54 protein-coding genes and 1 tRNA gene (2 of these 55 cut by a window edge) are annotated in these 57,462 nt (G+C 72.6%); 45 read left to right on the plus strand and 10 right to left on the minus strand.

Annotated elements, in window-relative coordinates; genetic code table 11:
• Window positions 1–2,482: the 3' portion of a DNA polymerase III subunit alpha gene (gene dnaE / locus ABZK10_RS13305; protein ID WP_436408542.1), read on the plus strand. Its footprint begins 986 nt before the window's first position; only the last 2,482 of its 3,468 coding nucleotides appear in the window; its start codon lies off the left edge, out of view; its stop codon occupies window positions 2,480–2,482.
• Window positions 2,483–2,539: 57 nt separating this feature from the next.
• On the opposite strand, the gene ABZK10_RS13310 is transcribed toward dnaE, so the two are convergent.
• Window positions 2,540–3,034 (minus strand): flavin reductase family protein, encoded by a 495-nt coding sequence (locus ABZK10_RS13310; protein ID WP_353809780.1) that lies wholly within the window; start codon window positions 3,032–3,034, stop codon window positions 2,540–2,542.
• Between the two features lie 43 nt (window positions 3,035–3,077).
• On the opposite strand from ABZK10_RS13310, the gene hisD reads away from it, so the two are divergent.
• Genes hisD through ABZK10_RS13325 form a run of 3 tightly spaced genes read left to right on the plus strand, consistent with a single transcriptional unit; the run spans window position 3,078 to window position 5,944 of the window.
• A complete protein-coding gene (gene hisD / locus ABZK10_RS13315) occupies window positions 3,078–4,385 on the plus strand; it encodes a histidinol dehydrogenase (protein ID WP_353809781.1) in 1,308 nt (435 codons plus the stop codon).
• Window positions 4,386–4,406: 21 nt separating this feature from the next.
• A complete protein-coding gene (nrdR, locus tag ABZK10_RS13320; protein WP_353809782.1) occupies window positions 4,407–4,880 on the plus strand; it encodes a transcriptional regulator NrdR in 474 nt (157 codons plus the stop codon).
• A gap of 26 nt (window positions 4,881–4,906) precedes the next feature.
• Window positions 4,907–5,944, plus strand: coding sequence for a quinone-dependent dihydroorotate dehydrogenase (locus tag ABZK10_RS13325; protein WP_353809783.1), 1,038 nt, complete (start codon window positions 4,907–4,909; stop codon window positions 5,942–5,944).
• Between the two features lie 46 nt (window positions 5,945–5,990).
• Here ABZK10_RS13325 and ABZK10_RS13330 read toward each other — a convergent pair whose 3' ends face one another.
• Entirely contained in the window at window positions 5,991–7,037 is a 1,047-nt protein-coding gene (locus ABZK10_RS13330) for an App1 family protein phosphatidate phosphatase (protein WP_353809784.1), read from the minus strand.
• A 108-nt stretch (window positions 7,038–7,145) separates the two neighbouring features.
• Here ABZK10_RS13330 and ABZK10_RS13335 point away from each other — a divergent pair, with 108 nt between their 5' ends.
• From ABZK10_RS13335 to ABZK10_RS13355, 5 genes are all read left to right on the plus strand, one after another.
• On the plus strand, window positions 7,146–7,817 hold the full coding sequence (locus ABZK10_RS13335; RefSeq protein WP_353809785.1) for a TetR/AcrR family transcriptional regulator: 672 nt from the start codon (window positions 7,146–7,148) through the stop codon (window positions 7,815–7,817).
• A gap of 169 nt (window positions 7,818–7,986) precedes the next feature.
• Window positions 7,987–8,799: an ABC transporter ATP-binding protein gene (locus ABZK10_RS13340; RefSeq protein ID WP_353810546.1), complete on the plus strand. Its 813-nt coding sequence runs from the start codon at window positions 7,987–7,989 to the stop codon at window positions 8,797–8,799.
• Window positions 8,796–9,479, plus strand: coding sequence for an ABC transporter permease (locus ABZK10_RS13345; RefSeq protein ID WP_353809786.1), 684 nt, complete (start codon window positions 8,796–8,798; stop codon window positions 9,477–9,479). The genes ABZK10_RS13340 and ABZK10_RS13345 overlap by 4 nt, the downstream gene beginning before the upstream one ends.
• Complete coding sequence (locus ABZK10_RS13350) at window positions 9,476–10,216, plus strand: ABC transporter permease (RefSeq protein WP_353809788.1); 741 nt, start codon at window positions 9,476–9,478, stop codon at window positions 10,214–10,216. The genes ABZK10_RS13345 and ABZK10_RS13350 overlap by 4 nt, the downstream gene beginning before the upstream one ends.
• Window positions 10,216–11,136 (plus strand): ABC transporter substrate-binding protein, encoded by a 921-nt coding sequence (locus tag ABZK10_RS13355; RefSeq protein ID WP_353809789.1) that lies wholly within the window; start codon window positions 10,216–10,218, stop codon window positions 11,134–11,136. The genes ABZK10_RS13350 and ABZK10_RS13355 overlap by 1 nt, the downstream gene beginning before the upstream one ends.
• On the opposite strand, the gene ABZK10_RS13360 is transcribed toward ABZK10_RS13355, so the two are convergent.
• The 3 genes from ABZK10_RS13360 to ABZK10_RS13370 are packed head-to-tail and all read right to left on the minus strand — an operon-like array spanning window position 11,133 to window position 13,214.
• Window positions 11,133–11,873 (minus strand): DedA family protein, encoded by a 741-nt coding sequence (locus ABZK10_RS13360; protein ID WP_353809790.1) that lies wholly within the window; start codon window positions 11,871–11,873, stop codon window positions 11,133–11,135. The two genes, ABZK10_RS13355 and ABZK10_RS13360, sit on opposite strands and share 4 nt — an antisense overlap.
• 10 nt (window positions 11,874–11,883) lie before the next feature.
• The gene (locus tag ABZK10_RS13365; RefSeq protein WP_353809791.1) at window positions 11,884–12,822 is read right to left on the minus strand and encodes a M56 family metallopeptidase; all 939 of its coding nucleotides are present in this window, start codon (window positions 12,820–12,822) and stop codon (window positions 11,884–11,886) included.
• Between the two features lie 8 nt (window positions 12,823–12,830).
• Window positions 12,831–13,214, minus strand: a complete 384-nt coding sequence (locus ABZK10_RS13370) for a BlaI/MecI/CopY family transcriptional regulator (protein ID WP_353809792.1) — start codon at window positions 13,212–13,214, stop codon at window positions 12,831–12,833.
• 85 nt (window positions 13,215–13,299) lie between these two features.
• On the opposite strand from ABZK10_RS13370, the gene ABZK10_RS13375 reads away from it, so the two are divergent.
• The 9 genes from ABZK10_RS13375 (at window position 13,300) to holA (ending at window position 27,445) form a co-directional block, all read left to right on the plus strand.
• Window positions 13,300–14,712 (plus strand): cytochrome ubiquinol oxidase subunit I, encoded by a 1,413-nt coding sequence (locus ABZK10_RS13375; RefSeq protein ID WP_353809793.1) that lies wholly within the window; start codon window positions 13,300–13,302, stop codon window positions 14,710–14,712.
• A gap of 9 nt (window positions 14,713–14,721) precedes the next feature.
• Window positions 14,722–15,726, plus strand: coding sequence for a cytochrome d ubiquinol oxidase subunit II (gene cydB / locus ABZK10_RS13380; protein ID WP_353809794.1), 1,005 nt, complete (start codon window positions 14,722–14,724; stop codon window positions 15,724–15,726).
• Window positions 15,727–15,728: 2 nt separating this feature from the next.
• Entirely contained in the window at window positions 15,729–17,426 is a 1,698-nt protein-coding gene (gene cydD / locus ABZK10_RS13385; protein WP_353809795.1) for a thiol reductant ABC exporter subunit CydD, read from the plus strand.
• Complete coding sequence (gene cydC / locus ABZK10_RS13390) at window positions 17,416–19,119, plus strand: thiol reductant ABC exporter subunit CydC (protein WP_353809796.1); 1,704 nt, start codon at window positions 17,416–17,418, stop codon at window positions 19,117–19,119. Before cydD ends, cydC begins: the two co-directional genes overlap by 11 nt.
• A 45-nt stretch (window positions 19,120–19,164) precedes the next feature.
• A complete protein-coding gene (locus ABZK10_RS13395) occupies window positions 19,165–20,583 on the plus strand; it encodes an anthranilate synthase component I family protein (protein WP_353809797.1) in 1,419 nt (472 codons plus the stop codon).
• 71 nt (window positions 20,584–20,654) lie between these two features.
• Window positions 20,655–23,237, plus strand: coding sequence for a leucine--tRNA ligase (gene leuS, locus ABZK10_RS13400; RefSeq protein WP_353809798.1), 2,583 nt, complete (start codon window positions 20,655–20,657; stop codon window positions 23,235–23,237).
• A gap of 100 nt (window positions 23,238–23,337) precedes the next feature.
• Window positions 23,338–23,964 (plus strand): helix-hairpin-helix domain-containing protein, encoded by a 627-nt coding sequence (locus tag ABZK10_RS13405; RefSeq protein WP_353809799.1) that lies wholly within the window; start codon window positions 23,338–23,340, stop codon window positions 23,962–23,964.
• The gene (locus tag ABZK10_RS13410) at window positions 23,961–26,519 is read left to right on the plus strand and encodes a ComEC/Rec2 family competence protein (RefSeq protein WP_353809800.1); all 2,559 of its coding nucleotides are present in this window, start codon (window positions 23,961–23,963) and stop codon (window positions 26,517–26,519) included. Before ABZK10_RS13405 ends, ABZK10_RS13410 begins: the two co-directional genes overlap by 4 nt.
• Window positions 26,423–27,445 carry a DNA polymerase III subunit delta gene (gene holA / locus ABZK10_RS13415; protein WP_353809801.1) on the plus strand — a complete coding sequence of 341 codons (1,023 nt, stop codon included), beginning with the start codon at window positions 26,423–26,425 and terminating at the stop codon, window positions 27,443–27,445. The genes ABZK10_RS13410 and holA overlap by 97 nt, the downstream gene beginning before the upstream one ends.
• A gap of 112 nt (window positions 27,446–27,557) precedes the next feature.
• Here the strand turns inward: holA and rpsT are convergent, their stop codons facing one another.
• Window positions 27,558–27,818, minus strand: coding sequence for a 30S ribosomal protein S20 (gene rpsT, locus ABZK10_RS13420; RefSeq protein WP_353809802.1), 261 nt, complete (start codon window positions 27,816–27,818; stop codon window positions 27,558–27,560).
• A 182-nt stretch (window positions 27,819–28,000) separates the two neighbouring features.
• Between rpsT and lepA the strand changes: the two genes are divergently transcribed.
• From lepA to hemW, 3 genes are read left to right on the plus strand one after another with little or no spacing between them, the layout of a single operon-like run.
• Complete coding sequence (lepA, locus tag ABZK10_RS13425) at window positions 28,001–29,851, plus strand: translation elongation factor 4 (RefSeq protein ID WP_353809803.1); 1,851 nt, start codon at window positions 28,001–28,003, stop codon at window positions 29,849–29,851.
• A gap of 3 nt (window positions 29,852–29,854) precedes the next feature.
• Complete coding sequence (locus ABZK10_RS13430; protein ID WP_353809804.1) at window positions 29,855–30,502, plus strand: DUF1990 domain-containing protein; 648 nt, start codon at window positions 29,855–29,857, stop codon at window positions 30,500–30,502.
• A gap of 3 nt (window positions 30,503–30,505) precedes the next feature.
• Window positions 30,506–31,732, plus strand: a complete 1,227-nt coding sequence (hemW, locus tag ABZK10_RS13435) for a radical SAM family heme chaperone HemW (RefSeq protein ID WP_353809805.1) — start codon at window positions 30,506–30,508, stop codon at window positions 31,730–31,732.
• Window positions 31,733–31,741: 9 nt separating this feature from the next.
• On the opposite strand, the gene ABZK10_RS13440 is transcribed toward hemW, so the two are convergent.
• Complete coding sequence (locus ABZK10_RS13440) at window positions 31,742–32,125, minus strand: DUF4870 domain-containing protein (protein ID WP_353809806.1); 384 nt, start codon at window positions 32,123–32,125, stop codon at window positions 31,742–31,744.
• A 90-nt stretch (window positions 32,126–32,215) separates the two neighbouring features.
• Entirely contained in the window at window positions 32,216–32,629 is a 414-nt protein-coding gene (locus tag ABZK10_RS13445) for a DUF4870 domain-containing protein (protein ID WP_353809807.1), read from the minus strand.
• A 193-nt stretch (window positions 32,630–32,822) separates the two neighbouring features.
• Here ABZK10_RS13445 and hrcA point away from each other — a divergent pair, with 193 nt between their 5' ends.
• From hrcA to ABZK10_RS13510, 13 genes are all read left to right on the plus strand, one after another.
• Window positions 32,823–33,845 (plus strand): heat-inducible transcriptional repressor HrcA, encoded by a 1,023-nt coding sequence (gene hrcA, locus ABZK10_RS13450; protein WP_353809808.1) that lies wholly within the window; start codon window positions 32,823–32,825, stop codon window positions 33,843–33,845.
• 51 nt (window positions 33,846–33,896) lie between these two features.
• Window positions 33,897–35,000 (plus strand): molecular chaperone DnaJ, encoded by a 1,104-nt coding sequence (gene dnaJ / locus ABZK10_RS13455; protein ID WP_353809809.1) that lies wholly within the window; start codon window positions 33,897–33,899, stop codon window positions 34,998–35,000.
• A gap of 1 nt (window position 35,001) precedes the next feature.
• Window positions 35,002–35,736, plus strand: a complete 735-nt coding sequence (locus ABZK10_RS13460) for a 16S rRNA (uracil(1498)-N(3))-methyltransferase (protein ID WP_353809810.1) — start codon at window positions 35,002–35,004, stop codon at window positions 35,734–35,736.
• A gap of 24 nt (window positions 35,737–35,760) precedes the next feature.
• Complete coding sequence (locus tag ABZK10_RS13465) at window positions 35,761–36,117, plus strand: HIT domain-containing protein (protein WP_353809811.1); 357 nt, start codon at window positions 35,761–35,763, stop codon at window positions 36,115–36,117.
• A gap of 73 nt (window positions 36,118–36,190) precedes the next feature.
• Complete coding sequence (locus ABZK10_RS13470; protein ID WP_353810547.1) at window positions 36,191–37,216, plus strand: PhoH family protein; 1,026 nt, start codon at window positions 36,191–36,193, stop codon at window positions 37,214–37,216.
• The gene (ybeY, locus tag ABZK10_RS13475; protein ID WP_353809812.1) at window positions 37,213–37,674 is read left to right on the plus strand and encodes an rRNA maturation RNase YbeY; all 462 of its coding nucleotides are present in this window, start codon (window positions 37,213–37,215) and stop codon (window positions 37,672–37,674) included. The genes ABZK10_RS13470 and ybeY overlap by 4 nt, the downstream gene beginning before the upstream one ends.
• Window positions 37,675–37,676: 2 nt before the next feature.
• Window positions 37,677–38,993 carry a hemolysin family protein gene (locus ABZK10_RS13480; RefSeq protein ID WP_353809813.1) on the plus strand — a complete coding sequence of 439 codons (1,317 nt, stop codon included), beginning with the start codon at window positions 37,677–37,679 and terminating at the stop codon, window positions 38,991–38,993.
• Window positions 38,986–39,897 (plus strand): GTPase Era, encoded by a 912-nt coding sequence (gene era, locus ABZK10_RS13485; protein WP_353809814.1) that lies wholly within the window; start codon window positions 38,986–38,988, stop codon window positions 39,895–39,897. Before ABZK10_RS13480 ends, era begins: the two co-directional genes overlap by 8 nt.
• Before the next feature lie 194 nt (window positions 39,898–40,091).
• Window positions 40,092–41,867 carry a 2-isopropylmalate synthase gene (leuA, locus tag ABZK10_RS13490; protein WP_353809815.1) on the plus strand — a complete coding sequence of 592 codons (1,776 nt, stop codon included), beginning with the start codon at window positions 40,092–40,094 and terminating at the stop codon, window positions 41,865–41,867.
• A gap of 127 nt (window positions 41,868–41,994) precedes the next feature.
• Complete coding sequence (gene recO / locus ABZK10_RS13495) at window positions 41,995–42,732, plus strand: DNA repair protein RecO (protein ID WP_353809816.1); 738 nt, start codon at window positions 41,995–41,997, stop codon at window positions 42,730–42,732.
• The gene (locus ABZK10_RS13500) at window positions 42,729–43,535 is read left to right on the plus strand and encodes an isoprenyl transferase (protein ID WP_353809817.1); all 807 of its coding nucleotides are present in this window, start codon (window positions 42,729–42,731) and stop codon (window positions 43,533–43,535) included. The genes recO and ABZK10_RS13500 overlap by 4 nt, the downstream gene beginning before the upstream one ends.
• Window positions 43,536–43,605: 70 nt before the next feature.
• Window positions 43,606–44,268, plus strand: coding sequence for a DsbA family oxidoreductase (locus ABZK10_RS13505; RefSeq protein ID WP_353809818.1), 663 nt, complete (start codon window positions 43,606–43,608; stop codon window positions 44,266–44,268).
• On the plus strand, window positions 44,265–44,438 hold the full coding sequence (locus tag ABZK10_RS13510; RefSeq protein ID WP_353809819.1) for a hypothetical protein: 174 nt from the start codon (window positions 44,265–44,267) through the stop codon (window positions 44,436–44,438). Before ABZK10_RS13505 ends, ABZK10_RS13510 begins: the two co-directional genes overlap by 4 nt.
• Before the next feature lie 130 nt (window positions 44,439–44,568).
• On the opposite strand, the gene ABZK10_RS13515 is transcribed toward ABZK10_RS13510, so the two are convergent.
• Entirely contained in the window at window positions 44,569–45,054 is a 486-nt protein-coding gene (locus ABZK10_RS13515; protein WP_353809820.1) for an aminoacyl-tRNA deacylase, read from the minus strand.
• Between the two features lie 94 nt (window positions 45,055–45,148).
• Here ABZK10_RS13515 and dusB point away from each other — a divergent pair, with 94 nt between their 5' ends.
• From dusB to ABZK10_RS13560, 9 genes are all read left to right on the plus strand, one after another.
• Window positions 45,149–46,303 (plus strand): tRNA dihydrouridine synthase DusB, encoded by a 1,155-nt coding sequence (gene dusB, locus ABZK10_RS13520; protein WP_353809821.1) that lies wholly within the window; start codon window positions 45,149–45,151, stop codon window positions 46,301–46,303.
• Window positions 46,304–46,305: 2 nt separating this feature from the next.
• Window positions 46,306–47,562: a deoxyguanosinetriphosphate triphosphohydrolase gene (locus ABZK10_RS13525; RefSeq protein WP_353809822.1), complete on the plus strand. Its 1,257-nt coding sequence runs from the start codon at window positions 46,306–46,308 to the stop codon at window positions 47,560–47,562.
• 78 nt (window positions 47,563–47,640) lie between these two features.
• Window positions 47,641–49,521 carry a DNA primase gene (gene dnaG / locus ABZK10_RS13530; protein WP_353809823.1) on the plus strand — a complete coding sequence of 627 codons (1,881 nt, stop codon included), beginning with the start codon at window positions 47,641–47,643 and terminating at the stop codon, window positions 49,519–49,521.
• Between the two features lie 183 nt (window positions 49,522–49,704).
• Window positions 49,705–51,330: an ABC transporter substrate-binding protein gene (locus ABZK10_RS13535; protein ID WP_353809824.1), complete on the plus strand. Its 1,626-nt coding sequence runs from the start codon at window positions 49,705–49,707 to the stop codon at window positions 51,328–51,330.
• A gap of 67 nt (window positions 51,331–51,397) precedes the next feature.
• The gene (locus tag ABZK10_RS13540; protein WP_353809825.1) at window positions 51,398–52,249 is read left to right on the plus strand and encodes an ATP-binding cassette domain-containing protein; all 852 of its coding nucleotides are present in this window, start codon (window positions 51,398–51,400) and stop codon (window positions 52,247–52,249) included.
• Window positions 52,250–52,317: 68 nt separating this feature from the next.
• A tRNA-Asn gene (locus tag ABZK10_RS13545) sits at window positions 52,318–52,393 on the plus strand.
• A 110-nt stretch (window positions 52,394–52,503) separates the two neighbouring features.
• Window positions 52,504–54,315, plus strand: a complete 1,812-nt coding sequence (locus tag ABZK10_RS13550; RefSeq protein WP_353809826.1) for an SLC13 family permease — start codon at window positions 52,504–52,506, stop codon at window positions 54,313–54,315.
• Between the two features lie 82 nt (window positions 54,316–54,397).
• Entirely contained in the window at window positions 54,398–55,189 is a 792-nt protein-coding gene (locus ABZK10_RS13555; protein ID WP_353809827.1) for an AzlC family ABC transporter permease, read from the plus strand.
• On the plus strand, window positions 55,186–55,491 hold the full coding sequence (locus ABZK10_RS13560) for an AzlD domain-containing protein (protein ID WP_353809828.1): 306 nt from the start codon (window positions 55,186–55,188) through the stop codon (window positions 55,489–55,491). Before ABZK10_RS13555 ends, ABZK10_RS13560 begins: the two co-directional genes overlap by 4 nt.
• 5 nt (window positions 55,492–55,496) lie before the next feature.
• Here the strand turns inward: ABZK10_RS13560 and def are convergent, their stop codons facing one another.
• Window positions 55,497–56,063 (minus strand): peptide deformylase, encoded by a 567-nt coding sequence (def, locus tag ABZK10_RS13565; RefSeq protein WP_353809830.1) that lies wholly within the window; start codon window positions 56,061–56,063, stop codon window positions 55,497–55,499.
• A 41-nt stretch (window positions 56,064–56,104) separates the two neighbouring features.
• On the opposite strand from def, the gene ABZK10_RS13570 reads away from it, so the two are divergent.
• Together ABZK10_RS13570 and ABZK10_RS13575 are read left to right on the plus strand one after the other, a co-directional pair.
• Window positions 56,105–57,022: a DMT family transporter gene (locus ABZK10_RS13570; protein WP_353809831.1), complete on the plus strand. Its 918-nt coding sequence runs from the start codon at window positions 56,105–56,107 to the stop codon at window positions 57,020–57,022.
• Window positions 57,023–57,170: 148 nt separating this feature from the next.
• Window positions 57,171–57,462, plus strand: the 5' end (the start) of a protein-coding gene (locus ABZK10_RS13575; RefSeq protein ID WP_353809832.1) for a glycosyltransferase. The gene runs 962 nt beyond the window's last position; 292 of the gene's 1,254 nt are visible here — the first part of the coding sequence; its start codon is at window positions 57,171–57,173; its stop codon lies beyond the right edge, outside the window.

Raw genomic sequence — 57,462 nt, forward strand, 5'->3', positions numbered from 1 at the left:
GATGGGCTTCCCCGGCTACTTCCTCGTCGTCGCCGACTTCATCAACTGGTCCAAGCGCAACGGCATCCGCGTCGGCCCGGGCCGCGGCTCGGGCGCCGGCTCGATGGCCGCGTACGCGATGAGGATCACCGACCTCGACCCGCTCGAGCACGGCCTCATCTTCGAGCGGTTCCTGAACCCCGACCGCGTCTCGATGCCCGACTTCGACGTGGACTTCGACGAGCGTCGTCGCGGCGAGGTCATCAAGTACGTGACCGACAAGTACGGCGACGAGCGCGTCGCGCAGATCGTCACCTACGGCACGATCAAGGCCAAGCAGGCCCTGAAGGACTCGTCGCGCGTGCTCGGCTTCCCGTTCGGCATGGGGGAGAAGCTCACCAAGGCCATGCCGCCCGCCGTGATGGGCAAGGACATCCCGCTCTCGGGCATCTTCGACCGCGACCACCCGCGGTACAAGGAGGCCGGCGACATCCGGGCCCTGATCGAGACCGACCCGGAGGCGAAGACGGTCTTCGACACCGCGGTCGGCCTCGAGAACCTGAAGCGCCAGTGGGGCGTGCACGCCGCGGGCGTGATCATGTCGAGCGAGCCGCTGATCGACATCATCCCGATCATGAAGCGCGAGCAGGACGGCCAGATCGTCACGCAGTTCGACTACCCCGCGTGCGAGTCGCTCGGCCTGATCAAGATGGACTTCCTGGGGCTGCGCAACCTCACGATCATCGACGACGCGCTCGACAACATCGAGGCCAACCGCGGGTTCCGCCCGGTGCTGGAAGACCTGGCGCTCGACGACCGCGAGGCCTACGAGCTGCTGGGGCGCGGCGACACGCTCGGCGTGTTCCAGCTCGACGGCGGGCCCATGCGCTCGCTGCTGCGCCTCATGAAGCCCGACAACTTCGAGGACATCTCGGCGGTCATCGCCCTCTACCGCCCGGGCCCGATGGGCGCGAACTCGCACACGAACTACGCGCTGCGCAAGAACGGGCAGCAGGAGATCACGCCGATCCATCCGGAGCTCGCGGAGCCGCTGAAGGACATCCTCGACACCAGCTACGGCCTCATCATCTACCAGGAGCAGGTGATGGCGATCGCGCAGAAGGTCGCCGGCTTCAGCCTCGGCCAGGCCGACATCCTGCGCCGCGCGATGGGCAAGAAGAAGAAGTCGGAGCTCGACAAGCAGTACGCGGGCTTCCAGCAGGGCATGCACGACAACGGCTACTCGGATGCCGCGGTCAAGATGCTCTGGGACATCCTCCTGCCGTTCTCCGACTACGCCTTCAACAAGGCGCACTCCGCCGCCTATGGCGTGCTGAGCTACTGGACGGCGTACCTGAAGGCCCACTACCCGGCCGAGTACATGGCGGCCCTGCTGACGAGCGTCGGCGACGCGCGCGACAAGCTCGCGATGTACCTCAACGAGTGCCGTCGCATGGGCATCAAGGTGCTGCCGCCCGACGTCAACGAGTCGATCGGCTTCTTCGCGGCCGTCGGGGAGGACATCCGCTTCGGCCTCGGCGCGGTGCGCAACGTCGGCTTCAACGTCGTCGAGGCCATCCGCGCGTCCCGCGAGGAGCAGGGACGGTTCGAGTCGTTCCACGACTTCCTGAAGAAGGTGCCGATCCCCGTCGCGAACAAGCGCACGGTCGAGTCGCTCGCGAAGGCGGGCGCGTTCGACTCGCTCGGCCACACCCGCCGTGCCCTCGTCGAGGTGCACGAGCAGGCGGTGGAGTCGGCCGTCAAGGACAAGCGCGCCGAGGCGAACGGCGACGTCGGGTTCGACTTCGACAGCCTGTTCGAGGAGCACGAGCGGGCGCCGGTCGCGCAGGTGCCGGAGCGCCCCGAGTGGGCCAAGCGCGACAAGCTCGCGTTCGAGCGCGAGATGCTCGGCCTCTACGTCTCCGACCACCCGCTCGCGGGGCTCGAGGTGCCGCTCGCGAAGCACGCGTCGACGACCATCACCGACCTGGTGTCGTCGGATGCGACCCAGGACGGCGACACGGCGACGATCGCGGGCCTCGTCACGAGCGTGCAGCACCGCGTGGCGCGCTCCAGCGGCAACCAGTACGGCATGATCCAGGTCGAGGACTTCTCCGGCGAGATCACCGTGATGTTCATGGGCAAGGCGTACCAGGAGTACTCGCACGCGCTCCAGGCCGACACGATCGCGGTGGTCCGCGGCCGGGTGAGCCTGCGCGACGACGGCATGAACCTGCACGCGTACAGCCTCATGCAGCCCGAGCTCGGCCAGGGCGAGGAGACGGGGCCGGTGGTCATCTCCCTGCCCGACCAGCGCGCCACGACCGACACGGTCACGGCGCTCGGCGAGGTGCTCGGCCGGCACGCCGGCGGCACCGAGGTGCGGTTGAAGCTGACCAGGGGCGGCACCGCGCGGGTGTTCGAGCTGCCGTTCCCGGTGCGCGTGACGCCCGACCTGTACGGCGAGCTGAAGAGCCTGCTCGGGCCGAACTGCCTGGTCTGAGCGGCCGGTTCCGAGCGGCGTTGCCTGGTCCGAGCCGCCGGACCGCGCCGACCGGCGTCAGACGACGTCGCCGGGTGCCCGGTAGCTGCGCTCGTGGTACAGCAGGGGCACGTCGGGCTCGCCGATCGCCCCCTCGTCGACGCGCAGCACGACGACGGCGCTCTCGTGCACCTCGAACCGTTCGAGGATGCGCCCGCCCATCCACGCGGTGACCCCGTCGAGCACGGGGGCGCCGCCCGGGCCGGAACGCCACGCGACCGACGCGAAGCGCTGCTCGCGGGGCCCCGCCATGCGTTCGGCGAGACCGCGGTTGCGGGCGCCGAGCATGTGCACCACGAGGTGCGAGGCGGATGCCACGGCGGGCCAGGTCGACGCCGATCGCGCCATGTTGAACGTCGCCATCGGCGGCACCGCGGCGAGCGACGCGACGGAGGTCGCCGTGAACGCGGCGGGCGCGCCGTCGGGGTCGAGCACGGTCACGATCGCGACGCCTGCGGCGTGCCGCCGGAAGGCGTGGCGGAACGCGTCGAGGTCGACGGGGGAGGCGGTCACGGAGCATCCGTTCGATCGGGGCTGGCGGTAGGCTGGCCGGGCCATGATGCAGACGATCGACCTCCGCGGAACCCAGCCTACCGCCGCCGAACTGCTCGCCCTCGTTCCCCGTTCGGGCAGCGACGTGGCCGACGCCGAGCACGTGGCCGCCGAGCTCGTCGCCGACGTGCGCGCGCGGGGGGCAGCCGCGCTCCTCGACCAGTCGGAGCGGTTCGACGGCGTGCGTCCCGAGGCGCTGCGGGTGCCGCGCTCCCACCTCGACGAGGCCCTCGCGGCGCTCGATCCCGCCGTGGCCGACGCCGCCCGCGAGACGATCCGGCGCGTGCGCGCGGCGAGCGCGGCCCAGGTGCCGCCGCCCGGGCGCACCGAGCTGGGAGACGGCGCGGTCGTCGAGCAGCGGTGGCAGCCCGTGGGCCGCGTCGGGCTGTACGTGCCCGGCGGCAAGGCCGTCTACCCGTCGAGCGTGATCATGAACGTCGTCCCGGCGCAGGTCGCCGGGGTCGCCTCGATCGCGATCGCGTCGCCCGCGCAGACCGCGCACGACGGGCGCGTGCACCCGACGATCCTCGCGATCGCCGCGCTGCTCGGCGTCGACGAGGTGTACGCCATGGGCGGCGCCGGCGCCATCGGCGCGTTCGCGTACGGCGTGCCCGACGCCGGCCTCGAGCCGGTGCAGGTCGTCACCGGTCCCGGCAACCGGTTCGTCGCGGCCGGCAAGCGCGTCGTGCGCGGCGTGGTCGGCATCGACGCCGAGGCCGGGCCGACCGACATCCTGGTGATCGCCGACGCGAGCGCCGACGCCGACCTCGTCGCATCCGACCTCGTCAGCCAGGCCGAGCACGACGAGCTCGCCGCGGCGGTGCTCGTCACCGACGACGCCGCGTTCGCCGACGCCGTGGCCGAGCGCCTGGCCGCGCGCCAGGCGGCGACTCGGCACGCCGACCGCGTCCGTGCGTCGCTGACTGGCGAGCAGTCCGCGACCGTGCTCGTCGACGACCTCGCGCAGGCCGCGGCGTTCGCCAACGCCTTCGGCCCCGAGCACCTCGAGATCCAGGTCGCCGACCCCGATGCGGTGCTGGCGCTGATCGAGAACGCGGGTGCGATCTTCATCGGCCCGTACTCGCCGGTGAGCCTCGGCGACTACTCGGCCGGCTCCAACCACGTGCTGCCGACGGGTGGGCACGCACGGTTCGGCTCGGGGCTGTCCGCGGCGACGTTCCTGCGCCCGCAGCAGGTGGTGCGCTACGACGAGCGCGGCCTCGCCGCCGTCGCCGACGGCATCGACGCCCTGGCGCTGGCGGAGGAGCTCCCGGCGCACGCCGAGGCGGTCCGCGCCCGCTTCGCGCGCTGACGCGCTCGTAGACTGGCGATCATGTTCTGCCCGTTCTGCCGTCATCCCGACTCGCGCGTGATCGACTCCCGCACCACCGACGACGGGCTGTCGATCCGTCGCCGCCGCCAGTGCCCCAACTGCGGCCGCCGGTTCAGCACGACCGAGACCGCGAGCCTCGTCGTCATCAAGCGCTCCGGCGTCGTCGAGCCGTTCAGTCGCGACAAGGTCGTCACGGGCGTGAAGAAGGCCTGCCAGGGCCGCCCGGTCACGGAGTCCGACCTCGCCGTGCTCGCGCAGAAGGTCGAGGAGACGATCCGCTCGACGGGCGCGTCGCAGATCGAGGCGAACGACATCGGGCTCGCGATCCTCGCGCCGCTGCGCGACCTCGACGAGGTGGCGTACCTGCGCTTCGCGAGCGTGTACCAGGCGTTCGAGTCGCTCGACGACTTCGAGTCGGCGATCGCGCAGCTGCGCGCCGAGCACGGGCGCCTGCCCGCGCGCTCGGCGGAGTAGGCCCGCCCCGATATCCTGTCCGAGGCATGTATCGCATCCTCTTCTCCCTCGTCCTCAGCCGGCTCGACCCGGAGCGTGCGCATCACCTCGCCTTCGCGGTGATCCGGCGCCTGCCGTGGCTCGGCCTCGGCCGGCTCGTCGCGGCGTTCACCCGCCCCGCGCCGGAACTCGCCGTGCAGGCGCTCGGGCGCACCTTCCCGTCGCCGTTCGGCATCGCCGCGGGATTCGACAAGGACGGCCTCGGCATCGTCGGCCTCGGCCAGCTGGGGTTCGGGCACGTCGAGGTCGGCACCCTCACGGCGCTCGCGCAGCCGGGCAACCCGAAGCCGCGCCTGTTCCGCCTCGTGCCCGACCGCGCGGTAATCAACCGCATGGGGTTCAACAACGGGGGAGCGGATGCGGCGGCGCTGCGCATCGCGCAGCTGCGGCGCCGCCGGGCGCCGATGCCGGTGCTCGGCGTGAACATCGGCAAGAGCCGGGTGACCGCCGTGGAGGACGCGATCGGCGACTACCGGCGCAGCGCGCGCGTGCTCGCGCCGCTCGCCGACTACCTCGTGGTGAACGTCAGCTCGCCGAACACGCCGGGCCTGCGCGGGCTCCAGGAGCTCGAGTCCCTCGAGCCGCTGCTCGCCGCCGTGCGCGACGAGTGCGGGTCGACGCCGCTGCTGGTCAAGATCGCGCCCGACCTCACCGACGAGCAGGCCCGGCGCATCGCCCGCCTCGCCGTCGACATGGGCCTCGCCGGCATCATCGCGACGAACACGACGATCTCCCGGGAAGGACTGAGCTCACCGGCATCCGTCGTCGAGGCGGCCGGGGCCGGCGGGCTGTCCGGCGCGCCGCTCGCGGCCCGCTCGCTCGAGGTGCTCCGCCGCATCCGCGAGGTCGTGCCGCCCGAGCTGTGCGTGATCTCGGTCGGCGGGGTCGAGACCGCCGCCGACGTGCAGGAGCGGCTGGACGCCGGGGCCGACCTCGTGCAGGGCTACACCGGGTTCCTCTACCGGGGCCCGCTCTGGGCGGCATCGATCAACCGGGGGCTCGCGCAGCTGCGCCGCGGGCGCTGACGCACCCGCCGGACCAGGTCGAGCCCGTCAGCGCAGGTCGCACCCGTCAGAGCAGGTCGAGCTGCTCCATGCGGGCGACGATCTCGGCGCCGTCGTTGGCGGAGATCCAGGGCGCGCTGACCCCGTGCAGCTCGGCACGCGAGCGCCCGCCGGCGAGCACCGCCTCGCCCGCGGAGAGCTGGCGGATCGCGATGGCCGCCACGCGCTCCGGATGCTCCGCGGCGAACTCGCCGTAGATCTCCTCGTCGTGCTGGCCGTCGTCGCCGATGAGCACCCAGCGGATGTCGGGGAACTCCTCCGCGAGGCGCCGGAGGTTGTCCTCCTTGTGGATGCGGCCGCTGCGGAAGAGGCGGTCGTGCGTGGGCCCCCAGTCGGTGAGGAGCAGCGGCCCCGCGGGGTACAGGTTGCGCGAGAGGAACCGGGTGAGGGTCGGCGCGACGTTCCACGCGCCCGTGCTGAGGTAGATGACCGGGGCGTCCGGGTGCGCACGCGAGAGTCGCTCGAGGAGCACCGCCATGCCGGGGGTGGGCATGCGCGCGTGCTCGTCGAGCACGAACGTGTTCCAGGCCGCGAGCATGGGGCGGGGCAGCGCCGTGACCATGACCGTGTCGTCGACGTCGGAGATGATGCCGAAGCGGGTGCCCGGTGCGATCACGTCGATGGGCGCGCGCTGGTCGACCCCGCCGTCGGTCGACAGCACCGCCTCGTGCCGCCCCGGCTCGAGCGACACCGGAACGGTCGCGTCGACCACGCCGCCGCGGTCGGCGACGACCTCCATCTCCTGCCCGCCGATGCGGATGCGCACCGCGACGTCGCCGACGGGCACGCTGGTGAAGCTGCGCCAGCCGCGGATGCCCTGCTCGCGACGCGCGCGCGTGCGCGCGCTGCCGCGCGCGTCGGTCGGCTTGCTGAGCAGCACGCGGCAGAGGATGCGCACCCACTCGACCGATCCGTACCCGGCATAGGGCACGATCGTCGGCACGTGGCCGCGGCGCCGTGCGGACCGCTCGCGGATGCCGTGGAACCAGTCCTCGATCCGTGCGGCCCGGTGCACGCGCGCCACGCGCTGGCCGGAAGCAGGGGTCGGGCGCATTCGTCCAGTCTCGCACGACGGGCACCTCCGACGGGCGGGGGTGTGGTGAGCCTCCACCGCCTCCCCGCAAACGGGGGGTAGACTCGGCACCTCAGTCAGGGAGGTAACGTGCCGACAGGTGACCTGCTCCGCGGAACCGGCGGAGCGCCGACGGCGATCCGGGTGACCCCGGCCCAGCAACGAGCGGAGCGCCGTCTCGACGCGCTCCTCGACACGGCCGCGGAGATCGTCGACGACCTGGGTCCGGAGCTCATCACGACCGCGCAGGTCGCCGAGCGCTCGGGGGCGTCGATCGGCACCGTGTATCGCTACTTCCCCGATCGGCTCGCCGTGCTCCGGGCGCTGCGCGAACGGTGCGTGCACCGCTTCCGCGACCGGCTCGCCGCGGCCATCGCCGAGGATGAGGTCACCGACCCGTGGCACGTCGTGGAGCACAGCGTGCTCGTCGCGGCGTCGTGCTACCGCGAGGAGCCCGGGTTCCGCGTCGTCCGCGTCGTCGAGCGCGACCGCGTGGTCGGCGACGACGGCGTGCTCGCTGCGGCGTTCGCGGACGACCTCGCCGCGTTCGTGCAGGAGCACTTCGGGCTGCCGGAGGACAGCGCGCTGCGCCGGCGGTTCGACGTGGCCGTCGAGGTCGCCGACGCGCTGCTCGCGCGCGCGTTCGCGGCCGACGTGCGCGGCGACGACTGGTACGTCGACGAGTGCCTGGCGATCCTCCGTGCGTACCTCGGCGACTCGATCTCGCTCGATGCGGAATTCGAGGCGGCGCCGGTCGGTTGAGCCCGGGGAACGTCACCGCTTCGTCATGCGTCCGCGACCCCGACGGTCGGGGGTGCTCCGTAGGGTGACTGCAGTACCGGAGCCGGGTGCATCCGATCTTGCGTGTCGCTCCGAATGATGTTCAGGTGGAACACGGCCGGGCGGGCGCCCGGGGGGAGGGCCCGACATGGTGATCGAGTTCCGAGGGGTGTCGAAGCGCTTCGACGACGGCACGCTGGCCGTCGCGGACGTCGACATCGTGATGCCGCCGCACAAGACGACCGTCCTGGTCGGCTCGTCCGGGTCGGGCAAGACGACGCTGCTGCGCATGATCAACCGCATGGTCGACCCGACCGACGGGCAGGTGCTCATCGACGACCAGGACGTCGCCCTGAGCGATCCCGTGCGCCTCCGGCGCGGCATCGGGTACGTCATGCAGAACTCCGGACTGCTGCCGCACCGGAAGGTGATCGACAACGTCGCCACCGTGCCCCTGCTGCGCGGCACGCCACGGCGCGAGGCGCGCGCGCACGCGCTCGAGCTGCTCGACACGGTGGGCCTCGACCGGTCGCTCGCCGATCGCTATCCGGGCCAGCTCTCCGGCGGCCAGCAGCAGCGCGTGGGCGTCGCCCGCGGGCTCGCGGTCGACCCGAACATCCTGCTGATGGACGAGCCGTTCGGCGCGGTCGACCCGATCGTGCGCGCCGAGCTCCAGCAGGAGCTCCTGCGGCTCCAGCGCGACCTCGGCAAGACGGTCGTGTTCGTCACCCACGACATCGACGAGGCGTTCCTGCTGGGCGACCAGGTGGTCATCCTGAAGACCGGCGGCGAGATCGTGCAGAGCGGCACCCCGGCCGAGATCCTCGCGCACCCCGCGGACGCGTTCGTGGCGGGCTTCGTCGGCGCCGACCGCGGCAAGCGCGCGCTGCACGTGACCGAGGTCGACGGCCGGCAGGTGGTCGTCGACGACGACGGCCGTCCGGCCGGGGTGCTCGCTTCGTGAGCTGGATCCTCGCGAACCTCGACCTGATCGGGGAGCTCGCCCTCGTCCACCTGCGCCTCGCGGTGCCGCCGATCGTGCTCGCGTTCCTGATGAGCGTGCCGATCGGCTGGGTCGCCTGGCGCTACGCGTGGTCGCGCGGGGTGCTGCTCAGCGTGATCGGGCTCATCTACGCGATTCCGTCGCTGCCGCTGTTCGTCGCGCTGCCCGCCATCCTCGGCACCTCGCGCCGGAGCGAACTCAACGTCGTCATCGCGCTCACGCTCTACGGCATCGCGCTCATGGTGCGCTCGGCGGCCGACGGCTTCGGCGGCGTCGACCGCGACATCCGCCAGTCGGCGACCGGCGTCGGATTCTCGGCCTGGCGCCGGTTCTGGCAGGTCGAGCTCCCGCTGGCCGGACCGGTGCTGCTCGCCGGGCTCCGCGTGGTGGCGGTCAGCACGGTCAGCCTGGTCACGGTCGGGGCGGTGATCGGGGTGCAGAGCCTCGGCAGCCTGTTCACCGACGGCTTCCAGCGCGGCATCCAGGCGGAGATCTGGGCCGGAATCCTCGCGACCATGCTCCTGGCGTTCGCGATCGACGGCCTGCTGGTCGTCGCGGGGCGGCTCGTCATGCCGTGGACCCGCGCGGGCGCCCGTTCGGCGGGTACGCGACGCACCGGCCGGAAGGCGGTGGCCGCATGAACCTGTTCGCCGAGGCGTTCGCGTGGCTGCTCGACCCCGCCAACTGGGAGGGGCCGTCGGGCATCGGCGTGCTGCTGGCGCAGCACGTGGTCATCACGTTCGGCGTCGTGGCCATCGCGTGCGGCATCGGCATCCCGCTCGGCATGCTCGTCGGGCACACGGGTCGCGGCCGCGAGGTCGTGGTGACGCTCTCGGGCGGCCTGCGCGCACTGCCCTCGCTCGGCGTGCTCACGCTCGTGGCGCTCTGGCTCGGCATCGGCGTCGCCGGCCCGGCGGTCGCGCTCGTGGTGCTCGCCGTGCCGTCGGTGCTCGCCGGCACCTACTCGGCCATCGAGGCGGTCGACCGGCGCACGGTCGACGCCGCCCGCGGCATGGGCATGACGGAGCGCCAGATCATCCTCGGGGTCGAGACGCCGATCGGCCTGCCCACGCTCATCGGCGGCGTCCGCACCGCGGTGCTGCAGGTGGTGGCGACCGCCACGCTCGCGGCGTACGTCGGTGCCGGCGGGCTCGGCAGCATCCTCTTCCTGGGGCTGAAGACGGGCGACTACACGCTCATGCTCGCGTCCTCCATGCTCGTGATCGCGCTCGCGCTCGTCCTCGACGGCGTGTTCGCGCTCCTCCAGCGGATCGTGGTCCCCGCCGGCGTGCGGGCGACGCGTTCCGACGATCTTCGCGGCCGGTCGACCCGGCGGGCCGCGACCACGGGGCAACCCGCAACCGAAGGGAACACCTGATGCATCACACCGCACCACGACGGCTCGCACTCGCGGCGGTCGCGCTCGGCGCGACCGTGGCACTCGCGGCCTGCGGCACGAGCGAATCGGTCGACGGGGGCGACGCCTCCGCCGACGCATCCGGACCGCTCGTCGTCGGCTCGCAGGACTACTACTCGAACGAGATCATCGCGGAGATCTACGCGCAGGCGCTCGAGGCCAACGGCTTCGAGGTCGAGCGCGAGTTCCGCATCGGCCAGCGCGAGGTCTACATCCCCGAGATCGAGTCGGGGGCGATCGACGTGTTCCCCGAGTACACGGGGAACCTGCTGCAGTACTACGTGCCCGACACGACCGCGACCACGAGCGACGACGTGTACGCCGAGCTCACCACTGCGCTGCCCGAGGGCCTCAGCGTGCTCGACCAGGCGCCGGCCACCGACCAGGACTCCTACAACGTCACGCAGGCGTTCTCCGACGAGTTCGGCGTGACCAGCCTCGCCGACCTCGCCGACGTGCCCGAGGACCTCACGCTCGGCGGCAACTCCGAGCTCGAGACGCGCCCGTACGGCCCGGACGGCCTCGCCGAGGTCTACGGCGTCGAGGTCGGGTTCACCGCCATCGAGGACAGCGGCGGCCCGCTCACCCTCAAGGCGCTGGAGGACGACGACGTGCAGCTCGTGAACATCTTCAGCGCGAACCCGGCGATCGCGACCAGCGCACTGGTCACCCTCGAGGACCCGGAGGGCCTGTTCCTGGCCTCGAACGTCGTGCCGGTCGTGAGCGACCGGGTCGACGCGGAGGCCGCCGACGTGATCGACGCGGTGAGCGCCGCGCTGACCGCAGAGGACCTCGTCGCGCTGAACGCCCAGAGCGTCGACGAGCAGCTGTCGGCGAGCGACATCGCCGCCGGCTGGCTCGAGGAGCAGGGCCTCTTCTAGGCCCGCGTGTGCTGCCGGCCGGGGCCGGATGCGGTGGACGTCTCGTCCGCGGCATCCGGCCCCGTCGTCGTCTCGGCGGTCTCGGCGTCCGCGAGCTCGTGCGCGTGCATGTGTCGCGCCTCGATGCGGTGCACGATGCGCTTGACCAGCAGCACGACCAGCGCGAAGACGACGATCGCGGCGACGAACAGGTAGCCCGCCCAGTGCAGCTCGTCGGAGAGCTCGCGGTAGCCGCCGGCCGCCGCGGAGCCCGCGCCGACGTAGGCGAACGACCAGATGACGCAGGCGGGAGCGGTCCACGCGAGGAAGCGCCGGTACGACATCGTGCTCATGCCCACCGTGAGGGGGATGAGGGAGTGCAGCACCGGCAGGAAGCGCGACAGGAACACGGCGATGCCGCCCCGGCGTTCGAGGTAGGTCTGGGCGCGGTGCCAGTTGGACGCGCCGATCCACCGGCCGACGCGGCTGGCGCGCAGGTGCGGGCCGAACCAGCGCCCGATCGCGAACCCGATCGACTCGCCCGCGAGCGCCCCGACGATGACGGTGAGCGCGAGGGCGACGAACTGCACCGGGCCCTCCACGCCCGTGCTCGAGACCAGCACGATGGTGTCGCCCGGAACCACGAGGCCGATCAGCACCGACGTCTCGAGCATGATCGCGAGTCCGGCGAGGAACGTGCGCAGCACCGGGTCGACGGATGCCACGGAGTCGAGCACGACGTCGAGCAGCTGGTTCACGAGGTGCAGGCTATGCGGCCGACATGAAAGCCAGCACAGAGAACAGCGGGAACGCGACCAGCGCCGTCGAGGCCGCGACCACCGTCGCGACGGCGAGCGGGCCGAGCGGTCGCGCCGGCGCGGTGAGGCGGCGCCGACGGATCTCGAGCGTCGTGCGGTCGACCACCGCGCGGCCGGTGCCGTGCCCCGCGGCCTCGGCGGCTCCCCACGCCGTGCCGATGCGCTCGACGGCGTCGGCGAGCACCGTGCGGTCGACCTCGCGCGTCGCGCGGTCGTCGGCGAGCAGCTCGACGAGGCGCGACACCGAGCGCTCGGCGCGGTTGGCGATGGGGAACCAGGGCAGCGCCTGGTTCCAGGCGCGGAACGCGAGCAGCACGAGGTGGTGGTACTGGCGCAGGTGCGTCGACTCGTGCGCGAGCACCGCGTCGAGTTCGCGCGGCTCCAGCGCGTCGACGAGTCCTTCGCTCAGCACCGTGACGGTGGTGACGCCGGGCAGGCAGTAGGCGACGGGCACCGGGTGGTCGAGCACCACGGTGCCGGGGCGCGCGGGGTCCGCGCGGCCGAGCAGCCCCACGAGCGAGACGTGCCGGCGGCGGTCCCGCTCGACCTGCACGGCCGTGGCGAAGAGCGTGAGGAGCAGGAGGGTGGAGAGGATGACCGCCGCGGACAGCGCGAACAGGTGCACCACGCCGACCGCGGGCGGCAGCGGACCGGCCCACAGGTGCGCCCCGAGCTCGTCGACCGCCTGCGCGGCGCCGCCCGGGAAGGGCAGGAGCGCGACCCCGAGCAGTGCGCCGATCATCGCGACGCCGCCGCCGAGCGCGATCGACTGCCAGAGCAGCAGCGCGAGCCCGGGCGCGCGCAGCGTCCAGGCGGCGCGCTCGAGCGCGAGCGGCACCGGCCAGGCGAGTGCGAGCGCCAGTGCGCCCACGAGCACGACGAGCAGCATCGGCGTCGTCAGCCGAGCAGGCGGCGCAGGGTCTCGGCCTCGCGCGCGTCCACGGTGCCGACGAAGCGCGCGAGCGCCGCCTCGCGATCGGATGCCTCGTCGAGCAGCTCGCGCATGAGCTCGGCCGTGTGATCGGCCGGCGTGCCGGTCGGCCGGTAGCGGCGCGGGCGCACGGCGCGGTCGGAGGCGACCATGCCCTTGGACTCGAGGCGCGACAGCACGGTGAGCACCGTGGTCAGCGCCGGCGTCCGGGTGGGTGCCGCGCCCGCGGCATCCGTCGCCTGCTCCGCGGGGCGGGCGAGCCGGGCGATGAGGTCGCGCGCCGGGATCGGCGCGTCGGCGGCCCAGAGCGCGCGCATGATCGCACCCTCCAACTCGCCGAGACTCGCCATGCGTCAAGGCTACCGCGGTTTCCCTGAATGCTCTACGCTGCGTAGAGTAACGCCGGGACGCGATCCGAGATCACCTGGAGGGCTCGTGAACGAACTGCTGGATCCGCTGCTGCTGGCCCGATGGCAGTTCGGGCTCACCACGATCTACCACTTCCTGTTCGTCCCCATCACCATCGGCATGGCCACCACGGTCGCGATCTTCCAGACCGCGTGGGTGCGCACCGACAAGGTGGTCTACCTGCAGCTGACGAAGTTCTTCGGCACGCTGTTCCTCATCAACTTCGCGATGGGCGTCGTCACCGGCATCGTGCAGGAGTTCCAGTTCGGCATGAACTGGTCGGAGTACTCGCGCTTCGTCGGCGACGTGTTCGGCGCCCCGCTCGCGCTCGAGGGCCTGCTCGCGTTCTTCCTCGAGGCCACGTTCATCGGCCTCTGGATCTTCGGCTGGGACAAGCTGCCACGAGGCCTCCACCTCGCCACCATCTGGGCGACGGCCGTCGGCACCGTGCTGTCGGCGTACTTCATCATCGCCGCGAACGCCTTCATGCAGAACCCGGTCGGGTACGAGATGAACGCCGAGGCCGGCCGCGCCGAGCTCGTCGACATCGGGGCCGTGCTCACGAACCGCGTCGCCCTCGCCGCGTTCCCGCATACGATCGCGGGCAGCTTCATGGTGACCGCGGGCCTGCTCATCGCGGCCGCCGCCTGGCACCTGAAGCGCCGGCAGTTCGTCGACGCGATGCGTCCGGCCCTGAAGCTCGGCATGTGGATGATGGTCGTCGCGATGGCCGCGACCTTCTTCTTCGGAGACCAGCTGAGCCTCGCGATGACCGCCACCCAGCCGATGAAGATGGCGTCGGCCGAGGCGCTCTACGACACGGCCTGCGGGGCGGATGCCTCGTTCTCGCTGTTCTCGATCGGCACCCCCGACGGGTCGGCCGAGGTCTGGTCGCTGCGCGTGCCGTACCTGCTCGCGCTGCTGTCGACGCACACGCTGGACGGCTGCGTCGAGGGCATCAACGACCTGAACGCCGAGTACGTGGACCTCTGGGGGCCGGGCGACTACACGCCGATCATCTGGGTGACCTACTGGTCGTTCCGCTGGATGATGGGCCTCGGCATCGCCCACACGCTCGTCGCGCTCGTGGGGCTCTGGCTCACCCGCGGCGACCGGCTGCCGAAGCAGCGCTGGGTCTGGAACGTCGCGATCTGGTCGTTCCCGCTCTCGCTGCTCGCCATGAGCGTCGGCTGGGTCTTCACCGAGATGGGCCGCCAGCCCTGGATCGTGTTCAGCCTGCTGCCCACCGAGTCGGCCGTGTCGCCGAACGTCACCGGGCTCGAGGTGCTCATCTCCCTGGTCGCGTTCACGCTCGTGTACGGCGCACTCGCCGTGGTCGAGTTCGGACTGATCGTGCGCGCGATCCGGCGCGGCCCGCCCACCTTCGACGAACCCGACGCCGAGTCGGGTGCCGTGAAGCCGACCGCGACCGTCTACTAGGAGTCGACCATGGATCTCGCAACGCTCTGGTTCTGGATCGTCGCCGCGCTGTTCGTCGGCTACTTCGTACTCGACGGGTTCGACTTCGGCGTCGGCATGTCGCTGCCGTTCCTCGGCAAGGACGACACCGACCGCCGCGTGCTCATCAACACCATCGGCCCGGTCTGGGACCTCAACGAGACGTGGGTGATCGTCGCGGGCGCCGCGCTGTTCGCGGCGTTCCCCGAGTGGTACGCGACGCTCTTCAGCGGCTTCTACCTCGCGCTGCTGCTCATCCTGCTCGCGCTGATCGCACGCGGCGTGTCGTTCGAGTACCGCCACCAGCGGCCCGAGGCCGAGTGGAAGCGCCGGTTCGACTGGATGATCATCGTCGGGTCCGCAGTGCCCGCGCTGCTCTGGGGCGTCGCGTTCGCGAACATCGTTCAGGGCGTGCCCCTCGACGAGGGCCACAACTACACGGGCACGCTGATCGACCTGCTGAACCCGTACGCGCTCCTCGGCGGGCTCACGACGCTGCTGCTGTTCTTCACGCACGGCGTGGTGTTCGTCTCGCTCAAGACCGACGGCGACATCCGCGAGCGCGCCCGGCGCCTCGCGGTGCGCTCGGGCGCGATCACGATCGTCGTCGCGGCGACGTTCCTCGTCTGGACCGGCCTGGCGTTCGGCGGCGGCTGGTTCTGGGGGCTGGCGGCGGTCGCGGCGCTGTGCCTGATCGGCTCGTGGCTGATGAACGCGCGCGGCGCGGAGGGCTGGTCGTTCTCGCTCATGGCCGTGACGATCGGCACCGCGGTGCTGGCGCTGTTCAGCGCGCTGTTCCCCGACGTCATGCCGGCAAGCAACGACCCCGCGAACAGCCTGACGATCGCGAACGCGTCGAGCACCGACTACACCCTGACGGTCATGAGCTGGACGGCGCTGATCTTCCTGCCGCTCGTGCTCGCGTACCAGGGCTGGACGTACTGGATCTTCCGGAAGCGGCTCACGCGCGAGCACATCCCGGCCGCCGCGCACTGACGGTGCGGCCGCTCGAACCCGCGCTGCTGCGCCACGCACGGTCCGCCCGCGCGTACCTCGCCGGCGGCGCGGTGCTCGCAGGCGTCCAGGCGGGGGCGATCCTCGTGTTCGCCTGGCAGCTGCAGGCGATCGTCGTCGGCCTGATCGGCGGGGTGGGGCTCGACGCCCTCGCCGGCGCGACGGCCTGGTTCGCCGCCGCGGTGGTCGTGCGCGCACTCGTGGCGTGGGCGTGGGGCGCCGCGGGAACGATCGGCGCCGCCACCGTGGCATCCGAGCTGCGCGTCGCCGCCCTGCGCTCGCTCGCCGCGTCTCCCGAGCGTGCGACCGGGTCGTCGGTCGACGCCGCCGTCGCGGTCGGCGGCGGGCTCGACGCGCTCCAGCCCTACTTCGGGCGGTTCCTGCCGCAGCTGGTCGCGACGGTCGTCGTCGTGCCGGTGCTGGTCGTCGCGACCTGGCTGGTCGACCCGCTGAGCGGGCTGATCCTCGTGATCGTCATCCCGCTGATCCCGGTGTTCATGGTGCTGATCGGGCTCGTGACGCGTGCGGTGCAGGAGCGGCAGTGGGCGGCGCTCACCCACCTCTCGCGACAGTTCCTCGAGCTGGTGGGGGGCCTGTCGACGCTCATCGTGTACGGGCGCCAGCACCGGCAGGAGGGCCGCATCCGCGCCGACACCGAGGACTACCGCGTGCGCACCATGCGGGTGCTGCGGGTGACCTTCCTCAGCTCGTTCGTGCTCGAGCTGGCGGCGAGCCTCTCGGTTGCACTGGTCGCGGTGTCGATCGGGCTGCGGCTCGTCGACGGCGCGATGGCGTTCGCGGCCGGCCTGTTCGTGCTGCTGCTCGCGCCAGAGGTGTTCCTGCCGCTGCGCAACGTCGGGGCGCAGTTCCACGCGTCGGCGGAGGGCATCGAGGCGTCGCGCGAGGTGCTCGCGCTGATCGACGGCCCCGGGCGCGCCGGCGCGGCGGGTCGAGCGGATGCCTCCGCCGGACGCGCGGCCGGCGGCGATCCGGTCGCCGTGGCCGATGCGCCCGGCGCCCGCCCGGGTGCCGCCGGCCGGACGGTGCCCCCGGTGCTCGAGGTCCGCGGGCTCGTGGTCGAGTACGCGGGGCGCCGGGTGGTGGACGGCCTCGACCTGGCGGTGCGGGCGGGCGAGGTGGTCGCGCTCGGCGGGCCGAGCGGCGCGGGGAAGTCGTCGGTGCTGTCGGCGATCCTGGGGTTCGTGCCGAGCGCGGGGGAGATCGCGGTCGACGGCCGGCGCGACGCGCACGGCCGCCGGGGGCGGCTCGCCTGGGCGGGGCAGGACGCGGTGCTGCTGCCGGGCACGGTGACCGGCAACGTGGCGCTGGGCGCGGAGACGGCCGATTCCGGGGGCGTGTCGCGCGCGCTCCGCGAGGCCGGCTCGGAGGACCTCGACCCCGGCCAGGCGATCGGCGCGCAGGGCGCCGGGCTCTCCGGCGGGCAATCCGAGCGCGTGCAGGTCGCGCGGGCCCTGTACCGCCTGCGCGACGGCGACCTGCCGCTGCTCGTGCTCGACGAGCCGACCTCCGCGACCGACGCGGACCGCGAGGCGCGACTCGTCGCGTCGCTGCGCGCCCTCGCGCGCGAGGGGCGCGCCGTGCTGGTGGTCAGCCACCGGCCGGCGGTGCTCGAGGCGGCGCATCGCGTGGTCCGGCTCGAGGAGGCGGCCCGTGTCGGCTGAGCGCACCCGGGCCCTCCGGCTCGCCCTGCCGCCGGCACGGCGACTGGCCCTGCCGGTGCTGCTCGGCGCGCTCTCGGCGGGCTCGACCATCGCGTTGCTCGCGGCGTCCGCCTGGCTCATCGCCCGTGCCGCCGAGCAGCCGCCGATCCTGTACCTCTCGCTCGGCGTCGTCGGCGTGCGCGCGTTCGCGATCGGGCGCGGCGTGTTCCGCTACCTCGAGCGGCTGACGGGTCACGACGCGGCCTTCCGCCAGCTGTCGGAACTGCGGGTGGGGATGGTCCGTCGCATCGTGCCCCTCGCACCGGACGGGCTCGCCGCCACGCGCCGCGGCGACCTGCTCGCGCGCTTCACGGGCGACGTCGACGAGCTGCAGGACCTGCCCCTGCGTGTGGTGCAGCCGGTCGCGAGCGCGGTCGTCGCGATCCTCGCGACGCTTGTCGGGCTCGCGCTCCTCGTCCCGGCCTCGGCGCTGGCCGTCGGGCTGGTGCTCGCCGGCGGGCTGCTCGCGGCCACGCTCGGGCAGGGGGTGCTCTCGGCCCGCGCCGAGCGCCGGGTCGCCCCGCTGCGCGGCGACCTCGTCGACGCGGTGCTCGCGCACGTGCAGGCGCTGCCGACGCTCGTCGCCTACGGCGCCGACGGCGCGTCGCTGCGGCGGGTGACGACGGCCGATGCCCGCCTGCGCCGCGCGCGCGTGCGCGCGGCGCTCGGATCGGGACTCGCCGCGGCCGCGATGGCGATCGCCGCGGGGGCGGCGGTGCTCGCCGCCGTCGCGGGGGCGGCCGGCCCGCTGGAGGACGGCACGCTCTCGGGGCCGCAGTTCGCGATCGTCGCGCTCGTGCCGCTCGCCCTGCTCGAGGTCGCGGGCGCGGTGCCGGTCGCCTGGGCGACGTGGCGCACCGTGCGGGCGAGCGCCCAGCGCGTCGACGGCGCCGTGCCGTCGGAGCCGCCCGCCGGCCTGCCCACGTCGATGCCCGAGCCGGTGGCGCTGCCGGCTGCGGACCGACCCCCGCTCCTCGAGCTGCGCGAGGTGCGCGCCGCCTGGCCCGACCTCGACGCCACCGGCGCCGGGCGCGCCCTCACGGGCGTCGACCTGGTCGTGCGCCCCGGCGAGCGCCTGCTCGTGCGCGGTCCGAGCGGCGCCGGCAAGACCACGCTGGCGCACGTGCTCGTCGGCTTCCTCGCCTACGAGGGGTCGTACCGCCTCGACGGCGTCGAGGTCCGCGCCGCCGATGCGGATCGCGTGCGCGAGCGTATCGGGCTGTGCGAGCAGCGGCCGTGGCTGTTCGACACCGACATCCGGCAGAACCTCAAGTTCGCCCGCGACGACGCCGACGACGCGGAGCTCCTGGCGGTGCTCGACCGGGTCGGCCTCGGCGCCTGGGTCGCCGAGCGCGGCGGACTCGACGCGTCGGTGGGGGAGCGCGGCGCGCTCGTCTCGGGCGGCCAGGCGCAGCGCATCGCGCTCGCGCGCGCGATGCTGGCCGACTTCCCGGTGCTCGTGCTCGACGAGCCGACCGCGAACGTCGACCGGGAACGTGCCGACGCACTGCTGGCCGACCTGCTCGCCGCGGGGGCCGACGGGCGCACGGTCATCCTGATCTCGCACGACGTCGTCGACCCGGCGCTGGTGGACCGCACGGTGACGTGCGCCGCGGGCCGGATCCCCGCGGCGCGCCCCGACCTGCGCCGCTGACCACCGGATGGCGGCCGCGCCGCGAACGGGACCTAGGCTGAGAGGATGCCGCGACTGATCCGCAGCACGACGCTGCCCGCGTGGCGCGACCCCGAGGCCGTGTTCCTCGCCCTGGCCGGGGCCGGTGCCGACGTCGCGTGGCTCGACGGCGGACGGGATGCCACCGAGGGGCGCAGCGTCATCGCGGTCGCCGCCGACGGCGCGCCGACCGTGACCGCCGGGAGCGACGCAGATCCCGAGGCGGTGCTCGATGCGCTCGCCGCGCGCGTCGGCGGGGCGTCGCGCGCCGACGGGGAGCGGCGTCCCGAGGGCGCTGCAGTCGGCTGGCACGGGTGGTTCGGGTACGAGTTCGGTGCGCGCATGCTCGGCCTGCCGTCGGCGACCGCGACGACGCCCGATGCCGCGTTCTTCCTCGCCGACCGGGTGGTGGTCTTCGACCACGCGGTGCGTGCAGTGCGGCTGGAGTGGCTCGAGGACGACGCCGCCCCCGCGGAGCCGCTGCGCGCGTGGGTCGACCGGGTCGCCGCGCTCGTCGCGGGCCTGCCGGAGACGGATGCCCCGCGGCATCCGCTGCCCGTCGACGCCGGGAGCCGCCCCGTCGGCGTGCGCTGGCGGCACGCGCCCGACGCGTACGCCCGCATGATCGAGGACTGCCGGGCGGCGATCACGCGGGGCGACGCGTACCAGCTGTGCCTCACGAACCGCATCGACGTCGACGCCGCGGTCGATCCGGTGGCGGCGTACCTGCGGCTGCGGCGGTCGAGCCCGAGCCACCACGGCGGGTTCGTGCGCATCGGCGACACCGCGCTGCTCAGCGCATCACCCGAGCAGTTCCTGCACGTGGGCACCGACCGCATCGTGTCGACGAAGCCCATGAAGGGCACCCGCCGGCGCTCCGCCGACCCGGCCGAGGATGCGGCGCTGCGCGCTGAACTCCTCGCGAGCGACAAGGAGCGCGCCGAGAACCTCATGATCGTCGACCTCATGCGCAACGACCTCGCGCGCATCGCCGAGGTCGGCGAGGTCTGGGTGACGGGCCTGCTCGTCGTCGAGGAGTACCCGCACGTGCACCAGCTGGTGTCGACGGTGACGGCCCGCCTGCGGCATCCGCTCACCGCCCTCGACGTGGTGCGGGCGACCTTCCCGGCCGGCTCGATGACCGGGGCGCCGAAGGAGAGCGCCATGCGCATCCTGCACGGCCTCGAGCGCGGCCCGCGCGGGGTGTACTCCGGCGCGTTCGGCCGCATCGGCGTCGACGGCGGCGCGGACCTGGCCATGGTCATCCGCTCGATCGTCGTGACGCCCGAGGGCGCGTCGATCGGCACCGGCGGCGGCATCACGGCGCTGTCCGACCCCGCCGAGGAGGTCGAGGAGACCCGGCTGAAGGCGCGTGCGCTGCTCGCCGTGCTGGGCGTGGACGGCGACGACGATGGGGGTCGCGGGCGGAGCGCCCGGATCGAATAGGCTGGAGGCTCGGACCGGGCGCTTCCGCGCGCCTGCGATCCCCACAGCGATCCCCCATGAATGAGAGTCACGTGGCACACGAGCACGACACCACGCCCACCCCGCCCGGCGAGGCCGACCAGTACGACTTCGCCGCGCTCCAGGAGAAGTGGCTGCCGCGCTGGGAGGCGCTCGACCCGTTCCGCGCCGGCCGGCCGGGTGACACGCGCCCGCGCAAGTACGTGCTCGACATGTTCCCGTACCCGTCGGGCGACCTGCACATGGGCCACGCCGAGGCGTTCGGCTACGGCGACACCGTCGCGCGCTACTGGCGCCAGCAGGGCTTCGACGTGCTCCACCCGATCGGGTGGGACTCCTTCGGCCTGCCCGCCGAGAACGCGGCCATCAAGCGCGGCATCGACCCGAAGCCCTGGACCTACGACAACATCGCCCAGCAGAAGGCGAGCTTCCGCACCTACGCGCCGTCGTTCGACTGGTCGCGCGAGCTGCACACGAGCGACCCCGAGTACTACAAGTGGAACCAGTGGCTGTTCCTCAAGCTGTACGAGGAGGGCATCGCCTACCGCAAGGAGGGCCAGGTCAACTGGTGCCCGAACGACCAGACCGTGCTCGCGAACGAGCAGGTCATCGACGGGCACTGCGAGCGCTGCGGCTTCGAGGTCACCAAGAAGTCGCTGACCCAGTGGTACTTCCGCGTCACCGACTACGCCGACCGCCTGCTCGACGACCTGAACCAGCTCGAGGGCCGCTGGCCGTCGAAGGTGCTGGCCATGCAGCGCAACTGGATCGGCCGCTCGACCGGCGCCGACGTCGAGTTCGAGATCGAGGGTCGCGACGAGCGCATCAGCGTCTTCACGACGCGCCCCGACACGCTGTTCGGCGCGACCTTCATGGTCGTCGCCCCCGACTCGAAGCTGGCCGCCGAGCTCGCGGCGGGCGCCGGCGCCGAGGTGCAGGCCCGCTTCGAGGCCTACCTCGCCGACGTGCAGGCCGAGACCGAGATCGACCGCCTGAGCACCGAGCGGCCGAAGACCGGCGTCTTCCTCGACCGCTACGCGGTCAACCCCGTCAACGGCGAGCGGCTGCCGATCTGGGCCGCCGACTACGTGCTGGCCGACTACGGCCACGGCGCGATCATGGCCGTGCCCGCGCACGACCAGCGCGACCTCGACTTCGCGCGCGCCTTCGACCTGCCGGTGCGGGTCGTCGTCGACACGCACGCGCCGATCACGGGCGCGATCCCGGTGATCCCGCTCGACGAGCACGGCGTGCCGATGCTGCCCGACGAGGCGCCGTCGGAGAGCCCCGCCGACACGGGCGAGGCGCTGACCGGCGACGGACGCATGATCAACTCGGGCCCGCTCGACGGCCTGAGCAAGCGCAACGCGATCCGCAAGGTCATCGACCTGCTGGAGCAGCGCGACCTCGGCCGTGCGTCGAAGAACTACCGCCTGCGCGACTGGCTCATCTCGCGCCAGCGATACTGGGGCACGCCCATCCCGATCATCCACTGCGCCGAGTGCGGCGAGGTGCCGGTGCCCGACGACCAGCTGCCCGTGACGCTGCCCGACGCCGAGGGCCTCGACCTGCGCCCCAAGGGCACCAGCCCGCTGGGCGCGGCCGACGACTGGGCGAGCGTGGCCTGCCCGAAGTGCGGCGGCGACGCCCGTCGCGACTCCGACACCATGGACACCTTCGTCGACAGCTCCTGGTACTACCTGCGGTACCTGAACGCCGACGACGACACCCGCGCGTTCGACCCCGCCGAGGCGGAGAAGTGGGCGCCCGTCGACCAGTACGTGGGCGGCGTCGAGCACGCCATCCTGCACCTGCTGTACGCCCGGTTCATCACCAAGGTGCTGTTCGACCTCGGGTACCTGAGCTTCACCGAGCCGTTCACCTCCCTGCTCAACCAGGGCATGGTGATCATGGACGGCTCGAAGATGTCGAAGTCGAAGGGCAACCTGGTCGAGTTCGCCGGCGAGCTGCGCGACCACGGCACCGACGCGCTGCGCGTCACGCTGGCGTTCGCCGGACCGCCCGAGGACGACATCGACTGGGCCGACGTCTCGCCCGTCGGCTCGGCGAAGTTCCTCGCCCGCGCGTGGCGCATCTCGGGCGAGGTCAGCTCGCCGACCGGCGTCGAGTGGAAGAGCGGCGACCGCGCCCTGCGGCGCGTCACGCACCGGTTCCTGGCGGATGCCCCGGGGCTGGTCGAGGCCTTCAAGTTCAACGTCGTCGTGGCCCGCCTCATGGAGCTGGTGAACGCCACCCGCAAGACCATCGACTCGGGCCCCGGCGCGGGCGACGCGGCGGTGCGCGAGGCCGCCGAGGTCACCGCGATGGCGCTGAACCTGTTCGCGCCCTACACGGCGGAGGACATGTGGGAGCGCCTCGGCTACGAGCCGACGGTCGCGCTGGTGCACTGGCGCAAGGCCGACCCGGCGCTGCTGGTCGAGGAGTCGGTCACGGCGGTCGTGCAGGTCGACGGCAAGGTGCGCGACCGCATCGAGGTCTCGCCGAAGATCTCCTCCGACGAGCTCGAGCAGCTCGCCCGCGCCTCGGCGGCGGTGCAGCGCTCGGTCGGCGACCGCGAGATCGCGAACGTGATCGTGCGCGCGCCGAAGCTCGTGAACATCGCCACCAGGCGCTGACGCGCCGGCTCGCTCCTCCACACCGTGGGCTCGCCCGGCACTCCCGGGTGAGACGACGGATGCCGCGGGGCGGGCGCGCGTGCGCGCCTAGCGTGCGAGCGTGCCCGAGCCCGACGACCCCGGTGCCGACCTCGCGCCGAGCGCGCGGCGCCCGCGCCTGCGCATCGGCGTGGGCGCCGCCGTGGTGCTGTTCCTGGGATCGCTCGGCGGAGCCGCCCTGCTGTCGGCGTGGTCGGGTGGCGGGGGAACGGTCGAGCTTCCCGTCGACGCGTCGCCGCTCGCCACCGAGACGGTCGTGCGGGAGGAGCAGGTGCTGCTCGTGCACGTCGCCGGTGCGGTGCGGGAGCCGGGGCTCGTGCAGCTCGCGCCGGGCGCGCGCGTCGTCGATGCAATCACTGCCGCCGGAGGCCTCGCGGAGGACGCGGCCGCCGACGCGGTGAACCTGGCGCGGCCGGTGGCCGACGGCGAGCAGCTCGTCGTGCCCGTGGTGGGGGAGGAGCCCGCATCCGCCGCGCAGCCGGGGGTGTCCGGCGATGGCCGGGTGCGCCTGAGCACGGCGGACGCGGCGACGCTCGAGACGCTGCCCGGCATCGGCCCCGCGCTGGCGCAGCGCATCATCGACTGGCGCACCGCGAACGGCGGGTTCACCGACGTCGAGCAGCTGCGGGAGGTCGCGGGCATCGGCGAGGTCACGCTCGGTCGGCTGCGCGACCTCGTCGTGCCGTGAGCGGGTTCGGTACGGGAGTCGACCTGCGCCTCGCGCTGCCGGCGGTCGCGGGCTGGCTCGCCGCGATCGTGCTCGTGGGCGCGCCGCATGCGGGGTGGTGGGTCGCCGGTGGTGCGTGGGCGCTCGGGGTCCTGTCGCCGGCCGCCGCGGCGCTCCACCGCAGACGAAGGAGATCGGTCGCGGGCGGGTCGTCGTCTGCGCGGGGCGCGTCGCCGGCCGCCGTTGCGCAGGTCGCTGCGGGCAGGGCCGGCGCGGTCCTGGTCGGCGCCGCGGTGGTGGGCCTCATCGCCGCGTCGGTCGCGAACGCGGATGCCAGGAGGTCGGCGCCGCTCGAATCGGCGCCGGGGACGATCTGGGAGCTCAGGGTCGATGGTCGGCCTGGCACGGCATACCCCGCGTTCGACGGTTCGGCGCAGGTGCGGTTCGCGGCGACGTTGGTCGCGGTGGACCCCGCCGGCGATGCGGATTCGCGGGCCGGGCTCGCGCTCGCGGTGCCCGTGCGCGTGACGGCACCCGCCGCCGATCCGACGCCGGTGTTCGGAGCACTGGTGCGGGTCGAGGTCGCGTCGGCGCGGCCCGCCGAGGCGGGCGATCGCGCCGCCCTGCTCGTGCGGGCCGCGAGCTCGCCGGAGGTCGTGAGCCTTCCGGCGTGGGCGGCCTGGGCCGGCACGCTCGGCGACGAGTTCGCCGCCGCGGCGGAGGCGCTGCCCGGTGACGGCGGTGCACTGGTGCCCGGCCTCGCGGTCGGCGACACCACGGCGGTGGGCGACGACCTCGACGCGGCCATGAAGACCAGCTCGCTGAGCCACCTCACCGCGGTCTCCGGTGCGAACTGCGCGATCGTGACGGCGGCCGGACTCGCGCTGGCCTCGCTCGCAGGCCTCGGGGGCCGCACTCGGCTGGTCGTCGCCGGTGCGGCACTTTTCGCGTTCGTCGCGATCGTCACGCCCGAGGCGAGCGTGGTGCGCGCAGCCACGATGGCGGGCGTCGTGCTGGTCGCGCTCGCACTCGGCCGTGGGGGAGGCGGCGTACCCGCGCTCTCGGTCGCGGTCGTCGGACTGCTCGCGGTCGACCCCTGGTACGCCCGCGATGCCGGCTTCGCGCTCTCGGTGCTCGCGACCGCGGGGCTGCTGCTGCTCGCCCCGCCGATCGCGCGACGATTCGCACGCATCATGCCGGTGCCCCTCGCCGAGGCGCTCGCGCTGTCGGTGGCCGCGCAGCTGGCGTGCCAGCCGGTGCTCACGCTGCTCGCACCCGCCGTGCCGGTGTTCGGCGTCGCCGCGAACCTGCTCGCCGCGCCCGCGGCGCCGGTCGCCACGGTCGTCGGCCTGCTCGCCTGCCTGGCGCTGCCGGTGCTGCCCGGCGTCGCGCACGCCCTGCTCTGGATCGCCTGGCTGCCCGCGACCTGGATCGCCGCGCTCGCCCGCACGACCGCCGCGCTCCCTGGGGCGTCGGCCGGGGTGCCCGACGGTGCGGTCGGGGTCGTGCTCGTCACCCTGGGCGTGGTGGGCGTCGTGGTCGCCTGGCTGGCCGACCGGCGCCGGGTGCGCCTGGCGGCTGCGGTCGCGGTCGCCGTTCTGCTCGGTGCCTGGGCGGGCTGGGGCTGGGTCGCCGACGGGCTGCGCACCGCGAACCGTCCCGCCGACTGGGTGCTGGCCGCGTGCGACGTCGGCCAGGGCGACGCCGTGCTCGTGCGCGCGGGCGGCGCGACCCTGCTGGTGGATACGGGTCCCGACGTCGACGCACTGAGCGGATGCCTCGGAGCGCTGCGCATCGACCACGTCGACGTGCTCGTGCTCTCGCACTTCGACGCCGACCACGTCGGGGCGACCGCCGCACTCGCCGGCCGCGTCGGGCTCGTGCTGGTCGCCGACGCCGACGACCCGCGGGAGGCCGCCGCGCTCGCGCCGCTGGGCGACACCCCGGTCGAGCGCGTCTCGGTCGGCGACGGCGGCGCCGTCGGGGGCATCCGCTGGAGCGTGGCCTGGCCGCGCGCAGGTGCGCCCGGCGGCAACGACGCGAGCGTCGTGCTGCTCGTCGACGCGGGTGGGCTGCGCACGGCGTTCCTCGGCGACCTCGGGGAACAGGCGCAGCGCGCGATGGCGACGGGTGGCCTGCCGCACGCCGACGTGGTGAAGGTCGCGCACCACGGCTCGGCCGACCAGTACGACCGGGCGTACGAGCAGCTGGGCGCGCGGGTGGGCCTCGTCAGCGTGGGTGCGGACAACGGCTACGGGCATCCGACCGACCGGGCCCTCGAGCTCGTGCGCGCGGCCGGCGGCACGCCCGTGCGCACCGACGAGTCGGGTCTCGTGCTCGTGGCGCAGCGCGACGGCGCCCCGGTGGTCTGGGTGGCGCGCGGCGCCGGAGACGCGGCCGCCGCCGTGGTCCCGGCGTGGGCGGTCGCCGGTAGACTCGGCGCCGACCCGACCGGCGGGTCGCGACGAGGAGGAACCGCGTGGCCCGCACCGCCCGATCGGCAGCCCCGAAGGCGAAGGTCGCGATTCCGCAGCTCGGCTGGCACGAGGTGCGACCCGCGCCCGTGGTGCTCGTGACCGGCCCCGAGGGCTTCCTCGCCGACCGTGCCATGCGGAAGCTCCGCGACGAGCTCCGGGCCGCGGACGCATCGCTCGAGGTGACCGACGTCGATGCGGCGTCCGCCAGCCGCGGCGAGCTGCTGACGCTCGCGAGCCCGTCGCTGTTCGGCGAGCCGCGGCTCATCCGCGTCGAGGCGGTCGAGAAGTGCAGCGACGACTTCCTCGCCGACGCGCTCGAGTACCTCGAGGCGCCGGCCGACGACACGACCCTCGTGCTCCGGCACGCCGGCGGCGCGCGGGCGCGCAAGCTGCTCGAGGCGATCCGCGGCGGCGCGGGCGGCGGCATCGAGATCGTCTGCGCCGAGTTGAAGCGCGACGCCGACCGATACGAGTTCGCCGCGCAGGAATTCCGTGCGGGCGGCCGGCGTGCGACGCCGGGCGCGGTGCGGGCGGTCGTCTCGGCGTTCGCCGACGACCTGGCCGAGCTGGCGGCGGCGATCGCGCAGCTCATGGCCGACTCCGCCGGCGAGATCACCGAGCAGACCGTCGGTCGCTACTACGGCGGCCGCGTCGAGACGACGGCGTTCGTCGTCGCCGACCAGGCGATCGCCGGCCGCCACGGCGAGGCGCTGCGCGCACTGCGCCAGGCGCTGCAGTCGGGCGCCGACCCCGTGCCCATGGTCGCCGCCGTCGCCGTGAAGCTCCGCACCATGGCGAAGGTCTCCGGCACCCGCGGCAGCTCCGCGCAGCTCGCCAAGCAGCTCGGCCTCGCGCCGTGGCAGATCGACCGGGCCAGGCGCGACCTCTCCGGCTGGGACGACGAGGGGCTCGGTACCGCGATCCAGGCGCTCGCGACCGCTGACGCGAACGTGAAGGGCGCCGGACGCGATCCCGTCTTCGCGCTCGAGCAGCTGGTCGGGGTCATCGCGCGACGCGGTCGCTGAGCGGCATCCGCCCGCCCTCGCGATGGGCGCCTGCGATGCGCGTGTGCCCCGCAGACGCGAAACGGGGCCCCTCCTGCTGGAGGAACCCCGTCTCGAACGACTGCGGCGCGACTTACAGCGCGGCGGCCTGCTTCGCGATGGCCGACTTGCGGTTCGCGGCCTGGTTCTTGTGGATGACGCCCTTGCCGGCGGCCTTGTCGAGCTTGCGGCTCGCGACCTGCACGGCCTCGACGGCCTTCTCCTTGTCGCCCGAGGCGATGGCCTCGCGCGCCTGGCGCACGGCGGTCTTCACCGAGCTCTTCACGGCCTTGTTGCGCTCGTGCGCCTTCTGGTTCGTCTTGTTGCGCTTGATCTGCGACTTGATGTTTGCCACGTACGTTCGCTTTCGTTCTGGATCGATCGGATGGAGCCGTTCGGTGGGAGGGCACCTCACGGCGATTCGTGCGGGGTGGGACCCACACGCAAGCCAACAGGCAACGATACCAGCACCGCCTGCGAGACGCCAATGCCGGACGCGTGTCGCCGGGCGCGCCGCGCATGGGAGAATCGAGCACGATGTCCCCTCGAGCCGTACACCCTCCGACGCCTGCTGCCACCGATCCGGCGCGCATCCGCAACTTCTGCATCATCGCGCACATCGACCACGGCAAGTCGACCCTCGCCGACCGCATGCTGCAGATCACCGGCATCGTCAGCGACCGCGACATGCGCGCCCAGTACCTCGACCGCATGGACATCGAGCGCGAGCGCGGCATCACCATCAAGAGCCAGGCCGTGCGCATGCCGTGGGAGGTCGACGGCACCGCCTACGCGCTGAACATGATCGACACCCCCGGGCACGTCGACTTCACCTACGAGGTCTCCCGCTCGCTCGCCGCGTGCGAGGGCGCGCTCCTGCTCGTCGACGCCGCGCAGGGCATCGAGGCGCAGACCCTCGCGAACCTCTACCTCGCACTCGAGAACGACCTCACGATCATCCCGGTGCTCAACAAGATCGACCTGCCGGCCGCCGAGCCCGACAAGTACGCGCGCGAGCTCGCCGACCTCATCGGCGGTTCGCCCGACGACGTGCTGCGCGTCTCGGGCAAGACCGGCGAGGGCGTCGAGGCGCTGCTCGACCGCGTCGTCGAGCTCATGCCCGCGCCCGAGGGCGACGCCGACGCACCCGCGCGCGCGATGATCTTCGACTCGGTCTACGACGCCTACCGCGGCGTCGTCACCTACATCCGCATGATCGACGGGCGGCTCTCGCCGCGCGAGCGCATCCAGATGATGTCGACCAAGGCGACCCACGAGCTGCTCGAGATCGGCGTGAGCGCCCCCGAGCCGAAGCCGTCGAAGGGACTCGGCGTGGGCGAGGTCGGCTACCTCATCACGGGCGTGAAGGACGTGCGCCAGTCGCGCGTCGGCGACACCGTGACCACGTCCGCGAAGCCGGCATCCGACGCCCTGCCCGGCTACACCGACCCGAAGCCCATGGTGTTCTCGGGGCTGTACCCCCTCGACGGCAGCGACTACCCCGAGCTGCGCGAGGCCCTCGACAAGCTCAAGCTGTCGGATGCCGCGCTGGTGTACGAGCCCGAGACCTCCGTGGCCCTCGGCTTCGGGTTCCGGTGCGGGTTCCTCGGCCTCCTGCACCTCGAGATCATCTCCGAGCGCCTCCGCCGCGAGTTCGGCCTCGACCTCATCGCGACCGCGCCGTCGGTGGTCTACGAGGTCACCACCGAGGACGGTCGCAACATGGAGGTCACGAACCCGAGCGAGTTCCCGACCGGCGTGAAGGTCTCCGAGGTGCGCGAGCCTGTCGTGCGCGCGGCCATCCTCGCGCCGAAGGACTACGTCGGCACCATCATGGAGCTCTGCCAGAGCCGCCGCGGCAACCTGCTCGGCATGGAGTACCTCGGCGAGGACCGGGTCGAGCTGCGCTACAGCATGCCGCTCGGCGAGATCGTGTTCGACTTCTTCGACCAGCTGAAGTCGAAGACCGCCGGCTACGCCAGCCTCGACTACGAGCCCATGGGCGACCAGGCCGCCGACCTCGTGAAGGTCGACATCCTGCTGCAGGGCGACCAGGTCGACGCGTTCAGCGCGATCGTGCACCGCGACAAGGCGTACGCGTACGGCACGCTCATGACCGGGCGCCTGCGCGAGCTCATCCCACGGCAGCAGTTCGAGGTGCCGATCCAGGCGGCCATCGGCGCGCGCATCATCGCCCGCGAGAACATCCGCGCGATCCGCAAGGACGTGCTCGCCAAGTGCTACGGCGGCGACATCACCCGCAAGCGCAAGCTCCTCGAGAAGCAGAAGGAGGGCAAGAAGCGCATGAAGATGGTCGGTCGCGTGGAGGTGCCCCAGGAGGCGTTCATCGCCGCGCTGTCGGGCGAGACCGAGACGAGCAAGAAGTAACGGATGCGACGGCAGACCTTCACCGAGCAGTCGGTCGACTACGGTGCCATCGGCGCCACGACCGACCCCGACCTCATGCGCTACCCGCCCGAGGGGTTCAAGCCGGCCGAGCACCGCATCAAGCTCGGCAGCGGTGACGAGCGCTTCGAGCGCTCGGCCGACGCGCTCATGACCTGGGGCATCCAGCGCGGTGCGCACCTGCAGGTCACCGACGTGCAGGAGGGCACCGGGGAGCAGTACCTCGGCATCGTCTACGACGACGAGGGGCACCCGCTCGAGCAGCAGCCCGCCGATCGCTCCGAGCAGCGCTTCACCGCCGACGGCACGCCCTACGTCGCCGCCGGCATGACGGCCACGATCGCCCGGCGCCGCGGCCTGCCGCGGTACCGGGCGCAGATGCTCGTCGTCTACGTCATCGACGAGCCCGACCGCGTCGGGTTCGCGTACGGCACGGTCTCGGGCGGGCCGCTGAGCGGCGAGGAGTCGTTCGTCGTCGAGCGCCGCGAGGACGACTCCGTGTGGCTCACGATCCGCGCATTCCACCGGCCCGCCGGGCCGTGGAGCCGGTTCTTCGGCGGCATCGTCCGCCGCCAGCGGCGCGAGGTCGTCCGCGACGAGCTGCGCGCGCTGCACCCCGCCGGGGCGGTCTGACACGTGGCCGGCCCGCTGCCGGTCGGCGAACCGGCGCCAGAGGACGGCCTGCTCCCGCCCGGCGCCGCCGTCGGCGCCGACGCGCGTGCGTTCGGCGTGTACCTGCACGTGCCGTTCTGCCGGGTGCGCTGCGGGTACTGCGACTTCAACACCTACACCTCCGACGAGCTGCGCGGCGCGCGTCGCACGGACTACGCCGGCCAGGCGATCGCCGAGCTCGAGGCATCCGCCCGCATCCTCGAGGCGTCGGGCGTGCCGGTGCGCCCGGCGGCGACCGTGTTCCTGGGCGGCGGCACGCCCACGATGCTGCCCGCCGACGACCTGGTCGCGATGCTCGACGCCGTGCGCCGCACGCACGGCCTCGCCGACGACGCCGAGGTCACGACCGAGGCGAACCCCGACTCGGTCGATGCCGCGTACCTCGCCAGGCTGCGCGAGGGCGGGTTCACCCGGGTGTCGTTCGGCATGCAGTCGGCGGTGCCGCACGTGCTCGCGACGCTCGAGCGCACGCACGACCCGGCCAACGTGCCGAAGGTCGTGGGCTGGGCGCGCGAGGCCGGACTCGACGTCAGCCTCGACCTCATCTACGGCACGCCGGGGGAGACGCTCGACGACTGGGGGCGCAGCCTCGACGCGGTCGTCGCGGAGTCGCCCGACCACGTGAGCGCGTACGCGCTGATCGTCGAGGCGGGCACGAAGCTCGCCCGGCAGATCCGCCGCGGCGAGGTGGGCACGGTCTCCGACGACGTGCAGGCCGACATGTACGAGCTGGCCGAACAGCGGCTGTCGGCCGCGGGCTACGGCTGGTACGAGGTGAGCAACTGGGCCCGCTCCGACGCCCACCGCTCGCGGCACAACCTCGGCTACTGGCGCGGCGACGACTGGTGGGGCATCGGCCCCGGTGCGCACAGCCACGTCGGCGGCGTGCGCTGGTGGAACGTGAAGCATCCTGCCGCGTACGCCGAGCGCATCGCGCGCGGCGTGTCGCCCGCCGCCGGCCGCGAGGTGCTCGACGAGGCCGCTCGCGAGACCGAGCGCGTGCTGCTCGGGTCTCGCATCGTCCAGGGCATCCCGGTGGCGAGCCTCTCCGAGGCCGCGCGCCGCGAGGTCGCGGGCCTCATCGCCGACGAGCTGGTGGACGCGAGAGCCGCCCTCGCCGGCGAGCTGGTGCTCACCGTGCGAGGGCGGCTGCTGGCGGATGCCGTGGTGCGCCGGATCACGGACGCATGACGCCCCTGCTCAGCTGACGAACTTGATCGACAGCGGGTAGGAGTACGGCTGGCCCTTGTTCGCGGCGACCGCGGCGATGATGCTGAACACGATGATCAGCACGTACACCGCGATGAGGATCAGGATGCCGACGAACACGATGACCAGGATCGAGCCGATGATGCCGGCGATGGTCATGGTGATCTGGAAGTTCAGCGCCGTCGCGGTGTGCTCGCGCACGAACTGGCCGCGGTCGCGTAGCACCAGGTAGCCGACGAGCGCCGGGATGAAGCCGAAGAAGATGCCGCCGATGTGGATCAGCGTCGCCCAGAGGCGCTGGTCGGCGGGGCTGAGCGGCTGCGCCGCGTCGGACGCGGGGTCCTGCGGCGGGGGCGGAGGGGTGGACTCGGACATGCACATGCTCCTCTGTGGTCGCGGTCGTGCGTCAATGCTGGCACAGCGCCGCGCCGGGCGACAGGGTGCGTTCCGGCGCGGCGCGGCCGACTACTTGATGAGGCGGATGGCGAACGGGTAGCGGTAGTGGTTGCCGTCCTTGACCTGCATGAAGGCGATGATCGAGAAGATCACGCTGACGATCCACGGCGCGTAGTTCAGGAAGCCGAGGAAGAACAGGATGCCGAACGAGATCGCGGTGAGGATGCTCGTGAGGATCCAGATGGCGACGGATGCCATGACCATCGTGATCTGGAAGTTCAGGGCCTCCTTGGCCTCGGTGTCCGTGAACGAACCGCGGTCCTTGAAGATCAGCCAGATGATGAGCGAGGGCAGGAAGCCGAGGATGCCGCCGAGGTGCGCGTAGGAGGCCCACTGGATGTCCTCGGACTGCGACAGGGGTGCGGGCGCCGCGGGCTGGGCGGCGGGCTCTGCGGACTCGGCGGGCTGCTGGGGGTCGGTCATGCGTGGTGCCTTTCCGTTCGGGTACGTTCGATGGGATGCGTCGGCAGCACGGCCCGTGAGCCGGTGGGGGATGCCTCGGATCACGCTAGTGGCGGGTGGTGCCGCGCGGCAATGCCCTCCACAGGGTGCGCCGGGGTAGTATTGGCACTCGACGTCACGGAGTGCTAAAGCGAGTCGAGCGGGAGGAGTGCGGATGGTCTCGGAGCGCAGCCTCGCGGTACTGCAGGCGATCGTGCAGGACTACGTGTCCAGCCGCGAGCCGGTCGGCTCGAAGTCGATCGTCGAGCGCCACTCGTTCGGCGTGTCCGCGGCGACCATCCGCAACGACATGGCCCTCCTCGAGGAGGAGGAGCTGATCGTCGCCCCGCACACGTCGTCGGGTCGCATCCCGACCGACAAGGGGTACCGCGTCTTCGTCGACCAGCTCGGCGAGTTCCGCCCGCTCTCGGCCGCCCAACGCCACGCCATCGAGACGTTCCTCGGCCAGTCGAGCGACCTCGACGAACTGCTCGCCCGCACCGTGCGACTGCTCGCCCAGCTCACCAACCAGCTGGCCGTCGTGCAGTACCCGTCGTTCGGCAGTGCCAAGGTGCGGCACGTGGAACTCGTGCCGGTGGGTGGCACGCGCGTGCTGTGCGTGCTCATCACCGACGCCGGGCACGTCGAGCAGCGCGTGGTCGACGCCGAGCAGGAGATCGAGGAGAGCGACCTGGCCGACGTGCGGGCGCGGCTGAACGTCGCGGTGGGCGGCATGCCGCTCGGCGACGCCGCGGAACGCCTCGCCGGCATCGACGACCTCGGCACGCCCGCGCTCGCGCGACTCGTGGGCACGGTGGCGGGCACGTTCGCCGAGCAGGCCCGGGCCCAGCGGCACGATCGCCTCGTGGTCGCCGGCGCGGCGAACCTCGTGCGCACCGAGCAGGACTTCGCGGGCAGCATCCTCGACGTGATCGAGGCGATCGAGGAGCAGGTCGTGCTGCTGAAGCTGTTCGGCGAGATGGCGGGCGACCCGCACGGCGTCGCCGTCTCGATCGGGCGCGAGAACGCCCAGTTCGGCCTCGGCGAGACCTCCGTGGTCGCCAGCGACTTCACCGCCACCGGGCGCGAGATCTCGCGCCTCGGCGTGCTCGGCCCCACCCGCATGGACTACTCGAGCAACATCGCGGCGGTGCGCGCCGTGGCGCGGTACGTCACGCGCATGCTCGGCAACGACTGACCCGGCGCCGGCACGACCGGCCGCCGCGACCGACGAAAGGAGCCACCCTCGGTGGCAGATCACTACGAAGTCCTGGGCGTCTCGCGCGACGCGAGCCCCGAGGAGATCAAGAAGGCCTACCGGCGACTCGCCCGCGAGCTGCACCCGGACGTGAACCCCGGTGCCGACGCGTCGGAGCGGTTCAAGCTCGTCACGCACGCCTACGACGTGCTGAGCGACCCCAAGCAGCGCCAGCAGTACGACATGGGCGGCCAGCAGGGCTTCGGCGGCCAGCAGGGGTTCGGCGGGTTCGGCGACATCTTCGAGACGTTCTTCGGCGGGGGCGGCGGCGCGTCCCGCGGGCCCCGATCGCGCCGCGAGCGCGGCCAGGACGCCCTGCTGCGCGTGGAGGTCGACCTCGACGAGGTCGTCTTCGGCACGCACCGCGACATCGAGGTCGACACGGCCGTGACGTGCGAGACCTGCCACGGCAGCTGCTGCCAGCCGGGCACCGCGCCGGTCACCTGCGACATCTGCCACGGTACGGGCAGCGTGCAGCGCTCGGTGCGCTCGCTGCTCGGCAACGTCATGACCTCGAGCCCCTGCGGCACCTGCCGCGGCTACGGCACCGTCATCGCGACGCCGTGCACCACCTGCCAGGGGCAGGGACGCGTGCGCGCGCGGCGCACGGTCGCGGTCGACATCCCGGCCGGCGTCGAGACCGGCCTGCGCCTGCAGATGCCGGGCAGCGGCGAGGCGGGTCCGGCCGGCGGGCCGAACGGCGACCTGTACCTCGAGATCAAGGTGCGCACGCACGACGTCTTCAGCCGCAACGGCGACGACCTGCTCTGCACCCTCGAGGTGGCGATGGCCGACGCGATCCTCGGCACCGAGACCGTCATCCCCGCCCTCGACGGCGACGTCGACATCGAGCTCCGTCCCGGCACGCAGAGCGGCGAGGTCGTCACGGTCAAGGACCGCGGCATCACGCGCCTGCGCGGCTCGGGCCGCGGCGACCTCAAGATCGGCATCCAGGTCGTCACGCCCACGAAGCTGAGCGGCAGGGAGCGCCAGCTCATCGAGCAGTTCGCGACCTCGCACAAGAAGGCCGCGCCGACCCTCACGCACTTCCAGCAGGGGCTGTTCGCCAAGCTCCGGGACCGCTTCCTGGGCTGAGATGGCGAGCCTGTTCCTGCGCGAGGAACTCGCGGCGGACCTCGGGCCGGGCGCGGAGCTCGCGCTCGACGGCGAGGAGGCGCGCCACGCCGCCACCGTGAGCCGGGTGCGCGTGGGCGAGGTGATCTCGATCGGCGACGGCCGCGGCACGGTCGTGACCGGTGCGGTCACGCGCGTCGCGCCGCGCGAGCTGGCGATCGAGGTCGCGCACGTCGTGCACCGCGACCGCCCGGAACGGGGACTCGTGCTCGTGCAGGCGCTCGCGAAGGGCGACCGCGACGAGCGCGCGGTGCAGGCGTCGACCGAACTCGGCGCGGACGCGATCGAGCCGTGGTCAGCGGCGCGGTCGGTGTCGCGCTGGGACGCGCAGAAGGCGCGCAAGGGCCGTGAGCGCTGGGCCAGCATCGCCCGCGAGGCGGCGAAGCAGTCGATCCGCGCCTGGCTGCCCGAGGTGCGCGAGCTCGTCGGCACCGCCGACCTCTGCGCGCGTGCCGCGCAGCGACGGACCCTCGTGCTCGAGCCGACCGCGGACGCCCGGCTCGTCGACGTCGAACTGGGCACGGCGGGCGACGTCGCGATCGTCGTCGGCCCCGAGGGCGGGATCGCGCCCGAGGAGCTCGAGCGGCTCGAGGCATCCGGCGCCGTCCTCGTGCGGATGGGCGCGAACGTGCTGCGGACCTCCACCGCGGGCCCCGCCGCGATCGCGTTGCTGAGCGCGCGGCTCGGCCGCTGGTGAGGCGCCCCGCGTAGGATGGGCCGCATGCCGAACGACGCCGAACCGACCGTCTTCTCACGCATCGCCGCACGCGAGATCCCGGCCGACGTGGTGGCCGAGACCGACCGGGTCATCGCCTTCCGCGACATCGCGCCGAAGGCGCCCGTGCACGTGATCGTCGCGCCCAAGACGCAGGAGCACCGCGACGTGGTCGAGCTCGCGGCAGCCGACCCCGCGCTGCTCGCCGAGGTCGTCGACGTGGCGCGCGGCGTCGCCGCGCAACTCGCCGACGGGCAGTTCCGGCTCGTCTTCAACACCGGTCCGAACGCGGGCCAGACGGTCTTCCACGTGCACGCCCACGTGCTCGCCGGCGGACTCGAGGAGGGCAGCCTTGCCGGCTGACGACGACGAGCGCGCGCCCGCGATCGACGCCCCGGGCACCGCGGAGGCGCGCCTGGCCGTCGACGGCGTCGCCATGGTGCGCCTGCTCGGCCCGCAGGACCGCCTGCTGACGACCATCGAGCGGGAGTACCCCGACGTGCAGGTGCACGTGCGCGGCAACGAGATCGCGCTGCACGGCCCGGCCACGGGCGTCGAGGCGGTGCGCCGGCTGATCGAGGAGCTCCTCCAGCTCGTGCGCAGCGGCCAGGACGTCACGCCGACCGAGGTGCGCACGTCGGCCCGCATGCTCGACGCCGACCCGGCGTCGAGCCCCTCCGAGCTGCTCGGCCAGGTCATCGTCTCCAGCCGCGGCAAGACGATCCGCCCCAAGACGGCCGGCCAGCGCGCCTACGTCGACGCCATCGACGACCACACGATCGTCTTCGGCATCGGCCCGGCCGGCACCGGCAAGACCTACCTGGCGATGGCGAAGGCCGTGCAGGCGCTGCAGCGCAAGGAGGTCAACCGCATCATCCTCACCCGGCCGGCGGTCGAGGCGGGGGAGCGGCTCGGATTCCTCCCGGGCACCCTGACCGACAAGATCGACCCCTACCTGCGGCCCCTCTACGACGCGCTCAACGAGATGATGGACCCCGAGCTGGTGCCGAAGCTGCTCGCCTCGGGCACCGTCGAGGTCGCGCCGCTGGCGTACATGCGCGGCCGCACCCTGAACGACTCGTTCGTCGTGCTCGACGAGGCGCAGAACACCACGCCCGAGCAGATGAAGATGTTCCTCACCCGCCTCGGGTTCGGCTCGCGCATGGTCGTGACCGGCGATGTCACGCAGATCGACCTCCCCGGCGGCGCGAGCGGCCTGCGCCTCGTCACCCGCATCCTGGGCGGGATCGAGGACATCCACTTCGCGAACCTCACGAGCGACGACGTCGTGCGCCACACGCTCGTCGGCCGCATCGTCGACGCCTACACCGAGTACGACCAGACGAAGCAGGCGCAGCGGTTCGAGCGCGAGCAGGCGCGCGAGTTCGCCAACCGCGCCGACCGCCGCGCCAACCGGCCCGGACCACGCGACCACCTGCCCCCGCGGAGGAGCACCTCGTGAGCATCGAGATCAACAACGAGTCGGGCGTCGAGGTCGACGAGGAGGCCCTGCAGCGCCTCGTCGTGTTCGCGCTCGACGCGCTGCACGTGCACGCCGACGCGGAGCTGGCGATCGTGCTCGTCGACGAGGGCGCCATGGAGCAGTTGCACGTGCAGTGGATGGACGAGCCCGGCCCGACCGACGTGCTGAGCTTCCCCATGGACGAGCTGCGCCCGGGCACGGAGGACGCCATGAGCCCGCCCGGGCTCCTCGGCGACATCGTGCTGTGTCCGCAGGTCGCCGCCGCCCAGGCGCAGTCGGCCGGCCACGGGCTGCTCGACGAACTCCAGCTCCTCACCGCGCACGGCCTGCTCCACCTCCTCGGCTTCGACCACGCCGAGCCCGAGGAGGAGAAGGAGATGTTCGGCATCCAGCGCGACATCCTCGTCGGCTTCGCGATGCAGGAACGGCGCCGCTGAACATGGAACCCTGGCTGCTCGGCGGCGCGGCATTCGTGCTCGTCGCCTTCGGTGGACTGCTGGCCGCCGTCGACTCCGCGATCACCTCGACCTCCCGCAACGACATCGTCGAACTCGCCGACGAGGCGCGGGCGCGCCGCTCGCTGCTCGCGATCGCGCACGACACGGGTCCGCACCTGAACGCGCTGAACTTCCTGCGCATCTCCGCGGAGATGACCGCGGCCGTGCTCGTGACGCTCGCGTTCGCGAGCGTCTTCGACAACTTCTGGCTGGTGCTGCTCTGCTCGGCGGTGCTGATGTCGGCCGTCTCGTTCGTGCTCGTGGGGGTCAGCCCGCGCAGCGTCGGCCGGGCCCACGCCGACACCGTGCTCCGGCTCGCCGCCCCGATCGTGCGCGGGTCGCGCGTGCTGCTCGGCCCGCTCGCCGACGGGCTCGTCCGGCTGGGCAACATCGTGACCCCGGGCCGTACCCGGCTGGGAGGCGTCGACTCCGAGGAGCAGCTGCTCAGCATGGTCGACGAGGCCGCCGAGCACGCGGTGCTCGAGGAGGACGACCGCGAGCTCATCCACTCGATCTTCGAGTTCAACGAGACGGTCGTGCGGGCGATCATGATCCCGCGCACCGACATGATCACGATCGAGGCCGACGCGCACCTCACCCAGGCGATGGCGCTGTTCCACTCGACCGGCGTCTCGCGCATCCCGGTGATCCGCGACGACGTCGACGACGTCGTCGGCGTGCTCTACCTGCGCGACCTGTCGCGGCTCGGCTTCGAGCGCCCGCTCGACGCGGACGCGCTGGAGATCGCCGAGATCGCGCGACCGGCGGCGTTCGTGCCCGAGTCGATGAAGGCGGATGCCCTGCTGCGCCAGATGCAGGTCGAGTCGAACCACCTCGCCATGATCGTGGACGAGTACGGCGGCATCGCCGGGCTCGTCACGATGGAGGACCTCATCGAGGAGCTCGTCGGCGACATCTCCGACGAGTACGACCGCGAGGTCGTCGAGGTCGAGGAGCTCGATGGCGGCCGCTACCGCGTGAGCGCGCGTCTGCCCGTCGACGAGTTCGGCGACCTGTTCGGCATCGAACTCGACGACGAGGACGTCGACTCGGTGGGCGGCCTGTTCGCCAAGGTGCTCGGCCGGCTGCCCGTGCTCGGCGAGCAGGCGACGCTCAGCGGCCTGGTCATGGTGGCCGACCGCACCGAGGGGCGGCGCAAGCGCCTCAGCACCGTGATCGCCTGGCGCGACCAGGCGCTCATCGACGCGCAGAGCGCGTTCGAGGGCGCCGACGACGAACGGAGGAACGGACGTGGCTGACACCGAGGAGCCCACGCCCTATCGGGCGGGATTCGTCTCGATCGTGGGACGGCCGAACGTGGGCAAGTCGACGCTCACCAACGCGCTCGTCGGCGAGAAGGTCGCGATCACGAGCTCGAAGCCGCAGACCACCCGCCGGGCGATCCGCGGCATCGTGCACCGGCCGCAGGGCCAGCTGATCCTGGTCGACACCCCGGGGGTGCACCGCCCGCGCACGCTGCTCGGAGAGCGCCTCAACTCGCTCGTGCAGGAGACCCTCGGCGATGTCGACGTGATCGCGATGTGCTTCCCCGCCGACGAGGCCATCGGCCCGGGCGACCGGTTCATCAACACCCAGCTCGACGACTACCCGCGGGCGCGCAAGGTCGCGATCGTGACGAAGACGGATGCCACGTCGAAGGCGAAGGTCGCCGAGCAGCTGCTCGCCGTGTCCGACCTCCGCGAGTGGGAGCTCATCGTGCCGGTGTCCGCGCCGAAGGGGGAGCAGCTCGACGTGCTCGTCGACGAGCTCATCGCGATGCTGCCGGAGTCGGCCCAGCCGCTCTACCCGGCCGATGCGCTCACCGACGAGGAGACCGTCGAGCGCATCGCCGAGTACGTGCGCGAGGCGGCGCTCGAGGGCGTCTCCGACGAACTGCCGCACTCGATCGCGGTGACCGTCGACGACATGATCGAGCGCGAGGACGGCTCGCTCATCGACGTGTACGCCAACCTCTACGTCGAGCGCGAGAGCCAGAAGGGCATCATCATCGGCAAGGGCGGGTCGCGCCTGAAGGCCGTGGGCGCCACCGCGCGCGCCCAGATCGAGCCGCTGCTCGGGCGACGCGTCTTCCTGTCCCTGCGCGTGAAGGTCGCGAAGGACTGGCAGCGCGACCCGAAGCAGCTCGGCCGCCTGGGCTTCTGACCGGATGCCACGGGGTCGCGTCGGCTCAGGGGCATCCGCTCGCTCTGGACACGGCCCGCACGGCTGGTGGTACCCTTGAGCCGTGCTCCATGGCCTGCTTCTCCTTAGCTGCCGCGACGAGTCCTAGTTCTCAGGCCTCACTCGTCGCGGAGTTCGTCGTCGGCTGACCACCCGAAGCGAGAAGCGAGACCCACATGAAGAACACCCAGCGCCCCACCGCGATGCCGGTGCACCGCTACCGTCCGTACCACGAGCAGATCCGCGTGGACCTGCCCGACCGCACCTGGCCCGCCAAGCGCATCGAGAAGGCCCCGCGCTGGTGCGCGGTCGACCTGCGCGACGGCAACCAGGCCCTCATCGACCCGATGAGCCCCGAGCGCAAGCGCATCATGTTCGACCTGCTCGTGCGCATGGGCTACAAGGAGATCGAGGTCGGGTTCCCGAGCGCCAGCCAGACCGACTTCGACTTCGTGCGCAGCCTCATCGAGGAGGACGCGATTCCCGCCGACGTCACCATCCAGGTGCTGACGCAGGCGCGCGACCACCTCATCGAGCGCACCTACGAGTCGATCCGCGGCGCGAAGCAGGCGATCGTGCACCTGTACAACTCGACCAGCGTGCTGCAGCGCGAGGTCGTGTTCCGCACCGACCGGCAGGGCATCATCGACATCGCCCTGGCCGGTGCGCGCAAGTGCCGCGAGATGGAGGCCACGGTACCCGGCACCGAGGTCTACTACGAGTACTCGCCCGAGAGCTACACGGGCACCGAGCTCGAGTTCGCCGTCGACGTCTGCAACCGGGTGCTCGAGGTCTTCGAGCCGACCGCCGAGCGCAACGTCATCATCAACCTGCCGGCCACCGTCGAGATGGCCACGCCCAACGTCTACGCCGACTCCATCGAGTGGATGAGCCGCAACCTGGCCTTCCGCGAGCACGTGATCCTGTCGCTGCACCCGCACAACGACCGCGGCACGGCGATCGCTGCAGCCGAGCTCGGCTACATGGCCGGGGCGGACCGCATCGAGGGGTGCCTCTTCGGCAACGGCGAGCGCACGGGCAACGTCGACCTGGTGGCGCTGGGCATGAACTTGTTCACCCAGGGCATCGACCCGCAGATCGACTTCTCCGACATGGACGAGATCAAGCGCACCGCCGAGTACTGCAACCAGCTGGCCGTGCACGAGCGCAGCCCGTGGGCCGGCGACCTCGTCTACACCGCGTTCAGCGGCTCGCACCAGGACGCCATCAAGAAGGGCTTCGAGGCCATGGACGCGCACGCCGCCGAGGTGGGCGTCGGGGTCGACGACCTGCACTGGGCGGTGCCGTACCTGCCGGTCGACCCGAAGGACATCGGTCGCAGCTACGAGGCCGTGATCCGCGTGAACTCGCAGTCGGGCAAGGGCGGCGTCGCGTACCTGCTGAAGACCGACCACGCGCTGGAGCTGCCGCGCCGCCTGCAGATCGAGTTCTCGGGCGTCGTGCAGGCCAAGACCGACGCCGAGGGCGGCGAGGTCACGAGCGAGGAGATCTGGTCGATCTTCACCGACGAGTACCTGCCCGCGCCGCAGGAGCGCCCCGACGACAAGTGGGGCCGCTACGAACTGCTCTCGATGCGCAGCGAGTCCGACCTGTCGGGCGAGGTGCGCGTGCGCGTCGGCCTGCGCGACGGCGACGAGCGGGTCGACGCCGACGGGTCGGGCAACGGACCTGTCGCGGCGTTCCTCTCGGTGCTCGGCGCCGAGGGCGTCGACGTGCGGGTGCTCGACTACGCCGAACACGCCCTGTCGGCGGGCGGCGACGCGCTGGCGGCGGCGTACGTCGAGGCGCAGGTCGACGGCCGCACCCTCTGGGGCGTCGGCATCGACGGCGACATCTCGACGGCGTCGCTGAAGGCCGTGGTCTCGGCCGTGAACCGCGCGCTGCGCACGAACGTGGCCGAGCAGGCCGAGGCCGAGCCCGCGCTGGTCTGACGCCGGACGGTTCCCGCCGGGGACGTGACGCGCTCCCGGCGGGAACCGACCGCGCGCGGCTGCGGCACGCGCCCGACGGGCCGCCCGCGCGCGCACCGATGACGCCGGCAGCGGCGATACTGGTGTGGTGCCGGTCTACCGAGATGAGGGGGTCGTCCTCCGCACCCACAAGCTGGGCGAGGCCGACCGCATCGTGACGCTGCTGACCCGGCGCCACGGCAAGGTGCGCGCCGTCGCGCGCGGCGTGCGGCGCACCGCCTCGAAGTTCGGCTCCCGGCTCGAGCCGTTCATGGTCGCCGACCTGCAGTTCTACGAGGGGCGCACGCTCGACGTCATCACGCAGGCCGAGTCGCTCGGCGCGTACGGTGCTCCCATCGCGGCCGACTACGGCAGCTACACCGCCGCGAACGTCATGGTCGAGACGGCCGACCGCCTGAGCGAGTCCGAGGCGTCGACCCCGCAGTACCTGCTGCTCGTCGGCGCGCTGCGCTCGCTGTCCAGGCGCGAGCACGGGGCATCCGCCACCCTCGACTCCTACCTGCTGCGCGCGCTGTCGATCGCGGGCTGGGCACCGAGCTTCGCCGACTGCGCCCGCTGCGGGCGGCCCGGCCCGCACACCGCCGTCGTGGTGCAGGTCGGCGGCGTGGTCTGCGACGACGACGCCCCGCCCGGTGCGCCCCGCCTCAGCGCCGAGACGATCGCCCTGCTCGGCGCCCTGCTCGAGGGCGACTGGGCGCATGCGGATGCCGCCGACGAGCGTCTCCGCTCCCAGGCCAGCGGCATCGTCGCCGCCTACACCCAGTGGCACCTCGAGCGCGGCCTGCGCTCGCTGCCGCACGTCAGCCGCGAACCGGAGCACACGTGAGTCCCAAGCCGTACACCCACAAGGACGCGGTGCCGTACCGCCCGATCGACTGGACGGGCCTCGAGCCGCCCGCGTTCCCCCGGGGCGGCGTGCCCGCGCACGTCGCGATCGTCATGGACGGCAACGGCCGCTGGGCGAACCGCAAGGGCCTCACCCGCATCGAGGGCCACAAGGCGGGGGAGGAGGTGCTGCTCGACGTGGTCGCCGGCGCGATCCAGGCGGGCGTGCAGCACCTCTCGGTGTACGCGTTCTCGACCGAGAACTGGAAGCGCTCGCCCGACGAGGTGCGCTTCCTCATGGGCTACAACCGCGACGTGCTGCACCGCCGGCGCGACCAGCTCAACGAGTGGAACGTGCGCATCCGCTGGGCCGGGCGGAAGCCGCGCCTCTGGAAGTCGGTCGTCGACGAGCTGCAGTATGCCGAGCAGCTGACGGCAGGCAACACGGGCCTGCACTTCACGATGTGCGTGAACTACGGCGGGCGCAACGAGCTCGTCGACGCGGTGCGCTCGATCGCCGACGACGTTGCGGCAGGCATCATCCGCCCCTCTGCGGTGAGCGAGAAGCTCATCGCCAGGCGGCTGTACGTGCCCGACATGCCCGACGTCGACCTGTTCGTGCGCTCGTCGGGCGAGCAGCGCACCTCGAACTTCCTGCTCTGGCAGTCGGCGTACGCCGAGATGGTGTTCCTCGACACGCTCTGGCCCGACTTCTCGCGCGTCGACCTCTGGCAGGCGATCGAGCTCTACGCGAGCCGCAACCGCCGCTTCGGCGGGGCGGTCGACACGCCCGACGCGAAGTAGGGCGGTCTCCCGCGACCTGCCCGATCGATGCGAGGGAATGGATCGCGGGCCGCATCCGTTGGTCCCCAGCGTGACTTCCCCCATCAAGATCGACATCTGGTCCGACATCGCCTGCCCGTGGTGCTACATCGGCAAGCGCCACCTCGAGCAGGGCGTCGCCGCGCTCGGCGACGACGCGCCCGAGGTCGACATCACGTACCACTCGTTCGAGCTGTCGCCCGACACCCCGGTCGACTTCGAGGGCAGCGCTGCCGACTTCCTCGCCGGCCACAAGGGGCTGCCGGTGCAGCAGGTGCAGGGCATGATCGACCGCGTCGTGGGCATCGCCGCCGACGCGGGCCTCGCGTACGACTACGACGCGCTCCAGCACACCAAGACCCTCAAGGCGCACGAGCTGCTGCACTTCGCGAAGGAGCAGGGCCTGCAGCTCGAGCTCAAGGAGCGGCTGCTCCAGGCGTACTTCGTCGACGGCCGCCACGTCGGTCGCGTCGACGAGCTCGTCGCGATCGGCGCCGAGGTCGGCCTCGATGCGGATGCCGCGCGCGAGGCGCTCGACTCGGGCCGCTTCGCCGCCGCCGTGCAGGCCGACATCGCGCAGGCCGGCGCCTACGGCATCCAGGGCGTGCCGTTCTTCGTCATCGACGGCAAGTACGGCGTCTCGGGTGCCCAGCCCGCCCAGGTCTTCTCGCAGGTGCTCAGCCAGGTCGCCGGCGAGCGCGAGGCCGCCGCGTGAGCGGCGAGCAGGCGGATGCCCCCGCGCAGGCGGATGTCCCTGCGCTGACGGATGCCCCCGCCCCGGCCCCGTTCGCCATGATCGCGGGCGACCCGTCGGCCGCCGTCTGCGAGGGCGACGCCTGCCTCATCCCCGGATTCGAGCCCGCCGGGTCACTGACCGATCACTGACGCGTACCGGGATGCGGAGAATCGCCTCGACACGCCGCAGCTTCCCGGCGTATCGGCCGAAATCTCCTCTGTTTCGTACGGAGCAGACGGATCGACCGACGGCATCCGACCGTTCGCGCGGTGAACCGGTCTACTCGGGCTCGCTGATGTCGGCGACGGTCGCGTCGAGCGCAGCGACGAGCGCGTCGGCGTCGACGAACAGGCTGCGGCCGTGCTCGCCCGCACCCATCGAGACCCGGCGGCCGGCGATCGCGGCGTCCGCGACGACCGGCCACGCCGTGTGCGAGCCGAGCGGGGTGATCGTGCCGCGCTCGTAGCCGGTCGCGGCGAGCGCGAGCGACGCCTCGGGCAGCCGCAGCTTGTTGACCCCGAGCAGGGCGCGCAGCTTCGGCCAGGAGATCTTGCGCCCGCCGGGCACCAGCGCGAAGACGTAGGTGTCGTCGCTGCGCTTGACCACGAGCGACTTCACGATGTCGCCGGGCGCGATGCCGAGCAGCGCGGCGGCCTCCTCGAGGCTCCGCGCCGCGGGGCGCTCGATCACCTCGATCTCGAGCCCGCGTTCGGCGGCGTCGGCGCGCACGCGCGCGACGCCGGTGAGCCCCTCGAATCGTGGCATCCGCGTCCTCCCCGCTGTCGATCTGCCCGAATCCTACGTGCCGACCACGCGTCCCGGACCGGAACGCCCGCGTCGTCTGGGAGAATCGAAGGCGATGCCAACGACCACCGCCCCCGCACGCCCGCTCTCGATCGGCCCGATCGAGCTCGAGGTGCCCGTCGTGCTCGCACCCATGGCGGGCATCACGAACACGGCGTTCCGCCGCCTCTGCCGCGAGTACGGCGCGGGCCTGTACGTCAGCGAGATGATCACGAGCCGCGCGCTCGTCGAGCGCACGCCCGAGTCGATGCGCCTCATCCGCCACCACGAGTCGGAGACGCCCCGGTCGATCCAGCTCTACGGCGTCGACCCGAAGACCGTCGCCGAAGCCGTGACGATGCTCGTCGCGGAGGACCGCGCCGACCACATCGACCTGAACTTCGGATGCCCCGTGCCCAAGGTCACCCGCAAGGGCGGCGGCGCGGCGCTGCCGTGGAAGACCGACCTGTTCCGCGCGATCGTCGAGGGCGCGACCCGCGCCGCGGGCGACGTCCCGCTCACGATCAAGATGCGCAAGGGCATCGACGGCGACCACCTCACCTACCTGGAGGCCGGGCGCATCGCGGAGGGCGCCGGCGTGGCATCCGTCGCCCTGCATGCCCGCACGGCGAGCGAGTTCTACTCGGGGACCGCCGACTGGTCGGCGATCGCGAAGCTCAAGGAGACCGTCACGAGCGTGCCGGTGCTCGGCAACGGCGACATCTGGTCGGCCGACGACGCGCTGCGCATGGTCGACGAGACCGGTTGCGACGGTGTCGTGGTGGGGCGCGGATGCCTCGGGCGCCCGTGGCTCTTCGGCGACCTGGCCTCGGCGTTCCGCGGCGGGCACCGGAAGGCCGAGCCGACGCTCGGCGAGGTCGCCACGGCGTTCCGCCGGCACGCCGAGCTGCTCGCGGAGTTCTTCGAGTCGGAGGAGCGCGGCTGCCGCGACATCCGCAAGCACGTGGCCTGGTACTTCAAGGGGTACCCGGTGGGCGGCGAGCTGCGGGCGAAGCTCGCGACCGTGGAGTCGCTCGCCCAGCTCGACGAGCTGCTCGGCACGCTCGACGCCGACACCCCGTACCCCGGCGAGGGCGCCGAGGGGCCGCGCGGCCGCGCCGGCACCCCGAAGCGGCCCGCGCTGCCCGACGGGTGGCTCGACTCCCGCGAGCTCGTGGGCGACGACCGGGCGCGCCTCGTCGACGCCGAACTCGACACGAGCGGCGGGTAGGCGTGCGCGATCGACTCTTCGGCGGATACGACGACGCCGACACCGAACGGCGCCATCCGGAGGAGCAGTACAGCCGCCGGGGCGACTTCGAGCGCGACCGCGCGCGGCTGCTGCACTCGAGCTCGCTGCGGCGCCTCGCGGCGAAGACGCAGGTGCTGAGCCCCACGCTCGGCCTCGACTTCGCCCGCAACCGCCTCACCCACTCGCTCGAGGTCGCGCAGGTCGGCCGCGAGATCGGCGCGAGCCTCGGCCTGTCGCCCGACGTGGTCGACACCGCGTGCCTCGCGCACGACCTCGGGCATCCGCCGTTCGGCCACAACGGCGAGCAGGGCCTGAACGACTGGGCGGCCGAGATCGGCGGCTTCGAGGGCAACGCGCAGACGCTGCGCATCCTCACCCGGCTGGAGCCGAAGGTGTTCGGCGACGACGGGCAGCCGTTCGGCCTGAACCTCACCCGCGCGAGCCTCGACGCCAGCTGCAAGTACCCGTGGCCGGCGTCGGGGTCGGTCGCCGACCCGAGCGGGCGCGAGAAGTTCGGCTTCTACGCCGACGACGCCGACGTGTTCGAGTGGCTCCGCCGCGGTGCACCCGAGCGGCGGCTCTGCATCGAGGCGCAGGTCATGGACCTCTCCGACGACATCGCCTACTCGGTGCACGACTTCGAGGACGCGATCGTGAACGGCTTCATCGACGTCGCCGCGCTCGACGCGCGTGCCGACCACGATGCGCTCATCGCGTCGATGGGCGACTGGATGGGCGGGTCGGTCTCGGCCGACGAGCTCGCCGAGGCGTTCGACCGGCTGTCGGCCATGGAGCTCTGGCCGCACGAGTGGACGGGCTCGCGCCTCGAGCAGGGCCGGCTGAAGAACTTCGCCAGCCAGGTCATCGGCCGGTTCGCGAACGTGGCGACGGATGCCACTCGCGCGGCGTTCCCCATGGCGAGCCTCATCCGGTTCGACGCCGACGTCGTGGTGCCCCGCGAGATCCAGGCGGAGATCGCCGTCATGAAGGGCATCGTGGCCACCTACGTGATGGCGACGAACAGCCGCCAGCCGGTGTACGTGCAGCAGCGCCGCATCCTCGCCGACCTCGCCGACCACCTGCTCGCGACCGGCGCGCAGCACCTCGACCCCGGCTTCGCCGCCGACTGGCGCGCGGCGGGCGACGACGCGGCCCGGAAGCGCGTCATCGTCGACCAGGTCGCGAGCCTCACCGACCAGTCGGCGCTCGCCTGGTACGAGCGGCTCGTGCAGCGGTGAGGTCCTCCACAGGACGCACGGTGGGCGGATGCCCCGGGTGGGGCCTCCGCGCCCGGCGCGCTGACTAGGATCGAACCCATGGCGGGCCGCATTCGACAGAGCGATGTCGAGGAAGTGAAGGCCCGCACCAACATCGCCGACATCGTGGGCGAGCACGTGAGCCTGAAGTCGGCGGGCGTGGGGTCGATGAAGGGGCTCTGCCCGTTCCACGACGAGCGCAGCCCGAGCTTCCACGTGCGTCCCCAGCTCGGCTACTACCACTGCTTCGGCTGCGGCGAATCGGGCGACGTGTACACGTTCCTGCAGAGGATGGACCACCTCACGTTCACCGAGGCGGTCGAGCGGCTCGCCGGGCGCATCGCGTTCGAGCTGCACTACGAGGACGGCGGGCGGGCCGAGGAGCACGGCAACCGCGCGCGGCTCCTCGCCGCGAACCAGGCGGCGGCCGAGTTCTTCGTCGAGCGCCTCGGCGCCCCCGACGCCGACCCGGGCCGCCGCTTCCTCGGCCAGCGCGGCTTCGATTCCGAGGCCGCGCGGCGGTTCGGCGTCGGCTACGCCCCGAAGAGCTGGGACGCGCTGCTGACGCACCTGCGCGGCCGCGGGTTCCGCGACGACGAGATCTCCGCGGCCGGGCTCGTCTCCAGCGGTGACCGCGGGGTCTACGACCGATTCCGCGGGCGCCTCGTGTGGCCGATCCGCGACATCACCGGGCAGACCGTGGGCTTCGGCGCCCGCCGCCTGCTCGACGACGACAAGGGCCCGAAGTACCTCAACACCCCCGAGACGCCCGTGTACCACAAGGCGCAGGTGCTGTACGGGCTCGACCTCGCCAAGCGCGACATCTCGCGCGGGCGCCAGGTCGTCGTCGTCGAGGGGTACACCGACGTGATGGCGTGCCACCTCGCGGGCGTCACGACCGCGGTCGCGACCTGCGGCACGGCGTTCGGGCCCGATCACATCACCGTGCTGCGGCGCGTGCTCGGCGACGACAGCGGCCTCGGCGAGGTCGTGTTCACGTTCGACCCCGACGCGGCGGGCCAGAAGGCGGCGATGCGCGCCTTCGGCGAGGAGAAGCGCTTCGCCGCGCAGACCTTCGTCGCCGTCGCTCCCGAGGGGCTCGACCCGTGCGACCTGCGCCTGGAGCGCGGCGACGCGGCCGTGCGCGGGCTCATCGAGCGCAAGACGCCGATGTTCGAGTTCGTGATCCGCCACACGCTCGCCCAGTACGACCTCGAGACCGTCGAGGGTCGCGTCGCGGCGCTGCGGGCGGCGGCGCCGGTGGTCGCCGAGATCCGCGATCCGTCGCTGCGACCCGGCTACGCGCGCGAGCTCGCCCGCATGCTGGGCACCGACCTCGGGGAGGTGCAGCGCGCGGTGCAGGCCGCGGGTCGCGGGGGAGCGGCCGCGCGGGCGACCTCCGGCGGCCGCGAGGCGCGCCAGGCGGCCGCGCACGAGCCGGCGGCGACGGATGCGGCGCCCGAGCGCCCGTTCTCGATCGCCGACCTGCCGCCCGACCCGGCCACGCGCCTCGAGCGCGACGCCCTGCAGGCGGTGCTGCAGCATCCCGACCAGGTCGGCGACGACCTCCTCCGCCAGGCCGTGGACTGCCGATTCGGTAACCAGGCGCTGGCGACCGTGCGCGACGGCGTCTCCGCCGCATTCGCCGCCGGCGGTGCGCGCGACCTCGTGGCGCGCGTGGTCGCCGAGGTGCCGCCCACGTTCGCGGGCCTCGTGCACCAGCTCGCCGTCGCACCCATCCCCGAGCGCAGCGAGCGCGAGCTCGCGGTGTACGTGCGCGGCGTCGTGACGTCGCTCGTCGACCGCGAGCTGCTGCGGCAGAAGGCCGAGCTGCTGGGCCGCCTGCAGCGCACGGATGCGACCGATCGCGAGGCGTACGCGTCGGTGCAGCGCGCGCTCGTGGCGGTCGAGGCCGACCGGCGCACGCTCCGGCAGGAGTAGCGGCACGGCCCGTGCGGGCGCGCGCCCCGGGCGCCCGCCGCGCGCCCGCGCAGCATCCGCTCGGGCGCTTCGGAGCGTTCGCCCAGCCGCACGCCCGCCGCGACTGGGTAGTGTGGCGAGTGGGGGAAACGTTCGCGACGGCTGTTCGTCGCGCCCTCCGCACGCAGGAGGAGGCACGCACCCATGTCCACTGCACTCGCCACACTCCGGCGCGGCGGCGTGATCGCCGCGGGCGCCGTGGCCGCGCTCGTCCTCGCCGGGTGCACCGGCGGCACCGACGACACCGACGCCGAGGCCGTGCTCACGATCGGCACGACCGAGCAGGTCACGAGCATCGACCCGGCCGGCTCGTACGACAACGGCTCGTACCAGGTGATGAACCAGGTCTACCCGTTCCTCATGAACTCGCCGTACGGCAGCCCCGAGGTCGAGCCCGACATCGCCGAGTCCGCCGAGTTCACGTCGCCGACCGAGTACACGGTGACGCTCAAGGAGGGCCTGACGTTCGCCAACGGCGACGACCTGACGGCCTCCGACGTGAAGTTCTCCTTCGACCGCCAGCTCGCGATCGCCGATCCTGCCGGGCCCTCGTCGCTGCTCTACAACCTGGCCTCGGTCGAGGCGCCCGACGACCTCACCGTCGTGTTCACCCTCCTCACCGAGGACGATCAGGTCTTCCCGTACATCCTTTCCAGCCCCGCCGGCCCGATCGTCGACGAGGAGGTGTTCGCCGCCGACGCGGTGACGTCGGATGCGGACATCGTGGCGGCGGAGCCGTTCGCGGGCCAGTACACGATCGAGGCGTTCGAGCCGGGCACGACGATCTCGTATCGCGCGAACCCCGACTACGCGGGGCTGCTCGGGCCCGCGGCGACCGATGCGGTCGAGGTGCGGTACTACGACGACGCCGCGAACCTGCGGCTCGACGTCGAGGAGGGGAACATCGACGTGGCCCACCGCACGCTGTCGCCCGCCGACATCGCCGAACTGCGCGACGACCCCGAGGTGCAGGTGGTCGAGGGGCCGGGCGGCGAGATCCGGTTCCTCGTCTTCAACCTCGACACCATGCCGTACGGCGCCGCCACCGAGGAGGCGGATGCCGACCGCGCCCTCGCGGTGCGCGGGGCGGTCGCCGACCTCATCGACCGCGAGGCACTCTCGGAGGACGTCTACCTCGGCAGCTTCACGCCGCTCCAGGGCTACGTGCCGACGGGGCTGCCCGGGGCGGGCGAGCCGCTGCTGGAGCGCTACGGCGACGGCGCGGGAGGCCCCGATCCGGACGCCGCCGCGGCACGGCTCGACGACGCCGGCGTCGACACGCCGGTCGTACTCGACCTCCAGTACGTCACCGACCGCTACGGGCCCGACTCGGAGGCGGAGTTCACGGCGATCGCCGACCAGCTCGAGGCGAGCGGATTGTTCGGCGTGACCCTCGAGGGCACCGACTGGGAGACGTTCGGCGCGCAGCGGGCGGAGGACGCGTACCCGGCGTACCAGCTCGGCTGGTTCCCCGACTACCCCGACCCCGACACGTACCTCACGCCGTTCTTCCTGCCCGACGGGTACCTCGACAACCACTACGAGGACGACGAGGTGACCCGGCTGATCATCGCGCAGGCGACCGAGCCCGACGCGGACGCGCGCGTCGCGACGATCGAGGAGATCCAGGACCTCGTCGCCGACGACCTGCCGTCGCTGCCGGTGCTCCAGGGCACCCAGGCGGTCGTCGCGGGCACCGACGTGACCGGGCTCGCCGACACCGTCGACGCGTCGCTGAAGTTCCAGTACGGCGCGCTGGCGAAGAACTGACGGGATCGGCCGGCCCCGTGGCGTTGCGACGTGGAGTTTCCCCCCGAATTGGGGGAGGCTTGTCGTCGTGACCCACGGAGCAGCCCACGGATTCCCCATCAGCGCGAGCGACCTCACGATCGAGTACCCGCCGCACGGGGCGAGCCCGGCGCACGTCGCCGTGCGAGGCTTCACGCTCGACGTCGCGCCCGGCGAGGTCGTGGGCCTGCTCGGCGCGGCCGGCTCCGGCAAGAGCACCGTGGCGAACGTGCTCGCCGGCGACCACCTGCACGACGCGCATCGCGCCTCGCCCGTCATCACGGGCGGCGAGGCCACCGTGCTCGGCTACCGCATGCGCGGCCTCAGCCGCCGCAGGGCGACGCAGCTGATGTTCGACGTCGGCCACCTCGCCCAGGACGGATCGTCGCTGCTCACCCCCGATCGCACCGTCGCCGAGAACGTCGGCGAGCCGGTGCTGCTGCGCGACCGGCGCTACAGCCGGCGCGCCCTCACGGCGCGCGTCGCGGCCATGGTCGACGCCGTCCGCCTCCCGCTCGACGTGATGCCCAAGTTCCCGTACGAGCTCTCGAGCGGCCAGCGCCAGCGCGTGGCCCTCGCCCGTGCGCTCATCCTCGAGCCCACCCTGCTCATCGCCGACGACCCGACCGCGGGCATCGACGTGACCGTGCGCGACGCCGTCGTCGACCTGATCGGCGAGATCCAGCGGGAGCGCGCGTTCACGGCGCTGATCGTGAGCCACGACCTCGCGGTGCTCGACCGCATCGCCGACCGCATCGCCGTGCTGGACCACGGCGAGATGGTCGCGCTGGGCACGCTCGAGGAGGTGCTCGACGACCCGATCCACCCGTACGTCAAGCGCCTCTCGGAGGCGTACTTCCGCGACATCCCGGAGGAGCTGCTCGACGACGCGACCGCCTGAGCGTCCGCCCGGCCCCGATTGGGAAACCCGGGGTCGCGTTTGCTACAGTATCTGAGGCCCTCGCGCGATCCTCCATAGCTCAATTGGCAGAGCAATCGGCTGTTAACCGATAGGTTCTTGGTTCGAGTCCAAGTGGAGGAGCCAGTTGAACGCCCTCTCGACTCCGGTCGCGGGGGCGTTCTCCCGTTCCGGGCGGGCGACCCGGGCACCGATAGTCTGCTGCAGACGACGGATGCCTCGGGGGAGGGCTGCACGTGACGGGTGACCTGCTGCTGGTGCTCGCGCTGCTCGCCGCCGCGATCGCGATGTTCGCCGTCGGCCGGCCGCGCATGGACGTGGTCGCCGTTCTGGTCGTCGTCGCCCTGCCGCTGACGGGCGTGCTCACCGTGCCGGAGACGCTCGCCGGCTTCGCCGACCCGAACGTCATCCTCATCGCGGCGCTGTTCGTGGTCGGCGAGGGGCTCTCGCGCACCGGCGTGACCTATCGCCTGGGCGACTGGCTGGCGGCACGCGCGGGCACGAGTGCGACCCGGCTGATCGTGCTGCTCATGCTGTCGGTCGCGCTGCTCGGCGCGGTGATGAGTTCGACCGGCGTGGTCGCGATCTTCATCCCGGTGGTGCTGAGCATCGCGGCGCGCACCGGCATGTCGCCCCGGCAGCTGATGATGCCGCTCAGCTTCGCGGGGCTCGTCTCGGGCATGCTGACGCTCATCGCGACCGCGCCCAACCTGGTGGTCGACGCCGAGCTCGTGCGGCACGGCAACGAGGGCTTCGACTTCTTCAGCGTCACCCCGTTCGGCCTCGTGATCCTCGCGCTCGGCATCGGCTACATGCTGCTGGCGCGGCGGATGCTCGGCGACGACCAGCCGCACGACGCGGCCGCGTCCCGGCGCACGTTCGGCTCGCTCGTCGGCGACTACGGGGTGGACCGGCGCACCCGGCGCTACCTGGTGGGCGCCGCGTCCCCACTCGTGGGGCTCGCGCTCTCGGGCATCGCGTTCGACGACGCGCCGAGCTCGGTGCTCGGGCTCGAACGCCGTCGGTTCCTGCGCGGCACGAGCCTCGCGACCGCCGGCGACGCGACCGTCGCGCGCGGCGACACCCTGGTGCTCGACATGGCACCGGGCGAGACGGAACTCGAGCGCCTGCACCTCGCCGAAGTCGACCTGCCCGGCGACTTCTTCGAGGCGTACTCCCGGCAGGTGGGCATGGCCGAGGTGATGGTCGCTCCCGACTCGGCAGCGGTCGGGCGCAGCGTGCGCGACCTGCGGTTCCGCACCGAGCACGACCTGACGGTGCTCGGCGTGCGGCACGCCGGCCACGCCGCGGGCAGCGGCTTCGGCGACCAGCGGCTGCGCGCCGGCGACACGCTGCTGGTCGCGGGCGGCTGGGACGCCGTGCACCGCCTGCAGGAGGCGAAGCGCGACTACGTGGCCCTCGACCTGCCCGCTGAGGTCGACGAGGTGGCACCGGCCGCAGACCGCGCGCCGTTCGCGCTCGCGAGCGTGGGTGTCATGGTCGTGCTGATGGTCACCGGCATCGTGCCGAACGTCATCGCCGGGCTCATCGGCGCCCTGCTGATGGGGCTCGTGCGCGCGATCGACATGCCGAGCGCGTACCGTGCGATCCACTGGCCGACCCTGCTCCTCATCGCGGGCATGCTGCCGTTCGCCCAGGCGCTGGAGGTGACCGGCGGCATCGACCTCGCGGCCGACGCCCTGCTCGACGCGTTCGGCGACGCGGGTCCGCGCCTGCTGCTGGCGGCGCTGTTCGCGACCACCGCGGTCATCGGCCTCTTCGTCTCGAACACGGCGACGGCGGTGCTGATGGCGCCCATCGCGATCACGACGGCCGAGCACCTGGGCGTCTCGCCCTATCCCTTCGCGATGATCGTGATGCTCGCGGCCTCGTCGGCGTTCATGACGCCCGTGTCGTCGCCGGTGAACACGCTGGTGGTCGAGCCTGGGCGCTACCGATTCGGCGACTTCGTGCGCACGGGCGTGCCGTTCACCCTGCTGGTGCTCGTCGTGAGCGTGCTGCTGGTGCCGGTGCTGTTGCCGCTCTAGCCCGAAGCGTGCGTGCCCGTCGGGAGCGTGGTGTAGGTTCGGTTCTCGTCGCGTACGGATGAGGCTGCAGGGGGCAGGGCGCATGGCCGAGGATCGCGACGGGCCGACCGAGGGTGCCGAGACGCATGCCGGTGCCGGTGGGCTCGCTCCGGGGAATGGCGCGGATGCCGCCGACGACCCGGGTGCGCGTGCCCGCGTGGTGCGCGACGGCCTCGCGGTCGGGCTCGCGACGGCGGCGTACGGCATCTCGTTCGGCGCCCTGGCGGTCGCCTCGGGGCTCGACGTCTGGCAGGCCTGCGTGCTGAGCCTCGTGATGTTCACCGGCGGCTCGCAGTTCGCGCTCGTGGGAGTGATCGCGGCCGGGGGAGCAGCGGCCGGCCCCGCCGCGGTCGCGAGCTCGGTGATGCTGGGCCTGCGCAACGTGGTCTACGGCATGCGCATGGCGCCGATCGTGCGGCCGACCGGCTGGCGACGCGTCGTCGCGCCGTGGTGGACCATCGACGAGTCGGTGGCCGTCGCGCTCGCGCAGCGAGCGCCCGCGCTGCAGCGGGTCGGGTTCTGGGCGACCGGCGCGGCGATCTACGTCGGATGGAACCTCACGACGCTGCTCGGCGCGCTGATCGGCGACGCCCTCGGCGACACCTCGGCCTGGGGGCTGGATGCCGCTGCCGCCGCCGCGTTCCTGGGCTTGCTGTGGCCCCGGCTGAAGTCGGTGCAGGCGGGTGCCGTGGCGGCGGGCGCCGCGGTGGTGGCGGCGCTCACGACCCCCGTGCTCGCACCGGGCCTGCCGGTGCTGGTCGCCGCCGTCGTGGCGGTGGTCGTGGGGTGGTGGAACCTGTTCGGTCGCCGCCGGGACGAGGGGGTCGGCGCATGACGCTCTGGCACACCGTGCTCATCGCCTCGGTCGCGTGCGCGGCCCTGAAGTTCGCCGGCTACCTCGTGCCGGCGGGATTCCTCGAGCGCGAGCGCCCGGCGCGCATCGCCGACCTGCTCACGATCGCGCTCCTGGCCGCGCTCATCGCGGTGCAGACCCTCGGCGCGGGCCAGGCCCTCGTCGTCGATGCGCGCATCCCCGCGCTGATCGTCGCGGCCGCGCTCTACGCGGTGCGGGTGCCGTTCGTGTTCGTCGTCGCCGCGGCTGCCGCCGTCGCGGCCGGCCTGCGCGCCGTCACCTGAGCGGTTCAGGCGTCGAGGTCGTCGACCCCGGGCATCCAGCTGACGCCGGGCACGCCCCAGCCCGCCTTGCGGGTGAGCTTCGCGACCGTCTTCCGGTCGCCCGCGCCGAGCCGGTCGACGTAGAGCACCCCGTCGAGGTGGTCGAACTCGTGCTGGAAGATGCGCGCGAGCCAGCCCTCCGCCTCGATCTCGAACGTCTCGCCGTCGAGGTCGGTCGCGCGCAGCAGCGCGCGCTCGGCGCGCCGCAGCGGGAACCGCTCGCCCGGGAACGACAGGCACCCCTCCGACTCGCTCGCCTCGTCGGGGTCACCCGGGATGGGCGGGCTGATCCAGAGCTCGGGATTGATGGCCACGCCGCGCCACGCCACGTCGTCCTCGTCCGTCCAGCCGAAGGTGAACAGCCGCAGGGGCACTCCGACCTGGGGCCCTGCGAGGCCGACCCCGGGGGCGGCGTCCATGGTCTCGAACATGTCGGCCACGAGGGTGCGGAGCTCGTCGTCGATGCGCTCGACGGGGGAGGCGGGCGCGTGGAGCACGGGGTCGCCCGTGATGCGGATCGGGAGGACGGCCATTCGCCAAGGATATCGGTGGGGCGAACGGGTAGGGTCGGAGCGTGGACCCGGACCTGGCCGACCTGACCGAGCAGATCGCGCTCGATCCGACCCAGTTCATCGGCATCCCGCTCGCGCTGGTCGGCGCGGTGTTCCTCTCGCTCGGGGCGCAGTTCCAGCACCGCGGCGTCGTGAAGGTCGAGTCGAACACCGTCACCTCGGTGGGCAAGGGCCTGAACACCCGTCAGCTCGCGCTGCTGCTCGCCCGACCGTCCTGGGTCGTCGGCACGCTCATGCTCGGCCTCGCGATCGCCTTCCAGCTCGGGAGCCTCTACTTCGCACCGATCATCGTCGTGCAGCCGCTCGGCGCCATCGCCCTCGTGATCACCGCGATCCTGAACTCGCGCGTGAACCACGTGCGCCTGAACCGGCAGTCGATCGTCGCGATCTGCATGTGCGTGGGCGGCGTGTTCCTCTTCGTCGGCGTCGCCGCCTTCACGGCGGTGGACACGCCGGTCACGAACCAGGACCTCTACACGATCCTCGCCATCCTCGCGGTGACGCTCGTGCTGCTGGGCACGGCGTTCGCGTTCCTGCGGCACCGCATGCGGGCGATCTTCTACGTGCTCGGCGCCGGCTTCCTGTACGGCTTCGTGGCGACCCTCGCGAAGGTGATCCTGGGGCGCATCGAGCAGGGGGAGTTCGACTGGCTCACGCTGCTCTGCGTCGTCGCGCTGCTGGCCGCGACCGCGCTCGGCGCGTACTTCGTGCAGAACGCCTACGCGACGGGTCCGCCCGACCTCGTCATCGCCGGACTCACCGTCGTCGACCCGATGGTCGCGGTGGGCATCGGCATCGTCGTGCTCGGCGAGGCGTCGCAGGCGCCGACCTGGGCGAGCGTGGTCTTCGTGCTCACCGGGATCGTCGCGGTCTGGGGCGTGTTCCAGCTCGCGCGGCATCACCCGCAGTCGAAGCTCTGAGTGCGCGCACGCGCGACATGCGCGCAACTCCGGGGGCGACCCGAACGGGTAGGCTAGTGTGCTGTCCACGCGCCCGGGACACCCGATCCCACGCCGACGACGGGGTCATCACCCCGCACCCCCTCTGATCGAACAGGACCACCGCCACGTGTCTGACACCCCCGATGCGCATGCCGCCGAGTCCTCGACGGCGGAGGGCCGGCGCCCCCTGCGCGTCCTGATCGGGGCGGACACCTTCGCGCCCGACGTCAACGGGGCGGCGCGGTTCGCCGAGCGGCTCGCCGCAGGACTCGTCGAGCGCGGGCACGAGGTGCACGTGGTCGCTCCGTCGCCGAGCCGCCGGCACGGCACCTGGACCGAGGTCCACGAGGGACAGCAGATCGTCACGCATCGCCTGTACAGCTGGCGCTGGTACCCGCACGACTGGCTGCGGTTCGCGC

The sequence above is a fragment of the Agromyces sp. SYSU T00194 genome, assembly GCF_040496035.1.
Lineage (GTDB): Bacteria > Actinomycetota > Actinomycetes > Actinomycetales > Microbacteriaceae > Agromyces > Agromyces chitinivorans.

Excerpts from the sequence above, each read along its gene's own strand:
- ABZK10_RS13355 (WP_353809789.1), top strand. The coding sequence starts at position 10,216 with ATGCATCACACCGCACCACGACGGCTCGCACTCGCGGCGGTCGCGCTC.
- nrdR (WP_353809782.1), top strand. The coding sequence starts at position 4,407 with ATGTTCTGCCCGTTCTGCCGTCATCCCGACTCGCGCGTGATCGACTCC.
- ABZK10_RS13370 (WP_353809792.1), bottom strand. The coding sequence starts at position 13,214 with ATGGCGAGTCTCGGCGAGTTGGAGGGTGCGATCATGCGCGCGCTCTGG.
- ABZK10_RS13440 (WP_353809806.1), bottom strand. The coding sequence starts at position 32,125 with ATGTCCGAGTCCACCCCTCCGCCCCCGCCGCAGGACCCCGCGTCCGAC.
- cydB (WP_353809794.1), top strand. The coding sequence starts at position 14,722 with ATGGATCTCGCAACGCTCTGGTTCTGGATCGTCGCCGCGCTGTTCGTC.
- lepA (WP_353809803.1), top strand. The coding sequence starts at position 28,001 with ATGTCCCCTCGAGCCGTACACCCTCCGACGCCTGCTGCCACCGATCCG.
- dusB (WP_353809821.1), top strand. The coding sequence starts at position 45,149 with ATGCCAACGACCACCGCCCCCGCACGCCCGCTCTCGATCGGCCCGATC.
- ABZK10_RS13535 (WP_353809824.1), top strand. The coding sequence starts at position 49,705 with ATGTCCACTGCACTCGCCACACTCCGGCGCGGCGGCGTGATCGCCGCG.
- leuA (WP_353809815.1), top strand. The coding sequence starts at position 40,092 with ATGAAGAACACCCAGCGCCCCACCGCGATGCCGGTGCACCGCTACCGT.
- ABZK10_RS13480 (WP_353809813.1), top strand. The coding sequence starts at position 37,677 with ATGGAACCCTGGCTGCTCGGCGGCGCGGCATTCGTGCTCGTCGCCTTC.
- ABZK10_RS13470 (WP_353810547.1), top strand. The coding sequence starts at position 36,191 with ATGGTGCGCCTGCTCGGCCCGCAGGACCGCCTGCTGACGACCATCGAG.
- ABZK10_RS13555 (WP_353809827.1), top strand. The coding sequence starts at position 54,398 with ATGGCCGAGGATCGCGACGGGCCGACCGAGGGTGCCGAGACGCATGCC.
- ABZK10_RS13445 (WP_353809807.1), bottom strand. The coding sequence starts at position 32,629 with ATGACCGACCCCCAGCAGCCCGCCGAGTCCGCAGAGCCCGCCGCCCAG.
- ABZK10_RS13350 (WP_353809788.1), top strand. The coding sequence starts at position 9,476 with ATGAACCTGTTCGCCGAGGCGTTCGCGTGGCTGCTCGACCCCGCCAAC.
- def (WP_353809830.1), bottom strand. The coding sequence starts at position 56,063 with ATGGCCGTCCTCCCGATCCGCATCACGGGCGACCCCGTGCTCCACGCG.
- ABZK10_RS13515 (WP_353809820.1), bottom strand. The coding sequence starts at position 45,054 with ATGCCACGATTCGAGGGGCTCACCGGCGTCGCGCGCGTGCGCGCCGAC.
- ABZK10_RS13365 (WP_353809791.1), bottom strand. The coding sequence starts at position 12,822 with ATGCTGCTCGTCGTGCTCGTGGGCGCACTGGCGCTCGCACTCGCCTGG.
- ABZK10_RS13560 (WP_353809828.1), top strand. The coding sequence starts at position 55,186 with ATGACGCTCTGGCACACCGTGCTCATCGCCTCGGTCGCGTGCGCGGCC.
- ABZK10_RS13430 (WP_353809804.1), top strand. The coding sequence starts at position 29,855 with ATGCGACGGCAGACCTTCACCGAGCAGTCGGTCGACTACGGTGCCATC.
- ABZK10_RS13325 (WP_353809783.1), top strand. The coding sequence starts at position 4,907 with ATGTATCGCATCCTCTTCTCCCTCGTCCTCAGCCGGCTCGACCCGGAG.
- dnaG (WP_353809823.1), top strand. The coding sequence starts at position 47,641 with ATGGCGGGCCGCATTCGACAGAGCGATGTCGAGGAAGTGAAGGCCCGC.
- hrcA (WP_353809808.1), top strand. The coding sequence starts at position 32,823 with ATGGTCTCGGAGCGCAGCCTCGCGGTACTGCAGGCGATCGTGCAGGAC.
- ABZK10_RS13465 (WP_353809811.1), top strand. The coding sequence starts at position 35,761 with ATGCCGAACGACGCCGAACCGACCGTCTTCTCACGCATCGCCGCACGC.
- ABZK10_RS13395 (WP_353809797.1), top strand. The coding sequence starts at position 19,165 with ATGCCGCGACTGATCCGCAGCACGACGCTGCCCGCGTGGCGCGACCCC.
- ABZK10_RS13460 (WP_353809810.1), top strand. The coding sequence starts at position 35,002 with ATGGCGAGCCTGTTCCTGCGCGAGGAACTCGCGGCGGACCTCGGGCCG.
- ABZK10_RS13330 (WP_353809784.1), bottom strand. The coding sequence starts at position 7,037 with ATGCGCCCGACCCCTGCTTCCGGCCAGCGCGTGGCGCGCGTGCACCGG.
- hisD (WP_353809781.1), top strand. The coding sequence starts at position 3,078 with ATGATGCAGACGATCGACCTCCGCGGAACCCAGCCTACCGCCGCCGAA.